At 41.1% G+C, this 57,671-nt stretch carries 45 protein-coding genes (2 of these 45 cut by a window edge); 20 read left to right on the top strand and 25 right to left on the bottom strand.

Annotated features, from left to right (window positions below; translation table 11 throughout):
* The 5 genes from K5Q58_RS02840 to K5Q58_RS02820 form a co-directional block, all read right to left on the bottom strand.
* On the bottom strand, nucleotides 1-249 hold the beginning of the coding sequence (locus K5Q58_RS02840; RefSeq protein ID WP_259651207.1) for a lipid A deacylase LpxR family protein. 756 nt of this gene lie to the left of the window's left edge; only the first 249 of its 1,005 coding nucleotides appear in the window; the start codon lies at nucleotides 247-249; the stop codon falls past the left edge of the window.
* Nucleotides 250-534: 285 nt separating this feature from the next.
* Entirely contained in the window at nucleotides 535-2,061 is a 1,527-nt protein-coding gene (locus K5Q58_RS02835; protein WP_220752308.1) for an EAL domain-containing protein, read from the bottom strand.
* A gap of 57 nt (nucleotides 2,062-2,118) precedes the next feature.
* Entirely contained in the window at nucleotides 2,119-3,063 is a 945-nt protein-coding gene (locus tag K5Q58_RS02830; protein WP_220752306.1) for a pseudouridine synthase, read from the bottom strand.
* A gap of 87 nt (nucleotides 3,064-3,150) precedes the next feature.
* Complete coding sequence (locus K5Q58_RS02825; protein WP_220752305.1) at nucleotides 3,151-3,729, bottom strand: LON peptidase substrate-binding domain-containing protein; 579 nt, start codon at nucleotides 3,727-3,729, stop codon at nucleotides 3,151-3,153.
* Between the two features lie 725 nt (nucleotides 3,730-4,454).
* On the bottom strand, nucleotides 4,455-5,510 hold the full coding sequence (locus tag K5Q58_RS02820; RefSeq protein ID WP_220752303.1) for a patatin-like phospholipase family protein: 1,056 nt from the start codon (nucleotides 5,508-5,510) through the stop codon (nucleotides 4,455-4,457).
* Between the two features lie 278 nt (nucleotides 5,511-5,788).
* Here K5Q58_RS02820 and K5Q58_RS02815 point away from each other — a divergent pair, with 278 nt between their 5' ends.
* The 6 genes from K5Q58_RS02815 (at nucleotide 5,789) to K5Q58_RS02790 (ending at nucleotide 13,389) form a co-directional block, all read left to right on the top strand.
* Nucleotides 5,789-6,250: a YhcH/YjgK/YiaL family protein gene (locus K5Q58_RS02815; protein ID WP_220752302.1), complete on the top strand. Its 462-nt coding sequence runs from the start codon at nucleotides 5,789-5,791 to the stop codon at nucleotides 6,248-6,250.
* 361 nt (nucleotides 6,251-6,611) lie between these two features.
* Nucleotides 6,612-8,900 carry an aminotransferase class V-fold PLP-dependent enzyme gene (locus K5Q58_RS02810; protein WP_220752300.1) on the top strand — a complete coding sequence of 763 codons (2,289 nt, stop codon included), beginning with the start codon at nucleotides 6,612-6,614 and terminating at the stop codon, nucleotides 8,898-8,900.
* Nucleotides 8,901-9,174: 274 nt separating this feature from the next.
* Nucleotides 9,175-9,510 carry a 5-carboxymethyl-2-hydroxymuconate Delta-isomerase gene (locus K5Q58_RS02805; RefSeq protein ID WP_220752298.1) on the top strand — a complete coding sequence of 112 codons (336 nt, stop codon included), beginning with the start codon at nucleotides 9,175-9,177 and terminating at the stop codon, nucleotides 9,508-9,510.
* Nucleotides 9,511-9,551: 41 nt separating this feature from the next.
* A complete protein-coding gene (locus K5Q58_RS02800; protein ID WP_220752296.1) occupies nucleotides 9,552-9,899 on the top strand; it encodes a hypothetical protein in 348 nt (115 codons plus the stop codon).
* A gap of 414 nt (nucleotides 9,900-10,313) precedes the next feature.
* Entirely contained in the window at nucleotides 10,314-11,390 is a 1,077-nt protein-coding gene (locus K5Q58_RS02795) for a hypothetical protein (protein WP_220752294.1), read from the top strand.
* 1,051 nt (nucleotides 11,391-12,441) lie between these two features.
* Nucleotides 12,442-13,389, top strand: a complete 948-nt coding sequence (locus tag K5Q58_RS02790; protein ID WP_220752293.1) for a hypothetical protein — start codon at nucleotides 12,442-12,444, stop codon at nucleotides 13,387-13,389.
* Nucleotides 13,390-13,480: 91 nt separating this feature from the next.
* On the opposite strand, the gene lysS is transcribed toward K5Q58_RS02790, so the two are convergent.
* The 3 genes from lysS to K5Q58_RS02775 form a co-directional block, all read right to left on the bottom strand.
* The gene (gene lysS / locus K5Q58_RS02785) at nucleotides 13,481-14,983 is read right to left on the bottom strand and encodes a lysine--tRNA ligase (RefSeq protein ID WP_220752291.1); all 1,503 of its coding nucleotides are present in this window, start codon (nucleotides 14,981-14,983) and stop codon (nucleotides 13,481-13,483) included.
* 12 nt (nucleotides 14,984-14,995) lie between these two features.
* Nucleotides 14,996-16,094, bottom strand: a protein-coding gene (prfB, locus tag K5Q58_RS02780; protein WP_220752289.1) for a peptide chain release factor 2 whose coding sequence is annotated in 2 segments (ribosomal slippage) — nucleotides 14,996-16,018 and nucleotides 16,020-16,094 — 1,098 coding nt in all. Because the reading frame shifts where the segments join, the coding sequence is not laid out codon by codon here.
* A gap of 278 nt (nucleotides 16,095-16,372) precedes the next feature.
* The gene (locus K5Q58_RS02775) at nucleotides 16,373-18,037 is read right to left on the bottom strand and encodes a methyl-accepting chemotaxis protein (protein ID WP_220752287.1); all 1,665 of its coding nucleotides are present in this window, start codon (nucleotides 18,035-18,037) and stop codon (nucleotides 16,373-16,375) included.
* A 400-nt stretch (nucleotides 18,038-18,437) separates the two neighbouring features.
* Between K5Q58_RS02775 and fdhF the strand changes: the two genes are divergently transcribed.
* Nucleotides 18,438-22,724 (top strand): formate dehydrogenase subunit alpha, encoded by a 4,287-nt coding sequence (gene fdhF, locus K5Q58_RS02770; RefSeq protein WP_220752285.1) that lies wholly within the window; start codon nucleotides 18,438-18,440, stop codon nucleotides 22,722-22,724.
* Nucleotides 22,725-22,831: 107 nt separating this feature from the next.
* Here the strand turns inward: fdhF and chrA are convergent, their stop codons facing one another.
* On the bottom strand, nucleotides 22,832-23,983 hold the full coding sequence (chrA, locus tag K5Q58_RS02765) for a chromate efflux transporter (RefSeq protein WP_220752283.1): 1,152 nt from the start codon (nucleotides 23,981-23,983) through the stop codon (nucleotides 22,832-22,834).
* 126 nt (nucleotides 23,984-24,109) lie between these two features.
* Complete coding sequence (locus K5Q58_RS02760; protein WP_220752281.1) at nucleotides 24,110-24,547, bottom strand: MarR family winged helix-turn-helix transcriptional regulator; 438 nt, start codon at nucleotides 24,545-24,547, stop codon at nucleotides 24,110-24,112.
* Nucleotides 24,548-24,743: 196 nt separating this feature from the next.
* On the opposite strand from K5Q58_RS02760, the gene K5Q58_RS02755 reads away from it, so the two are divergent.
* The gene (locus K5Q58_RS02755) at nucleotides 24,744-24,935 is read left to right on the top strand and encodes a cytoplasmic protein (protein WP_220752279.1); all 192 of its coding nucleotides are present in this window, start codon (nucleotides 24,744-24,746) and stop codon (nucleotides 24,933-24,935) included.
* Between the two features lie 98 nt (nucleotides 24,936-25,033).
* Nucleotides 25,034-25,666, top strand: coding sequence for a lysozyme inhibitor LprI family protein (locus tag K5Q58_RS02750; protein ID WP_220752277.1), 633 nt, complete (start codon nucleotides 25,034-25,036; stop codon nucleotides 25,664-25,666).
* Nucleotides 25,667-25,772: 106 nt separating this feature from the next.
* On the opposite strand, the gene K5Q58_RS02745 is transcribed toward K5Q58_RS02750, so the two are convergent.
* The 9 genes from K5Q58_RS02745 to K5Q58_RS02705 all read right to left on the bottom strand — a co-directional run bounded on the left by K5Q58_RS02745 (nucleotide 25,773) and on the right by K5Q58_RS02705 (nucleotide 41,309).
* Nucleotides 25,773-26,159: a glycine zipper family protein gene (locus K5Q58_RS02745; RefSeq protein WP_220752275.1), complete on the bottom strand. Its 387-nt coding sequence runs from the start codon at nucleotides 26,157-26,159 to the stop codon at nucleotides 25,773-25,775.
* A 220-nt stretch (nucleotides 26,160-26,379) separates the two neighbouring features.
* Nucleotides 26,380-27,078 (bottom strand): DUF3581 domain-containing protein, encoded by a 699-nt coding sequence (locus tag K5Q58_RS02740; protein WP_220752274.1) that lies wholly within the window; start codon nucleotides 27,076-27,078, stop codon nucleotides 26,380-26,382.
* 136 nt (nucleotides 27,079-27,214) lie between these two features.
* Entirely contained in the window at nucleotides 27,215-28,189 is a 975-nt protein-coding gene (locus tag K5Q58_RS02735) for a sterol desaturase family protein (protein ID WP_220752326.1), read from the bottom strand.
* 84 nt (nucleotides 28,190-28,273) lie between these two features.
* Entirely contained in the window at nucleotides 28,274-30,499 is a 2,226-nt protein-coding gene (locus tag K5Q58_RS02730; protein WP_259651206.1) for a TonB-dependent receptor domain-containing protein, read from the bottom strand.
* A complete protein-coding gene (locus K5Q58_RS02725) occupies nucleotides 30,499-31,737 on the bottom strand; it encodes an imelysin family protein (protein WP_220752272.1) in 1,239 nt (412 codons plus the stop codon). The genes K5Q58_RS02730 and K5Q58_RS02725 overlap by 1 nt, the downstream gene beginning before the upstream one ends.
* 88 nt (nucleotides 31,738-31,825) lie before the next feature.
* The gene (locus tag K5Q58_RS02720) at nucleotides 31,826-33,580 is read right to left on the bottom strand and encodes a DUF4856 domain-containing protein (protein ID WP_220752270.1); all 1,755 of its coding nucleotides are present in this window, start codon (nucleotides 33,578-33,580) and stop codon (nucleotides 31,826-31,828) included.
* 409 nt (nucleotides 33,581-33,989) lie between these two features.
* Entirely contained in the window at nucleotides 33,990-36,356 is a 2,367-nt protein-coding gene (mrcB, locus tag K5Q58_RS02715; protein WP_220752268.1) for a penicillin-binding protein 1B, read from the bottom strand.
* Nucleotides 36,357-36,385: 29 nt separating this feature from the next.
* The gene (gene hrpB, locus K5Q58_RS02710; RefSeq protein WP_220752266.1) at nucleotides 36,386-38,962 is read right to left on the bottom strand and encodes an ATP-dependent helicase HrpB; all 2,577 of its coding nucleotides are present in this window, start codon (nucleotides 38,960-38,962) and stop codon (nucleotides 36,386-36,388) included.
* Nucleotides 38,963-39,065: 103 nt separating this feature from the next.
* Nucleotides 39,066-41,309, bottom strand: a complete 2,244-nt coding sequence (locus tag K5Q58_RS02705) for a bifunctional diguanylate cyclase/phosphodiesterase (RefSeq protein ID WP_220752264.1) — start codon at nucleotides 41,307-41,309, stop codon at nucleotides 39,066-39,068.
* A gap of 278 nt (nucleotides 41,310-41,587) precedes the next feature.
* Between K5Q58_RS02705 and thpR the strand changes: the two genes are divergently transcribed.
* Entirely contained in the window at nucleotides 41,588-42,169 is a 582-nt protein-coding gene (thpR, locus tag K5Q58_RS02700; RefSeq protein ID WP_220752262.1) for an RNA 2',3'-cyclic phosphodiesterase, read from the top strand.
* Between the two features lie 81 nt (nucleotides 42,170-42,250).
* On the opposite strand, the gene pepB is transcribed toward thpR, so the two are convergent.
* Nucleotides 42,251-43,525, bottom strand: coding sequence for an aminopeptidase PepB (pepB, locus tag K5Q58_RS02695; RefSeq protein WP_220752260.1), 1,275 nt, complete (start codon nucleotides 43,523-43,525; stop codon nucleotides 42,251-42,253).
* A gap of 141 nt (nucleotides 43,526-43,666) precedes the next feature.
* On the opposite strand from pepB, the gene sfsA reads away from it, so the two are divergent.
* The 8 genes from sfsA (at nucleotide 43,667) to K5Q58_RS02655 (ending at nucleotide 50,589) form a co-directional block, all read left to right on the top strand.
* Nucleotides 43,667-44,371 (top strand): DNA/RNA nuclease SfsA, encoded by a 705-nt coding sequence (sfsA, locus tag K5Q58_RS02690; RefSeq protein ID WP_220752258.1) that lies wholly within the window; start codon nucleotides 43,667-43,669, stop codon nucleotides 44,369-44,371.
* Nucleotides 44,372-44,489: 118 nt separating this feature from the next.
* The gene (gene dksA, locus K5Q58_RS02685; protein ID WP_055024924.1) at nucleotides 44,490-44,933 is read left to right on the top strand and encodes an RNA polymerase-binding protein DksA; all 444 of its coding nucleotides are present in this window, start codon (nucleotides 44,490-44,492) and stop codon (nucleotides 44,931-44,933) included.
* Between the two features lie 124 nt (nucleotides 44,934-45,057).
* Nucleotides 45,058-45,930, top strand: coding sequence for a tRNA glutamyl-Q(34) synthetase GluQRS (gluQRS, locus tag K5Q58_RS02680; protein WP_220752256.1), 873 nt, complete (start codon nucleotides 45,058-45,060; stop codon nucleotides 45,928-45,930).
* A gap of 180 nt (nucleotides 45,931-46,110) precedes the next feature.
* Entirely contained in the window at nucleotides 46,111-47,472 is a 1,362-nt protein-coding gene (gene pcnB / locus K5Q58_RS02675; RefSeq protein ID WP_259651209.1) for a polynucleotide adenylyltransferase PcnB, read from the top strand.
* 2 nt (nucleotides 47,473-47,474) lie between these two features.
* A complete protein-coding gene (gene folK / locus K5Q58_RS02670) occupies nucleotides 47,475-47,954 on the top strand; it encodes a 2-amino-4-hydroxy-6-hydroxymethyldihydropteridine diphosphokinase (protein ID WP_220752254.1) in 480 nt (159 codons plus the stop codon).
* A gap of 66 nt (nucleotides 47,955-48,020) precedes the next feature.
* Nucleotides 48,021-48,815, top strand: coding sequence for a 3-methyl-2-oxobutanoate hydroxymethyltransferase (panB, locus tag K5Q58_RS02665; RefSeq protein ID WP_220752252.1), 795 nt, complete (start codon nucleotides 48,021-48,023; stop codon nucleotides 48,813-48,815).
* A 104-nt stretch (nucleotides 48,816-48,919) separates the two neighbouring features.
* The gene (gene panC / locus K5Q58_RS02660) at nucleotides 48,920-49,765 is read left to right on the top strand and encodes a pantoate--beta-alanine ligase (RefSeq protein ID WP_220752250.1); all 846 of its coding nucleotides are present in this window, start codon (nucleotides 48,920-48,922) and stop codon (nucleotides 49,763-49,765) included.
* A 287-nt stretch (nucleotides 49,766-50,052) separates the two neighbouring features.
* A complete protein-coding gene (locus K5Q58_RS02655) occupies nucleotides 50,053-50,589 on the top strand; it encodes a DUF4124 domain-containing protein (protein ID WP_220752249.1) in 537 nt (178 codons plus the stop codon).
* A gap of 158 nt (nucleotides 50,590-50,747) precedes the next feature.
* Here K5Q58_RS02655 and K5Q58_RS02650 read toward each other — a convergent pair whose 3' ends face one another.
* The gene (locus K5Q58_RS02650; RefSeq protein ID WP_220752247.1) at nucleotides 50,748-50,945 is read right to left on the bottom strand and encodes a YheV family putative zinc ribbon protein; all 198 of its coding nucleotides are present in this window, start codon (nucleotides 50,943-50,945) and stop codon (nucleotides 50,748-50,750) included.
* 151 nt (nucleotides 50,946-51,096) lie between these two features.
* Here K5Q58_RS02650 and K5Q58_RS02645 point away from each other — a divergent pair, with 151 nt between their 5' ends.
* Both K5Q58_RS02645 and K5Q58_RS02640 read left to right on the top strand, forming a co-directional pair.
* Entirely contained in the window at nucleotides 51,097-53,007 is a 1,911-nt protein-coding gene (locus K5Q58_RS02645; protein WP_220752245.1) for an ABC transporter ATP-binding protein, read from the top strand.
* Between the two features lie 216 nt (nucleotides 53,008-53,223).
* Nucleotides 53,224-53,682, top strand: coding sequence for a DUF2390 domain-containing protein (locus K5Q58_RS02640; RefSeq protein ID WP_220752243.1), 459 nt, complete (start codon nucleotides 53,224-53,226; stop codon nucleotides 53,680-53,682).
* A gap of 91 nt (nucleotides 53,683-53,773) precedes the next feature.
* Here K5Q58_RS02640 and arsJ read toward each other — a convergent pair whose 3' ends face one another.
* From arsJ to K5Q58_RS02620, 4 genes are all read right to left on the bottom strand, one after another.
* Entirely contained in the window at nucleotides 53,774-54,997 is a 1,224-nt protein-coding gene (gene arsJ, locus K5Q58_RS02635; protein ID WP_220752241.1) for an organoarsenical effux MFS transporter ArsJ, read from the bottom strand.
* Nucleotides 54,998-55,052: 55 nt separating this feature from the next.
* Nucleotides 55,053-56,069, bottom strand: coding sequence for an ArsJ-associated glyceraldehyde-3-phosphate dehydrogenase (locus tag K5Q58_RS02630; protein ID WP_220752239.1), 1,017 nt, complete (start codon nucleotides 56,067-56,069; stop codon nucleotides 55,053-55,055).
* A gap of 63 nt (nucleotides 56,070-56,132) precedes the next feature.
* Nucleotides 56,133-56,471 (bottom strand): metalloregulator ArsR/SmtB family transcription factor, encoded by a 339-nt coding sequence (locus K5Q58_RS02625; RefSeq protein WP_220752237.1) that lies wholly within the window; start codon nucleotides 56,469-56,471, stop codon nucleotides 56,133-56,135.
* 311 nt (nucleotides 56,472-56,782) lie between these two features.
* A protein-coding gene (locus tag K5Q58_RS02620) for a GMC family oxidoreductase (RefSeq protein WP_220752235.1) crosses the window boundary here: on the bottom strand, nucleotides 56,783-57,671 show its 3' portion. The gene runs 701 nt beyond the window's last position; only the last 889 of its 1,590 coding nucleotides appear in the window; its start codon lies off the right edge, out of view; the stop codon is at nucleotides 56,783-56,785.

Here is a 57,671-nt window from a genome sequence, read left to right as displayed (position 1 = left end):
TTGTTGTGGAAATAATAAAGCTGATTGCCATTGAAAAGCTGTAGAAGCAGAGGAGAAATCTTGCTCAGGTGTTGCATGCCACCCCAGTAAAATACCACTAGAGTAATCACCATCTGAACCAATAATCACATCATTATCAAAACTAAAATAAATCTGCTCAGCTGTGGCTTGCGAGGCTACACAGATTAATGACATGACAGCCAATACTGATAGTGGAACAGGTAATTCCTTTAAGTGATGTTGACTCAAATTAACCTCTTTCAGTTCAGTATGTGAATAGCACCAGATAATTCAGTTTAACCGAACATCAGCATCACACAACGTCCTTTGAAATAAAGACTTAATTCAAATAATAGCCATTACTTACTCGCTACCAGCAAATTACAATTAGGCACTTTTACTTATATCATTCGACAGCCGTAACCGAACACTAGCAAACCTCTTAAAATGTATCCCAGCATTAATCACTAACGCTGGGAATACATCAATTATCGTTTTTATCAAAAGCCATCTAACTTAAATAAAACCCAATCATCAGACATTCTGATAGGCATTAAAAAAGTCTTTTGCCTCTAGTGGCTTAGAGAAAAAATAACCTTGGACTAAATCCACGCCCTGCACTTTCAAATAGCTAACTTGAGACTCAGTTTCCACCCCTTCAGCAATGACGCTCAAGCCCGACTTTTTGGCAAAAGAGATAATTGCATCCAAGGTTTTTTCATTAAAGTTATCTTTTACACCAATGGTATCGATAAAAGCTTTATCAATTTTAAGGGTACTGATACCCAGGTTTTGCACATAACTAAAACCGCCATAGCCCATACCGGCATCATCAAGCTTTAAATCGACGTCAATAGCATAAAATTTATCTAGCATAGCGCGGGCTTTAGCTAAGTCTGTAATGGGGTGCCGCTCAGTGATTTCTAGCGAAATCCGATGTTTACCTAGCTTTCCAGACTCTTTAAGCGCCTTAATATACAAGTAAAGTTGATCGCTTTCTAAATGCTCAGGAACAATATTAATACTGATAAATAACGGCTTAACTTGTTCACCAGCTTGTTCAATATCGTCAGCCATAACATCAAGCATCGAATAGGTCATATCTACGATTAACCCATCAGATTCAGCAAAGGGAATAAATTGGTTTGGTGGGATCAACTCTCCACTTGATTGACGCCAGCGCATTAATACTTCAACACCGACGATTTCATTTGTTTGCGTATCAATAACAGGCTGATAAAAAGGGATAAACTCTTTATGTTTGATAGCACTTTTTATGTGAGCACGAGTTGAACCATAAGACTGTTTCCAAGACCAATAGCCTATTGATAACGTCAACGCCATCACAAAGCTAACCAACGCACTATATAGCCAATTTAACGATTTATACTGAGCAAAAAAGTCTTCATTGCCCGATAGGCTAAATTTGGCAATGTAATATTCATTTTTATGAACCACTTCTTCTAAAATGACATGGTCACCTTCAAACTGTTCAAAGCCAAACTCCATCATTGGAACCGCTGCCAACGAGTCATAAATGCCATCAATAGTGATGGTGTACTCTAGGCAATCTTCACAATTTACAGGGATGAAATAACGAGGGTTCATTGGCACAATGCTCGCCACATACTGCTTTTTGCCAGATTCATATGATAAAAATAACTCGTGCACATCTGAGTCAATTTGATTGATAACGGCAAGCTTTAAATCAGGACCAATTCGGTGCCTAACTAACTTCTCTACATGACGGGGCATCACTTGCGAACGACAAACAACTTTTAACTGTTCCATTACAGCAAGCCAGCGAATAAATGTGGAGTTAAATACCGACTTAGTCAGCAAATCTTCATTTTGACTGTCGCAAACATAGGTGTCATTAATTGCCGGTAAACTTTTCAGTTCTATTGCAGTATCTTCAATATACATGGTCAATTTTTCAGACAGTATTTGAGCGTCACGCTTAATAAGCATTTCAGCAACTAGCTCATCTAACGCTTTAAAACCAAAAATTAAAACGAAAAAACTCACTATAAATATTGCGCAACATTTCACTCTTTCCATGTGCAATTAGTCCTTTGTAAACGAGCCACTCTTGTTAATTCATCAACAAACTATTTATCAATTTTTACCTAACCCGAACTCAGCATCATAGCCTTCACAATTGACAGACATCATTTGTTGACTGAATGGATCTTCAAATGTCAGCGACTTGGCGATTAAGCGCAAAGGCTTGGTAAAATCATCGGCAGCTTTGGGTTGCAGACTTGGGTAATTGGTATCATTTTCTAATGGCATACCCAATGACATCATGTGCACTCTAAGTTGATGCATTTTTCCCGTTATAGGACTCAGCTCAAACAAGCCTCTTGAACCATTAACAGCGATTAATCTGATTTCAGAATGCGTATTAGCTTCCCCTTCGGTGATTTTCATCAAAAAGCTCGGTGTTGAACGCACCATACGATTTTTCACAGTCCATTTTAGCGGTAAACTTAACAGCCCTTGCTGGTGCTGCGTTAGAAGTTCGGGAGTAAGCTTTGCAATGGCTTGGTACTGTTTATTAATTTTTCCATCAGTAAACAGGGCATGGTAAGCATGTCGAGATTCTGGATTGACTGTCATTAACATCACTCCAGCTGTTGGTCTATCAAGCCGATGGGCAGGAGAAATCGTATCAATACCCGTTGCAATTCTTAAGCGATGGATTAGACACTCATTGACAAAATTACCACTGGGTGTGACAGGCAAAAAGTGAGGCTTAAAGACTAAAATACAGTGCTCATCTTGATGCAGTACCTTTTGCTGAAACGGTATTTTTGTTTCGCTCTCAACCTCGCGGTAATAATACACTCGAGTCGCTGGGCGGTACTTTGTTGTTTGCGTTACACGTTCACCATCTGCCCAGTGAACCTTTCCATCAACAACACGTTTTATCCACACTGATTCTGGAATTTGCTTAAAATGAGAAACTAAAAACTCCAGCACAGTTTCCGGCGTTGTTTGAGATTGCGGTAAAACAATATATGAAGGTTGTGCGGCCTTGGCAGCATGTTCAGCAGACATGTAAGATACTATATAGCTACATTTTGATACAGTATACCCAACAAAGCCTTGTCAGCTAAAGCAAAAACATGTTTTGGCTTGTCCGCGTTACACATCCACATGAGATTTTAATAATTGCAGTACAAAATCCATGGTCTTATGACAATCGGGTTGTTCAACTAACAGCAGCTTATCTTTATTGTACATAGGTAAGACTTCTAACCAACGCTGACTTACCCAAGTTGCATCTTCAAGATGAACCTGATTGTATAAATCCAGTAAGTCAGGATTAACCTCGTAAAACTGCTCTAGTGCTGCACTGATAATTTCAAACTCTTCACCAATGGGTTCATCTTGCCAATTTTGACAAGGCAGAGTCCGCGCAACCCAACTTTGGTCTCTTAATTGAGCACCAGACAGTATTTTTACCCGCTGACGTCCTTCCACCACAATACTTAGTGAGTCATCATCTAACTGATGAAAATCGATGATTTCACACTCAGTTGCGGTGTCATAACAAGGCGGGACACAGTTACTTTTACTGGCAGCCAGCGCCAGTCGGTAATGACCTTTAAGGACATTCGCGACCATAATTAACTGGCTTGGTGTCGCCATTCTAATCTCTTGTCGCCCCCCAGGAAGCAATACAGCCTCTTGGATCAGTAACGCCATTTCTATCGTTTGCATAGCAACCTCCAGACCACAGCGCTTCTCGATTATTCCATTTATAAGGAGGTAAAAACCTCTTAAGAATGCTGCAGAGATAGTAGCCTACTGCTACCAAGGACCAATAAAAATCAACACCTTGTGTTTTAAATTACAAAAATAAGTTTAGCAGTCAAATTAGAGTTTTCCAGCTTTGCCATAGCTAATACAACTTTATGATTAGCCAAGAAAACGTGTTCTCAATTATCAAATCTGCAATTACAACTGATTATTTATTAGACAGGTAAAGGTACGAAATAGTTTCAGTAAATGATCACTATTCGAGCTAAACCGCTGAGGGCGTTTATTAGGCGTAAATTGAGTAAGTTAGAATGGTGAGAGTGATTAACTGTTGATTTGTGATAGCTGAGATAGCTGAAAGGGTCTTGGGTCATTTGTGTCGAAGGGTTAGTTTATATTTCTAAATCTAGATATCGTTATAAATCTAGATATCGTTATAAATCTAGATATCGTTATAAATCTAGATATCGTTATAAATCTAGATATCGTTATAAATCTAGATATCATTATAAATCTAGATATCATTATAAATCAAAGTAGTGGCGCTTCGCCCACACTGTTTGCAAAGAATGAAAAGGGAAACAGCAGCATTTCCCTTTCCAATGTCATCAAAAACGAGATTATCGCCAAACTCTAACTCACCTTCTATAGAAAGACGTTAACCCTTGCTCAAAACGCAGTCATTTTTAAAGTCGTTCTACGTGGTCCATTATCGACTGCTTTTCAACAATATCAGCAAACAACTCACCTAGTTGCTCACTGCGCTTCAATGATTCACGCCAATAAGCGATGCGGCTATCGCTATCTAATTGTTTAAAGTCTTCACGATCAGGAATCTTTTGATACGGCAAAGACTGTAGAAACTCGGCTGTAGGCGCCAGAATTAATGCATTGTGATAATGCTTTTTAGCCCGTCGCCATTTTAACGATTTATCAAACCAACCAGGGCTCATGTGCGGATAAAAATGTGGGTATAAACTCAAACCTTCAGGGGTGTGGGTTGGCATATCAAAGTGATAATCAGTAATGCCGCCGTCATAGTAAGCACCATCACTAATACCATTAATACGCTTTACCGGTGCGAGCAATAACGGAATTGAACCCGTCGCTAGCAAGACTTGATTGATGTTATTACGGGTTAACTGCGCATGCTCTGTGGGCAAATCATTTAACTGCGAAAAAGGCGACTTAACCTGCTGATGGCTAAATACGACTCGCTCAAAATGCCAACCTAAGCTTCGACGACTCACTGCATTACTTAACGCTGTTGCCGCAAGTCCCAATGCCAGCTTACCTTTAGAGCGACTAGCATTTAAATGCTTAGCCTTACACACAACAAAATGGCTTTGAATAGTGCGGTTATTAACGATATCCATTGCACCGTGTTCGCCCAATATGCCACTGATGATTCGCTCAACTTGTTCTGTTACTTCTTGGCGATTAGGCACATGGTCGTAACGTTGGCCGATATAAAAATCTTCTAAACGAGTATAGGCTGCAAGCGGATCTTTCTGAGCTAAACAGGCTAAGCGCCAAGCACCTGATGATGCACCCATGGTATAAAGAGGGGTTTGCCTGTCAGCGAAAAACTCACCAAACAAATACTTATCAAGCCCAGCAACGCCAATCCATTTGGGGCCACCAGATGCTGCAAATAGCTGAGTGAACATTTGCGGCGTTAAACCATTTTGTTCTATTTGTTGATAAGCGGTTTTACCGGCGAGTAATCGTAATACTGTCACTGCACATCCTGTATTTAAATATCAGCTATAAACCAAGGCTTATGGATCTAATCCCATGAGCTAAAACTTATGGTTAACCCCCTATTGTAGGGAGCCAGTATAATTTATCTTAACTAAGTTTGTCATAGGGTTAAACCACCTAAGGGTTGAAACCATTATTAACGTAAAGACTAATCTAATCATCAACTCAACTAATAGTGTCATCAAAGCCATATCGACGTGGCACTGTCACAGTGAATAAGTAATAATATTGCATCATCAAAAATCAGAGAACCATTATGGTCGTCGATAGCCTTGCAAACCATTCGCTTTATCACTCACTCAGCCCAAGACTTGCTATAGCGCTGACTCACATATCTGAAACTGATTTTACCCAAGCCGAAGTAGGAACCTACCCATTAGACGGCAAAGATATTTTTGTTATTGTTAATGATTACCAAACTAAGCCGAAACACACAGAGCCTTTTGAAGTCCACCAGCAATATATAGATGTGCAGTATGTGGTTAGCGGTGAAGAAGAATTTGGTTATTTGCCTCTTGGCAATCAAACCCCATTAGCGCCCTACCATCAAGATCACGACTTTACCGAGTTTGATTATGAATCAAATAAGCAAGATGCGGCTTTCATTCCATTAAAAGCGGGTATGTTTGCGCTGTTTTTCCCAGATGATATGCATATGCCTGGCACACTGGATACTGCTAAACCAGTAAGAAAGGTCGTGATAAAAGTGAAGATTTAATCGCGTTTATCGCTGAGTTAATATCATCCATTTAACTCATTTAAACTACCCCACAATATTATGCCTATGAATAAAAGCTGCGGTTGCGTAGCTTTTATTCCTGTCTAATATGAACACATCAAACTTCCCCCAACGACTCATCACCTATATTTTACTTCTTCATCAAACTGCCACAAAAAAATAACTCATATAAGTCATAGCTTTATAGTCGAACATTATTTCGTACAAAAAACTTGACGAAAAAACACCCAAACGCTCAAAACGTGATCTTGATCAATATTTAAAGAGTGCTAATATAACCGAGAGAAATTAGTTATAACTAAAAGCTATATAACAACTAATCAATAGATGAGTCGCTCCCATGAAGAATAAGTCACCATTAAGCCAGATATATTTAGACGCTAACGCTACAACCCCAGTTTTGCCGCAGGCCGCAGAAGCGGCACTAAACAGTATGAAAGTATTATTTGGCAATCCAAGTAGTAGCCATATTACCGGCCTTAAAGCGAAAGACTTAATGGAACAAACCCGCCTCAATGCAAAAAAAGTCATTGGCGCAGATACTGGCAAAGTTATCTTTACTAGCGGAGCAACAGAGGGGATCCAAACTGCAATTATTTCGGCCTTGGTTGAAGCTAAAAAACAGATTGAAGCAGACAAACTCTCTGCTACGCCCCCATGCTATAGCTTGTTATATGGCGCGACAGAACATAAAGCGGTGCCGGAGTCATTAAAACACTGGAATAAAATCTTAGGGATCAATGCCGAAATTAAAGCAATTCCAGTTGATACCTTAGGTAACCTCGATAAGCAGTTCATCGCAAAAGAAGCGCCTAATGCTTTAATGATTTGTACCATGGCTGTAAACAACGAAACTGGCGTGTTTCAAGACTTAGCTGAACTAGACAAGGTGATACGCAGTGCCAACAATGACATTTTTTGGATGGTAGATTGTGTACAAGCACTTGGTAAAACCTCTTTAAATCTTGCTAACACCACAATCGATTATGCCCCTTTCAGTGGCCATAAACTCTATGCACCTAAAGGCATTGGCTTTGTTTATATCCGCCAATCAGCGCCTTTCACCCCTATTATTGCCGGTGGGGGTCAAGAAAGTGGCCTGCGCTCAGGCACTGAAAACTTACCGGGTATGGCTGCGATTAACGTTATTTTCGAGATGCTATTAAATCAACAAGATAGTGCATTTGCCGACATTGATATTCTACGAGGTTATCAAGCTCAATTAGTGGATACCCTAAGAGCAGTTTTCCCAGAGGTGGTGTTTAATCACAACTTTGAAAACAGCGTGCCCACAACCCTGAACTTTGCAATTGCAGGCTTTAGCAGTAAAGAAATCATGGATTTATTTGATGCTGCCAATATCCGTGTCAGTTCAGGCTCCGCTTGTTCATCAAAAGTCACCCGCAGCTTTGTACTCGATGCCATGGGTTTACCAGCATGGCAAAGTGAGTCAGCCATTCGAATGTCATTCGGCCCAGCAATGACTCAAGCACAAGTGGATGAAGCATGTGCGCGCATCACTTCAGCAGCAAAAGCATTAACCCATAGCTGCATGATTTTAGACAGTGGTGAAATTAATGAAAAACAACCTCTCGATGGATTAGTTCAGCTGCGCTCAGGCTCAAATTGCACTTGGGTTTATGCTGACCAGCAAAGCAAACAAGCCTTCATTATCGATCCATTGCCAGAAATTAACGATCGTTTAGATACTTTATTGCAATGCCAGCAATTAGAGTTAGTGGCGATTATTGACACTCATGGCCACGCCGATCATCAATCGGGACGCACTTTCCTTGCAGACAAACATCTCCCAACCCAACAAACAGATGCCTTAGGTTGGCCACAAGATTGCCAACAGTTCAGTCAACTGCAGTACATCAATATCGGTAAGCAATGGTTAGTTAAGGTTGCTACGCCCGGTCACACCGATGACAGCATGTCATTACTACTGTGTAACCCATTCGATAATGAACAAGACATTAGCCAGCAGTGCCAATTCGCATTTTGTGGCGATACAATTTTAATGGGTAGCTTAGGCCGTACTAACTTTGACTCAAGTAGCGCGGCTTCAATGTTCTTAAGCCTTAAAAAACTCCACTCGTTGATCGGCGATCAAACCTTGATCTGCGCAAGCCATGATTACAATAACGAATTCACCACCCATCTCAGTGCAGAATGTGCTAGAAACCTGTTATTGGCAAACACCCTTAACGGCAGCCTTAACCTTACACAATTTGAAGTGCAAAAGGCACAATTAGACAGCCACTTGTGCGACCAAAGCGGCAGCGAAATTATGTGCGGTGCATTAACTGAGAGCCAATTAACAGGACAACCGATTGTTGAATACAATCATCAAAGCCTGAATTATGCCTTACAGCAAGAAAACGTCACCTTAATTGATATTCGTGAGCCTCACGAATATGCGCTACAACACACTGAAGACTCCAGTGAAAACGTACCACTCACCCGCTTAGTCCAGTTTATTCAACAGCAGCAAACTCAAAAGCACCATAAATGGGTATTAGTTTGCCGCAGTGGCAGCCGATCCTTAGTTGCAGCACAAGCCATGTACCGATTGGGTTTCGATAACGTTGCACACCTTAAAGGTGGATATGCGTTAAGTAGCTGATAGAAATTTAATTGCAGAAACCAAGGTTTCAGCTCTATTTGGAGTTGAAGCCTTTTTTGTATCAGGAATTAAGCGTTTGATACGAGATTAACTCTGCGATTTACTCCCTACGTCTTGCTACATCACTTAATCTTACTGAACTTAATCTTACTGAACTAAACCATACTGAATCATATCCTCAGTTCATTCATAAACTTCACTTGGCATTAAGTCATGGTGTTTCGTCTTAACCTGACGCAAGATAGGCACAACTCAATCAATATTGGAGAGATAAATGCCCCATTGTATCGTCGAACATGCAGCTCAATTTGATGGCCAAGCACTAGTGAAATTAGTACACCAAGGTGCTTTAACATCAGGGTTATTTCAAGCACAAGGCAGTGATATTAAAGTAAGAGCCATTGCTTATTCTGAATTTAAAACTGGTTGTGTTGATATCGGCTTTGTCCATGTGACGATGAAAATCTTATCAGGCAGAAATGAAGAGCAAAAATCGATGCTAACCCAGCAGGTGTTAACCCAATTACAAACCTTGATTAAGGTGGATTGCTCTTTGTCAGTTGAAGTGGTGGATATTGACCGAGAAACCTATTCAAAAGTGGTTGTTTAACAACCGGGCTTATTTGTCAGTATTTTCAAGGAATGGTTTACATGCCTCATGTAGAAATTAAGTATTCAGATAATTTACAATTCAGCGTAACAAGCATGTTTGATGAGATTGAAGAAATCATTAACCACAAAGACACCAGTGCTGGCGTTTGTAAATCAAGAGCTTACCCTTGCTCTAAGTATAAACATACTCATATTCTTGTCACAGTCTCTTTACTCACTAAACCACATCGAGACGAGCAGTTTACTAGGGAATTAAGTGCAGAGCTTGAACAAGCAATTAAACACCATCTAAAACAAAGTGTGTATTTTTCATTAAAAATCGAATACAGCGGAGCATATTACACCACCAATGTTCATCATGTTGATGAAGAGACTTTAGATAGCTAAGTAAACTTAATTACCAAACTTGGTTTTGAAAAACGGCGTGATTCATTCAATTCATTCCAACCCAATTAAATCCAAAGAGAAAGTGCAGTCGCTTCACTTATTCAAGAGCCCTACTTACTTTAGGGCTCTAGCCGTTTATTATGGATTAATCTGTAGTCACAGTATCCAATACTATTAGCTATCACCACTCAAACCAATATTTTACTTAATAAAATCAATTGTTAATAAATTTACGTTTATGTATTTTACTCTCCATAATTTCATTGACCACATATTGTATTACTCACTTTTAAAACGAAAAACTCATAAAGATATTTCGAATATCAGCTCATAGCTGTTAACATAATTGTATCAATCAAGAAAAGGGAATTATCTAAGTCTTCGCTCAGTGAAGTCTTTTAAATGGATTTAATAATGAAAAAACTACTCACTTTATTGTTAGTATTATTGCCGTTTGCCACTCAAGCAGACTTTGATACTAAAGACACCATCTACGTTGACTTACTCACCAGCAAAAACCTACAAGAAGTAAAATTAGGTGCTAAAGCATTGCACCACAGCTTGCCTGAAAATATTCAGCTATGGGATTTAGCAGCCTTTACACTTTGGTCGATGAACCAAAATGGTGATAAAGAACACGATGAATTTGACGACACAATATCATGGTTAGCAAAAGCTATTGGTGAAAGCCAAAACGCAAGGTATCGAACACTGTTAACCGAGCAAAATAGCAATGAAGCGTCACGGAAGGTGAAGAAGTATTTCAAAAGTGCAATCAAAGCCCTTAACAAAGACGATGTCCCACAATTTCAACCTCAAGAGTTTGAGCTAGCGTCTATCAAAGTGCTCCCCAACACCGTTACCCCAACCCTTGCTAACTTTGAGATGATAGCCCAAGGAGCCACATTAGACACTGTCATCACAACCCTTGGTAAACCAGATGGTGTAGGCCAATATCTTCGTAGTTATCGACGTCCATTTATTGGTCGTCAAACCTTTCACAATCTTAGGCTTTCTTATATCAACTTAGGCTCTATGGAGCTTAAATATGAAAAAACAGAATGGGTGGTTGATTTAATCTCTATTCAAACCAGCCTTGATATTTCAGGGGTTGCAGATCAATACCGAGACTTATTATCCAGACTTGTGAGTAATGATGTCACTCAAATTAGAGCTGCTGCTAGAGAGGCGATTAAATTGCCATTGCAAGATGAACAAAGCCTTGATCATATTGCCCAGTACATTTGGAATGCTCAAAACACCCAAGACAAACAATTTGCCGACTCTTTAGCTTGGTTATGCAAAGTATTGAGTAATAGCGGTAATGGGCGCTATAAGGAAATGCTACAGACATTATCTCAAAAACCGCTACATTCTAAGATTACGCGATATGCCGCAAAATCAGCTAAGTCATTAACCAGCACAGAACCATTTTTTACTCCTGCAATTCAAGTTAAAGGCGCTGACAGCAGCAAGACAGACAATTTATAAACTTATAATTTTAAGATATAAACTCACTTTGGGTACTCATGTTTATCAAAGACATGAGTACCTGCACGCTAATCGAATTAAATGGCGCGCATTACACGGTTAAAGTTCATCAAATTAGTGAAAATGATACTTTCCTGCTTCGTTTGAGTTAGCGTCGTGAGACTTCGCCCACACCAGACTTAAAGGGAGTGAACTGCGACTCCCTCTTTCTTTTTACTAAGAGCTACGCCCCGCAGCAACGGAGAATCATCCAGCGTTAACCTTCCTTTGCGGCAAGCTGTAAAAATCACTAACGCTTACGATGGGGCGTCTTGTCAATGTTTCCAAACTCCGTTTGGATTAACACCGCGGGTTTTCCACCCACACCCGACCAAAAGGGAGTGAACGGCAACTCCCTCTTGGAACGCCCACCCGCTCCAACGAAATAATCTGAAAAACGATTATTTCCAATGGAGTATTCTATAGCTTTAACCTTCATTTGTAGCCAGCTTCGGTAATCTACAAAAATCACTAACGCATTCGATGGGGCGTCCCTTCCCCTCGAAAGCTAGCTGGCCATCCATGGCCAGACTCACGCAATTTTTTTGCTTACCTCAATTCAAATTGAACATTCAAAAGAGCTTAAAACACCCCTATTCTTAAGCTACTCAATATAGAAATGCTCCCTGAAATAACAAACTAACCTGCAGGCTAAATATTCCCCATTGAAATTGCTGAAATGCGTTGAAGAAAATAGCGTAAGCCTGACAGGACGTCAGGCTAGCTTTCGTTTGGCCATGGATGGCCTATCGGAAGCGTTAGCTATTTTCGAATAAGCATAAGGCTTACTCGCTTTGAAAGAGTAATTTCGTTGGGGCGGCATGGGTGATGCAAGAGGGGGATTGCTGTTGTTTCCCCTCTTGCTCGGGTGTGGGTGGAAAACCCACGACTTTGGTTAAAGTTTTAAAAACTTAAGTAGCTGTTATCGCGTAGTATATTGATTATATTTAAGGTAAATTAAAAGCAATGCTACTAACAGCATCAAGGCGTAACCAACAATAGGCCAATATCAATGATTGCCCCAGCAGAAAAGCTTGAACTACATTATTATTTTAAAGATATATCACACTCGATGAATGCATTAGTTCGGAACAATTGCGAAGCAGAGTTTTTGGCTATTGTTACCGAAATATCAAAAGAATTAAACATACCTTTACATTTAGAGTCTGAAGCTTATCGAGAAGGTGGCCTTAAAGAAAAGTGGAAAGTCATTGGGAATAATCAGGCGCAAATAGCTATTTTTATTTCTATTATCGCCATTATTAGTTCAAGAATTCCTTCGAATGATCCAGAGCTTGATAATCTACAAAAACAACACCTAAGACTGAGTATCAAAGAGAAAAAGTTAAGAATAGAAAAACTTAAATCTGAAGTGGAAAGAGGTGATATAAATAATATAACCGTAGAAAAAGCAACTGAAGTCTTAGATAACAACTTAAAAATAATTACAAGAAAATCGAACTTTTATAAACAACTTAATCAATATAATAAAATAGACAAAATCGGCTTCACCTCTCTAAACTCAGATAATAGCCCAACAACAATAGAACGTATCGTTGAGCGAAAAAGCTTTAAAAATTTCATTCTCCACTCTAATAGTCTGAAACCAGAAGTTGTTGAAGATGCTCTAATTCAAATAGTTTCACCAGTGCTAAAAGAAGGTAAATATAAATGGAAAGGTATTTACGAAGATAAAGCAATTTCCTTTTCAATGAATGATAAAGATTTCAAATCTGACGTATTAAATGAAGTAATTAGCTTTAAGCACGGAACAACTATTGAGTGTGTATTACAGATTCACCAAAAAATAGATGAAACAGGTGAGATTCAAATTACTGCTCACTCAGTTTCAACCGTAATTAGAAAAATTGATAATGGTGAAGAACTTCAAACGCTTCAAGGTAAAAAATACAAATTTAATAAAGATCAACTAGATGCTCAATCTGACTTATTCAGTTAACTCAAATTAAAAACCCCACAAAAAAACCAGCCACTTTTCCAAGTAGGCTGGTTTTTAATAATGATTATTAAGCCAACGGCTTAATCAACAATTACCCTTGTGGGCGCATTGCTGGGAATAAGATCACGTCACGGATAGTATGAGTATTAGTAAACAACATCACTAAACGATCGATACCAATACCTTGACCAGCAGTTGGTGGTAAACCGTGCTCTAGTGCTGTGATGTAATCAGCATCGTAGAACATTGCTTCGTCATCACCTGCATCTTTAGCATCAACTTGCGCTTTAAAGCGGTTATCTTGATCTTCTGCATCGTTAAGCTCAGAGAAACCATTCGCGACTTCACGGCCGCCGATGAAGAACTCGAAACGGTCGGTGATGAAATGGTTTTCATCGTTACGACGTGCAAGTGGTGAAATATCTGCAGGGTAACCCGTAATGAACGTAGGTTGCATTAACTGTGGCTCTGCCGTTTCACCAAAGATTTCTTCAAGTAGTTGGCCACAAGTCCAGAATTTCTCGATTGTCATGCCAATGCTTTTCGCAAGGTTACGCATAAACTCAACGTCTTTAACTTCTTCGTAAGTCATAGACTGAATCGTTTCGTTATCTGGGTTGTACTTCTTAATCGCATCTAACATGCTTAAACGTGCGTATGGGCCACCAAAATCAACAGTATGCTCGCCGTACGGAAGTTGTGGAGAACCACAAAGTTCAGTTGCGATAGAGCTTAGCATTTCTTCAGTTAAGTCCATTAGGTCGTTGAAATCAGCGTATGCCATATAGAATTCCATCATAGTGAATTCTGGGTTATGACGTGGCGATAAACCTTCGTTACGGAAGTTACGGTTGATTTCGAATACTCGCTCAAAACCACCAACCACTAGACGCTTAAGGTAAAGCTCTGGCGCAATACGTAAATACATTGCGATGTCTAAAGCGTTGTGATGCGTTTCGAATGGACGGGCTGAAGCGCCACCAGGGATGCTGTGCATCATTGGGGTTTCAACTTCCATGAATTCTTTTTTCACCATGAAGTTACGGATAGCCGAAACCACTTTTGAACGCATGACGAAAGCTTCACGTGACTCTTCGTTAACGATTAAGTCAACATAACGCTGACGGTAACGCGTTTCTTGGTCAGTTAGGCCGTGGAATTTTTCAGGTAGCGGACGCAATGCTTTCGTTAGCAATTGGTACTGCTCCATGTTCACGTATAAGTCGCCTTTACCAGAAAGGTGAAGCTTACCTGTAACACCAATGATGTCACCGATGTCTAAACCTTGGAAAGTCGCTTTAAGATCTTTTTGAACATCTTTACCAGCATAAGCTTGAATGCGACCAGATACATCTTGAATAACCAAGAATGGGCCACGCTTAGCCATGACTCGACCGGCGATTGAACGATTAACGTCCATGCCTTCTAGCTCTTCTTTAGTGTGATGTCCGTATTCAGCTTGAATATCTGCAGCCTTGTGTTTTCGATCGAAGTTGTTCGGGTGACCGTTTGCAGGGCAGTTTTCGCGGATGTGATCTAACTTCGCGCGGCGTTCTGCAATTAACTTGTTCTCATCTTGTGTTTGTTCAGTCATCTTCTTCTCTCGTTAAAGGCCAGATTTAAGGCTAGCTTCTATAAACTTGTCCAAATCGCCATCTAGGACGCTTTGGGTATTTCGGTTTTCGACACCGGTACGTAAATCTTTAATACGGGCATCATCAAGCACGTATGAACGGATTTGACTGCCCCAACCAATATCTGATTTGGCGTCTTCCGCGGCTTGCTTATCAGCATTCTGTTTAAGCATTTCTAACTCAAACAGTTTAGCTTTTAATTGTTTCATTGCAGCGTCACGGTTCTTATGTTGCGAACGATCATTTTGACACTGCACGACGGTATTCGTCGGTAAATGGGTAATACGAATTGCAGATTCAGTTTTGTTGACGTGCTGACCACCAGCACCTGATGCACGGTAGGTATCGACACGTAAATCTGATGGATTGATATCAATCTCAATCGAGTCATCAATCTCTGGGTAAACAAATACCGAACAGAATGAGGTGTGACGTTTACCTGACGAATCAAACGGTGACTTACGCACTAAACGGTGTACACCGGTTTCTGTACGCAGTGAACCAAAAGCATATTCGCCATTAAACTTGATGGTTGCGCCTTTAATACCGGCCACATCACCATCAGTCACTTCCATCAATTCAGGTTTATAATCATGGGCTTCGCCCCAACGTAAATACATACGTAAGATCATGTTTGCCCAGTCTTGGGCTTCTGTACCGCCCGAACCTGACTGAATATCTAAATAGCAGTTTGCTGCATCATGGGGACCTGAGAACATACGGCGAAACTCAAGTTCCTCTAAACGTTTCTCAAGACCGTCAAGCTCTTCACTGGCATCATTGAAGGTTTCTTCATCGTCTTCTTCAATGGCAAGTTCAAGTAATCCTTCAATATCTTCAAGACCACTGTCCATGTCATCAATCGTTTTTACAACGGCTTCTAACGATGAACGTTCTTTACCTAGTGCTTGGGCATTATCTGGATCATTCCATACTTCGGCACTTTCTAACTCACGGGTGACTTCTTCTAAACGCTCTTGCTTAGCAGCGTAGTCAAAGATACCCCCGAAGAAGTTCGGTGCGGTCAGCGAGTTCCTTGATTTTGAATTTAACTGGATTTACTTCAAACATGATGATTTCTACTTTATGGAAATTTAGATTGCTGCAAACCGAGTATTCTAACCTATCGCTAGCGCTAAACCTAGGTCGTTTTAATGACTTTTTGTCACTTTAGTTGGCCATGATTACAATCAAGTAAGTTGAATAAGTTTGATGAACACATTAACTGACCTTTTATGAATTAATTAGACATAAAAAAGAGCCAAGCAACAAACGTTGCAATGGCTCTTTTATCTCAGTAAATACAATCAAATTAACTCACTGTTGGGCTTTATAATTCAATAATGGATTTACACCTTAAATTGACTCACCAATGTCGATAAGTAATCTCCAGAGCTTGCTACAGAAGTACTGATCTCTGCTGCTTGCTGGCTAGATGACAGCAGCTCATTAACGATTTCTTGCACCGAGGTAATATTGCGATTAATTTCCTCTGTTACTGAGCTTTGCTCAGTTGCCGCTGTAGCAATTTGAGTGCTCATATCGTTAATGCTAGTAACAGATGATGTTACCGCGCCAAGGCTTTCCGATATCGCTTTTGACGAATCCACTGAGCGCACACCGCTTTTCTGACTTTGCTCCATTGCTTCAACCGCCTGACTGACTAACTTGTGCAGCTCAGATAGCATCTCATTAATCTCAACCGTACTGGCTTGGGTGCGACTAGCCAGGCTACGCACTTCATCAGCTACTACCGCAAAACCGCGCCCTTGCTCGCCCGCTCTTGCAGCTTCAATCGCTGCATTTAATGCCAGCAAATTAGTTTGCTCCGCAATGCCACCAATTACAGATAACACGGAGTTAATCTTCTTAGACTGCTCACTTAAAGATTCAATATTGTCAGCTGCGCTATCGATTTGGCTCATGAGTTGCGACACTTCATTCAATGAAATATCCACACATTCTTGCGCTTTTAAGACAAAGTCAGAGGCATCTTCAGTGGCTTCAGCAACACTATTTGTGTTTTGCGCTACATCATTAGCAGTCGCCGACATTTCAGTGATTGCTGTGACGATTTGATCGACTTCACTGTTATGACTATAGAGCTGGTTGGAGATAGTCACCGTTTGATCGTTAATCGTTTTCGCTGCGCCTTTTACTTCGTCGGTCGCACCCGACACTTCAGTGATAATAGCTTGTAGCTTTTCAACAAACAGATTAAATGCTAACCCTAACTGGGCAATTTCATCACTGCCATTTACGTCTAATCTTTGGGTTAAATCTCCGTCGCCATTGGCAATATCATTCAATGAATGAGCCATATTTTGAATCGGCTGCACCATACGATGCGCAACGACAATTAACGACACTGCGGTGATGGCGCCTAATATTGAAGTCAGCAACAAGAATGATAATAAACTTGCGTTCATTTCCTCTTGTTTAGTGGTCTCAAAATTGGCAATCACATCTTCAATATCATCAATGTATGCACCTGAGCCTAGCATCCAATTCGTGCCTGGGATCATAACGGCATAGCCCAACTTTTCAGTTAAGCCTTGGGTATTGGGTTTTTGGTAGTAATAAGAAAAATTACCTTCGCCAGAGCGTGCTGCGTTCAATAAACCCACAATGATCTTGGTGCCATTAGGGTCAGTCATATCAATTTTATTTTGCCCCTCAAGCTGAGGTTGCATCGGATGAAAGATATTGACACCCGCATCATCGTAGATAAAAAAGTAACCCGCACTACCAAAGCGCAGATCTCTCAACGCTTGGTTAACATTACCTTGAGATCCTAAATTTATTTGGTACTCAACAACACCTTGAGCAATTTCGACAGCTTCTTTGAGTTGATTTTTACGCTCTAACACTAACTCATGACGGAAATCATTAATGTCATTATTTAAAGACTTTTGCTCACTGATATAGAACAGCACTAACACTAGAGTGAGAATGACAAAAAGTGGAATAAGAGACAGTGCGAGCAGCTTATTTCGAAGGGATAAACGCAGCATATAACTTACCTTACTAAGTTGAAAACTTTTAAAGTATATATGTCACACCCGAATCAATTACATAAATACAACAATAAACAAAAGTTGATCACAAGCATCTCTTAAGTGTGATACAGATTAGCGAACCATTAACTACAAAACATTAATATCATGCCGCTAATATGATTGATTATCCCATCAAATGATCGCTAACCAATGTAATGCGCCTAAATCGATCGATATCAAAGTTTACATCCTCAACATCTCTACATAGTGCACAAAAACCACACTGAGCGTGAAGCACTTTGCAAAAAAAGTCACCCGCCATCTCACTTCATTCTGTTCCTCTCTAAATCAGTATATTTTGTAGAACTAATAAAAGGCTTTTAAAGCCAACGATAACTCTAACAAGGCCTTCAAGATGATTACACTCAAAATAGACGGCAAGTCTTTGTCGGTTAATAGTGAAAGGAATCTTCTACAAGCTGCACAGGAAGCAGGCATTATTATACCTAGCTTATGTGACTCGAACTCTAAAGATAATCAACACAAACAAGACTGTAATCTGTGTGTTGTTGATATTAAAAACAACGATGGCAGTTGTCGCAAAGCTAAGGCTTGTAAAACCCTTGTCACCAACAACATGCAAGTCACCACCCAGACCGCTGAATTAAGTGAACTTCGCCGTGAAGCATTAACGCATATTTTGTCTGATCATTTTGCTGACTGTGAAGCGCCCTGTCAGCAAGCCTGTCCTGCTGGTGTTGATATACAAAGTTACCTGCATCATATCGCCCAAGGTAACCACACCGAAGCGATCAAAGTGATTAAGCAAACCTTACCACTGCCTTTATCTATTGGCCGCGTGTGTCCTGCATTTTGTGAAACAGAATGTCGCCGAGGTTTAGTGGATGAGCCCGTTGCTATTCGTCAATTAAAGCGCCACGCTGCAGATTTAGATTTGGCTGACGAAAATAGTTATCAACTTGAGCGTAAGCCGGATACGGGTAAAAAGGTCGCCATTATTGGCAGCGGTCCAGCGGGGTTAAGCGCTGGTTACTTTTTAGCAAATCAAGGCCATGAAGTCCGCATTATTGAATCCATGCCGCAAGCTGGCGGTTGGCTGCGTTACGGCATTCCAGAATACCGTTTACCTAAAGCAATCCTTGATAAAGAAATCGCCTTATTAACCGCTAATGGGTTAACGATTTCAACCAATACCCGACTGGGTGAAGATGTCCATTTAAAGCAGTTAACTGACGATTATGATGCGGTTTGCTTGGCCATTGGCGCGCAAAAAGCCGTGCCAATGAACTACCCAGGTAGCGATCTTAACGGTTGTTATTTAGGCGTGGATTATTTACGAGATTACTGCACTGAAAAGACCTACTCAATCGGTAAAAAAGTGGCCGTCATTGGCGGTGGCAATACCGCGATTGATTGCGCCCGCACCGCGGTGCGCGCAGGGCATGATGTCACGTTAATTTATCGTCGTACTCGCGACGCTATGCCAGCAGAGCCATATGAAGTTCATGAGGCTGAAGTTGAGGGGGTTAAGTTCCATTTTTTAACCAACCCCGTCGAAAACATCAGTGACAGTAACGGCCAAGTCAGTGCCATAAAATTAGCCAAGATGGCGTTAGGTGAACCAGACTCATCAGGAAGACGCAGTCCAAAAGCAACAGGGGAAGAGTTCACTGAAGCCTTTGATACCGTGATTGCAGCGGTATCACAAACGCCAGACATGAGCTTTTTAGAGCACCCTGATAGTTTCTTAACTAGCGGAGAAATCGCCTTAAGCCGCTGGAATACCTTTATAGGTTGCGAACACACCATGTCTGCGGGCGTCGATAAACTGTTTGTGATTGGTGATTCCCGCACAGGCCCAGCTACTGCCGTCGCCGCGATTGGCGATGGACGTAAAGCAGCTGTTGCCATTGATAAGCTATTGAATCAAGGCTTAAGCTGTGAGCTAACGCCACAACAATTTAATGCCACTAAAGCCCCGAAAACAGCTTCACTAAGTACAGGGCTTGGTGCAGAACTTTACCCGAGTACCAAGCCTGAAGCTCGCTACAAAATGGCTGAACTCACAGCCATTGAACGCCAACTTAATTTTAATGAAGTGGAACAAGGTTTTGAACATAGTGAGGCAATGAAGGAAGCCGCACGTTGTTTAGAGTGTGCTTGTCAGGCTAATACTGATTGTAAATTACGTGATTACGCCACTGAGTATCATGTGGATGCCAAAGCGCTGGATACCACCAGTATGCAACAATTTGCGGTAGACAAAACCAGTCCATTTATTCAATTTGATGCTAACCGCTGCATAAGCTGCGGCAAGTGTGTCGATGCATGTGACCAGCAAAGTGGCCACAATGCTATTCGATTTGAAAAAGACAGCTTTCAAGCCCTGCCAGTATCCAGTACTAACGAAACTACCCAACGCCAAGCACCAAGAGTCGGATTCAGCGTGAGCATGGCCGACAGTGATTGCGTGCAATGTGGTAACTGCGTACAAGTTTGCCCAACAGGTGCATTAGTCGATGCAAGAGATAAACGCCAAGGCAGTACTGAGCAAGTTGAAACCACATCGACCATTTGTACTTATTGCGGTGTCGGTTGTCGTATTAACGTTAGCGTATCGCCATCGACTGGCAAAATTTGCCACGTTGAAGGCAGTAACGATTCAGACGTCAACGAAGGCATGTTGTGTGTTAAAGGCCGCTTTGGTTATGACTTTATTCAAAGTGAGCAGCGCTTAACCACCCCGTTGATGCGCAAACATGGTGAGTTAATTCCATGTACATGGGATGAAGCCATCGACACCATTGCAGATAAACTCAGCCAAGTAAAAGCCAATAAAGGTGGCGATGCCATTGCCACTTTAGCGTCGGCAAAAGCGACCAATGAAGATAACTATTTATTGCAAAAGTTTGTCCGCAGTGTGTTAGGCACCAATAACGTCGATCATTGTGCCCGCTTATGCCATGCCAGTACGGTATCGGCGCTGCAGCAAAGTTTAGGTAGCGGCGCGATGACAGGGGATATCCCAGGGATCAAAGATTCTGATTTGATCTTTATTTTGGGCTCCGACACTTGTAATGCTCACCCAATCATTGCATCAAAAATCAAACAAGCGATTCGCCATCATGGTGCTCGTTTGTTGGTGGCAGACCCTAAACGGGTATCAATTGCTGATGAAGCCGAGCTGTATGTGGCTCAAAAGCCGGGCACCGATGTGGCATTAATTAACGCCATTATGGCCGAGATAATCCGTAATAATTGGCATGATACCGACTATATTGCCACGTACACGGAAGGCTTTGATACGGTGATGACTACAGTTCTACAAGCTGAATATAGCTTAGAAAATGCGGCAAAAGTGTCTGGTATCAGTGCAGATAATATTGCCAAAATGGCAAGAATGATTGGCACTGCCGATAAAACGGCTATCTATTACGCCATGGGCATCACCCAACATACCTCTGGCCATGACAATGTGACTGCGATTGCTAACCTACAAATGCTTTGTGGCAATCTAGGGAAATCTGGCGCAGGTATTAATCCACTGCGTGGTCAAAGTAATGTGCAAGGTGCCTGTGACATGGGTGCATTGCCGCAGTATTACACTGGATACCAAAAAGTCGATAACCCAGTAGTTCAGGCTAAGTTTGAGCAGTATTGGAACACCACACTGTCTGCAAATGTGGGCTTAACCGCTACTGAGGTGATGCATGCTATCAGCCACGATAAAGTCGATGCGCTTTATGTCATGGGTGAAAACCCTGTACTTAGCGATCCCGACCAAGCTCACGTACTTGAAGCCTTGGAGAAAATTCCATTGTTAATTGTGCAAGATATCTTTTTGACTGAAACCGCTCAAATGGCTGATATTGTCTTACCAGCAGCTTCATTTGCTGAAAAGCTCGGCCACTTTACTAATACCGAACGCCGTGTGCAGCGTCTGCAACCAGTGCTAAAACCACCAGGGCAAGCTAAACAAGATTGGAAAATCATTGATGCTATTGCCAACAAAATGGGCGCAAATTGGGATTATGCTAACGAGCAAGCCATTACTGATGAGATAAACCAAGTTACGCCGCAGTATCAAGGCATCACTTGGGACAGGCTCAACAATGATGCACAAGGCAAACCTAGCAAAGGCATTCAATGGCCATGTGTGAATGAGCAAGATGCGGGCACTTCAGTGTTGCATCTAGCTGGCCCAATTAAAGGCAAAGGTTTATTTACCGCCGTTGAGCATCGGAGTCCAGCGGAGCCTACCGATGAAGAGTATCCATTGATATTATCGACGGGTCGCTTGTTGGAGCAATTCCATACCGGCACTTTAAGTCGTAAAACCCAAGGTTTAGACACATTAGGTTCACCGCGAGTCATGATTTCGGTGTTTGATGCAGAACAATTGGGCGTTAAAAATGGTGATAATTTGAAACTATCAACTCGTCGCGGCGAAATTGAAATTAGCGCTTTTATCACTAAACGTGCCCAAGCTGGCGTATTATTTTTACCGTTCCATTTTGCAGAAGCCGCCGCCAATAAATTAACCATTAATGCCATTGACCCTGTGGCAAAAATACCTGAATTTAAGGTGTGCGCAGTGAAAGCAGAATTAGTGTCCAAGCCCAAAATCGATAGTGTTATAAGCATGGAAAGCACTGAACATGCTCAGGTGGAACTTGCTTAACTCATGAGGTATTAAGCTAAAGGAAACAAAAAAGGCAGCGATTACGCTGCCTTTTTTGAATGCGTTGTTAACAGCGAATCCATAGTTTTTTGATTAGATTATCGCCATTAGAGAAAACTTATCAGTGCTCCTGTTAGTGCGAAACCTAGCACTAACAACACGATATTAGGTTTGGCAATTTTAAGTACCGCAAAGCCAATTAACACTATCGCCATATCAATGGGTTCGACGACTGCTGAGGTAAATACTGGACTATAAAGTGCTGCTAACAGTAATCCTACGACAGCGGCATTCACGCCAGCAATCGCACCAGAAATGGCTGGGCGCTCACTAATTGCATGCCAACTTTTTAATCCCACCAACATTAATAAAAAGCCAGGAATGAAAATAGCTAACGTCGCGACAATAGCACCTAATATAGGTTGCTCTAGCCATAGGTCAGCACCTAAAAAGGTTGCCAAGGTGAACATAGGTCCAGGAACCGCTTGTGCTAAAGCATAACCCGTCAAGAAGCGATCTGAACTCACCATTTCGCCGACATTGGCTTCAAGTAGCGGCAGTACCACGTGACCACCACCAAAAACTAAACTACCTACTTGATAAAACTGGGCAAAAATTTGTCCTAAAGTGCCGGTATGATTAATAAAGTAAAAGCTTGCTAATAAACCCAATATAAATACGCTCAGCCAAGCGTAGTTCAACTTAATCGGTGTGTTTTCTGGGGTAATATTTTCGCCTTTGGTCAGCACCACTAAACCAATGATGGCTGCAACTAACAACACCAGGATTTGGGTTAATAACGAGGGAAATAAGAGAATGCTTGCCGCTGTAGCGACCATTAACATGCGTGCGGTTTTGCGTTGACAAAATTGACCGAACATCCCAAGTGTTGCATCAGCAACTACCACTACAGCCAGTAATTTCAGGCCATGAATAACCCCGCCAATCACTTGGGTTTCAAGCCAATGAGCACTGGTAACTGCCAGCAAAAATAATAAACAAAAGGAAGGTAGAGTAAAACCAACAAAAGCGGCAATCGCGCCAGCAAGGCCGCCGCGATGATAGCCAATAGCAAAACCTACCTGGCTTGATCCTGGTCCGGGCATAAATTGGCTTAAGGCCACTAAACTGCCATAGCGCTTATCATCCAGCCAGTTCAGCTCTTTAACAAAGGTTTGCCTGAAGTAACCGATATGCGCTGCTGGGCCACCAAAACTGATAAAACCTAATGCTAAAAAACGGGTGAAAATTTGCCACATAATCAAACTACTTCCAATTCCATTTATATAAGGATTGTGCTCAAGTCAATATTGAGATTAATGGGTATGATAATTTAGAGTATATGACAGTTTAATTTAACTTTTATGACAGAAGTGTAAATTAGTTTAACCTTGTAAATGTTTTAACGCTTTTTCGCTTAACTGCTTTAATTGACGCAGTTCGTCGCTATTACCGCCCACTTTACAACGCATTAATTCGGGGATGTCTTTAGCTTGTTCATGCAAGGCTTGACCTTCTTCTGTAAGGTGCAACACTCTAACCCGTTCGTCTTCTTTATTGCGATCACGGATCACTAAGCCTTTAAGTTCCAAACGTTTTAAGAGTGGTGTTAACGTACCTGAGTCTAAATGCAGTTTCTCACCAAGAATCTTGACACTAATACCAGACTCTTTCCAAAGTACCATCATCACCAAATATTGTGGATAGGTCAGTGAAAGCTTATCCAGTAACGGACGATATGCCCGAATAAGTGCGTTGGTAGCACTATACATGGCAAAACACACTTGGTTTTCTAGTGCTAAGGGATCAATATCGTGGCTCATGATCGCTCCTTAATTTTTAAGTTGTTTAGCTTATATGATGTTAACTTACTCTTAGTATATTTTAGTTGCGCGCAAGGTAATACCCATTTTAGGAAAAATTAGTAAAATACACTTCAGAGTTTTAATGGAGGGTCGATAACAAAATAAGCTATCTACATGTCGTATTGAATAGCCATAATTTAATAAGTGAGCCCCCATGTCTTTATCTGTTAATGCACCATCATCAATGCCAACTAATATCGATTCAGGCAGCAGTTTAAAAGTCGCTGTTATGGCTAAAAATCAGCAAAAGGTCGAAGGGCAAATGGCAATGCAATTAATCGAAGCTACTCAGCCTCAGCCGCAACCTGTTGGAAATGCAGGGCATATCATCAGTACCAAAGCATAAATTTAGTATCAATAACTAACGCTTAAAAACTGTACTAATTAAATCTGAATACGCTATGATTTGTTCTATAAGAGATTTAGAACAGGATGTTATAAACGATGCGTATTCAGAACTCGCTATTCACTTCACTCACTTTTTGTAGTGCATTATTCTCTTTTTCAGTGTTTGCCTCTGGCACCATATCTCCTGCGTTTGATTGTCAAAAAGCTCAAGGACAAGTCGAATTATTAATTTGCAAAGACGATCAATTAGCGAAGCTAGATGTGCAGTTATCTAAAACTTACCGAAAAGCGATCAATCAAATAGGTAACGATGAGCTAGCAAATTTTAAAGCATTTCAAAGAGGCTGGATTAAAGGGCGTAACGATTGTTGGAAAGCCACAGATATTAAACAATGTGTGCAATCATCTTATGAAACTCGATTAACTGAGTTACAAATTGCTGCTGCTGAATTTGAAGTACCTGAACCCATTCAGTATGAATGCGGCTTGAAAGCTAATGATACTCTTACAAAAATCACCGCTTATTTTTATAATGACACAACCCTACCCGCAGCCATGCTAACTATAACGCCCACCTCAAATTATATTAAAGCCACTAATTTAGCATTGTTAACTCGCACTGCATCAGGCGCTAAATACCAAGGACAAAACTTCAGTTTTTGGACTCATCAAGGTGAAGCTATTTTTAGCCAATTTGAGCAAGCAGATTTAAGCTGCAAAATACACTAGTCATAATTACTGTAGCCATAAATAAAATGCCGACTACTTAAACAAAAAAACCATGTCATTCGACATGGTTTTCTATAGTGCGTAATAAAATAAAACTAAAACATGATTAGTTTAAAATGGTATATCCGCGATTCGCCATGCAGTTACGAACAACCATTTCTTTTTCTGCTTTGTAATTTGCTTCATTCGCTCGTCTGTCACGAGAACCACCTAATAATCCTGATGCAACCCCAACGCCAGCACCAATTTTAGCGCCATCAGAGCCACTTCCACCAGCAATTGCAGTACCAGCTGCGCCAACTGCAGCACCTTTTGCAGCGCTACTCACTACGCCACGAGAGCTGGTATTTTTTTGTACTTGTTGGGACATTTCAGTGCATTGATGCTCGTCATAAACAAAATCTTTATCATCAACGCCCGTTTTATCATAAATGATATTTGCGCTTGCAGAGAAAGCAAAAAAGGTAAGTGAAATCAGTAGTAATTTTTTCATTTGAATGCCTCAAGCGGAAATTAAATATATCGCATTGCCTGTTCGAGAAACGCCACAATGCTTGTACTAAATTTTATCCTACCTCAAGCTTAGCGTAAAAACGGAATATCGCTTTTCACTAATGGAATAAAGCAACGTTTTTCAAATGAAAACGCCCACAAAAAAGAGCAGCGATTAGGCTGCTCTTTTATAACGTGAAACTGTGATGGCTAACAACTCATTAGCTGAGTTTGCTGCTTTCATAGGTGTGACACATTTGTTGTGCTTGCTCTTCATCATATTCACGTAAACCGCTCAGAACTAATGTTTTCATTCCCGTACCGATAACCTTGCCTTCGCTTTTTAAAGCGAACTTTAAGGTGACATCACCACGTTTGCCATTAATGTCCATATGCTGTTCTATTAGCTCTAAGTTCATTTCAGTGAAATCAAACGTATCTAAATGAAATGACATACTTTCGTAAATGACTAAAGGCCGTGTTGGGTTAATCATCATGCCGTACTCTTTCATCATCGGCACTAAGACATGAATAAAGTTAAGCCCAGAAAAAGCCACATAACTTTTTATAAACGCTGCGGTTTGAACATCGCATTGGCATACTTCACCTTGACGCTCAATGTGAAGGTATTCTTTACCTTTGGTATCGCAAATACTGAATTGTTCGCCAGCTTGCTTGTCTAGGGTTAGCTCTACGCCATCACCTACCATTCCTGCGAATTTAAACTGCATATTTTGGCTTAAGCCAAGCTCGGTTAACACTAAGGCAAATAACAAATCACCTGGAACACAAAAACGTTTCGCACCGACATTATGAATAGGGTTAAAGTCTTCAGCGACGAGTTTTGCAAAATCACTCGCTTGTTGGGCTGAAATAAACACGCTCTGATCTTGCTTGGCATAATAAGGTGACAAAAACATATACATCCATTCTTTTATCGTGAAAGAAATCCCTCTCTCGATGAGCTGGGCTTTTTATGGCATAGAGTGTACTAGAAAAAACCTAAAACACTCAGCCGATGACTACAATATACACAAGCTTATGAAAAGCATAAAACTATTCTGCATCTGATGCTTTTTTAGGCTTAACAATCCGGCTTAATTGACCAAACGAGTGTTTGAAAGGGTTAATATAAATCCCCATTAACGTGTCATGGCCCGGTTGACCTGAAACACCAATGGTTAAGCTTTTAACACTAGATGCTTTAATTAAACTGCCATAAAGTTTGTCCCATAGCGATAATGCAGAGCCGAGATTAGTATCACGGTGCTCTTTTGCAATTGAATGGTGGATTTGATGCTGGGCTGGGCTGATAAACCAGTTTTCAATCTTATCCCCCCAAGACAGCCAAATGTGACTATGACGTAAATTTGAACCAAACACATTAAACAAAAACACAAACACATTCGCGCCCAGCACATCAAACATTTTCAAATTTGGGCCAAATAAGTAATAACCAATGCCTACAGCAATCCCTTGGGTTAATGCCATCCGACAGGCATACAAATAACTTTCAACGGGGTGAGTGCGGTAAATAGTAAAAGGAGTCATCACAGAGGCCGAGTGATGTACTTTATGAAACTCCCATAAAAATGGGATTTTATGGAGTGCTAGATGTAATAAAAAACGGGTTAAGTCATCAAGAATAAACAATAGAATCGTAAATACAGTGATGATAATTGTCAGGTTTTGCGTTAATGGTTCAATAGGCGTAAACAACAACTCTAAAAAATCACTTAACCCTAAAGCAATAGGGACCATAGTGAATAATAGCGGTGCAAATAATATAGCTTTTATCAGCTTATTACACACTAAAAGTAAGTAATCATGTTGAGCTGAGCGAGATAAGTAAATGGCTTTGGGAAACAAGAACCGACCAAAGCCAATCACTGATTTAGGTGTTTTCATTCGCCAGTAAACAGGGATAGCCAGCAAAATTGCACCAACAAGGTATAGTCCAAAAATGCGCTTATTTGCATCTAATGGATACCCTATTAACTCCACAAAATTACTCGATAAAAACTCTACCACTGACATACTAACCTCAAGTTCGAAACCACTTATCGCTCACGATCTATTTAAATCCATCGTGAGCAATACATTATCGAATAAAGCTTAAAAACGATACTGATAACCGATTTGAAATTGCTGTGGTTTGCTCGGTCTTGCGCCATAAGGTCTACGGCTAACAATCTCTTGAGTATCAAATACGTTATCCGCTTTGACATACACTAGGCCATATTCATTAAAGTTATAGCTTGCAGACATGTCGACCACTGTTAACGCTTCAGTTTTACTGCCAGAAAGCACCACACCTTCCCCTGACGCTTCCAACATTTCACCAATGTAGCGAACAATCATATTAACGTCCCACTGATTGCTTACTAAGCCTAAATTCAATGAAACTTGATTCTCGGGTAGATAAGGTAATTCATCTCCTGCTTCAATTTCGCCCCACATATCAAAGCCTGAACTAAAGCTCGTTTTGAATTCTGACTCGGTATAGGTATAAGAAACTGAAATAGGAAGCTCTAAGCTATCATTAATATTAAACGCGTAGCCTGAAGTTAGCTCCAAACCAATGACATCAACTTCGCCGCCATTAAATTCAGTATCATCATCGCTACCACAACTTGAGAACTGACAACCTTCTTTTAGGTTACTAATGTCATTGAAAAAGCCGATAACTTCTAAGTTAAAGTTGCCATCATTATAACGGCCACCTAACTCATAATTAACGCTGCTTTCGGTCTCAATTGACGGATCTTGTTTTGGGCTAGTAGGTAAAAAGCCCTCATGCACACCAAATAATAATCCCGCCTCATCTGACAAGGCATAGAATAAACTTAAACTCGGTAACCAAATACTGGTCTCTTTATTTAAGTAGTCTTCCTCTGCACCTGGTGCACGATTTTGATATTCCGCATCAATAAACTCACCACGAACACCCGCAGTAATATCTAATGCATTAATACTAATGGTATCTTGAAAATAGATTGAAATGGCATCTGTGCTTTCTCTATCAGTGGTCGACGCTTTAGTCGGCTCGCCGTCAGTCACTAGATTTGCACTGCGCATTAGATAATCATCAGTGGTGTGATCGCGCTCGATTTGATCTTGATGGAAGCGTGCCCCAACTTCAAAATGGTTGTTATAGCCCAGTAAATCCATATTCCAGTTCAAATCAGCCTGAATACCTTGGGTAAAATAAGTTCGATCGTTATTACCTAAAGTCATTTTTTCATATTCAGCAACGCTATCTTCTTGTCCTGTTAATATTTGATAAAAGCGTTGGTTGGTTTCGTCTTTATCAGGATCGGCTAAGATCTCTTGTAAACTACGATTAACTAAACCACCTTTAAACCCATTGACCTTATACCATGCACGTTCAAAGTCATTGCGATACACACGTGTGGTCAGCTCAAAATGTTCATTGGTGACAAAGTGGTTTAATTGGAACTGGGTATGAGTCCAATCCATGTTATCCAATTGGCTCGCCACATATCGTCTATTGGGGTTAGCAGCAAAGTCGTCATCGCTTAAACCTAGGTAGGTTTCATCTGAGGTTTCGTTAGCATAAGCCAGTTTTAGCTCGAACACTTGATCGACTGTATCGCCATCAAGGTTGTAGCGTAATTTAGCCATGACATCATTTTTTTCAAATCCAGTATCACCGCCGCCATCAAGTTCTTTAAAACCGTCGGCCTCCATGTGAATGCCTTCAATTAAAAAACCAAAGTTATCAAAAGTATCGCCATAGTAACCGTGAGCTTTCATCAAGCCATCGGTTCCTGTAGATACATCAATTAATCCTTCAGCATCTTGCGGTACAGCGCGTGTCACCATGTTGAGCGAACCCGCAACGGTATTAGGGCCATATTTAATCGCAGCTGGACCTTTAAATACTTCAATAGCGGTCATTTTTGCCGTCATAGGAAAGTAATAAGCTGAAGCCGCAGAATATGGTGCAGGGCCGATAAGCACCCCATCTTCCATAATGTTAATTTTTTTACTACGTTCAGGTGTTGCACCACGAAAACCAATATTTGGTCGTAGACCATAACCGTCTTCTTCACGAATATTGACCCCAGGCACGCTATATAACACCCGGTTAATATCATCAAACTTGAATTGCTCTAGCGCTAACTCATCAATTAACGTCGCTGAACCTGTGGCTTTATTTAAGCTTTGATCGCGACCGATAATTTGCATTTGTTCCATATAGCTATCGTTGCTAGTGGCCTTTTCTTCATCTTCTGCAGCAATTACGCTGTAACTAACCAAAGAAGATTGTATCGCCAACACTAACGCCAGCTTTTTAGTCATTAATAAACGGTTCATTAATCGTTATCTCCAGCTGATGTTTGTGGTAACTCTAAAGCTAAGGTATTGATAAAATCTGATTTAAGCGTATCGGTGACAGCCTTAACATCCGAATGAGTATCAATAACTTGCTGTTCATCGGCTGTTAATGTTTCAGCTAGGCTGAGCTGATAGGCTTGCGCATTGGCGATTGCTGCATCAATGCTTTGGGTAATCAAGGTTGCAGTAGCTGCATCGTTTTCATCGACTAAGTAATCATCAAAACCCAAACCATCTTCGCCTTCATACAGAGCTTTGAGAGCAATGAGGTTATTGGCAATATTTTCTATGGAGTAAGCTGATAAAGGGGATTCAACATCTTGCGGACAAACACTGGTACCACAAGTATTGGCAAAATATCCAAGTGGCGTTGCTATCTTGCCGTCCTTGGTGACACTGTCGATATAAAATAATGCATCGCTGAGCTTATTCACGGCTTCATGAACCGTGGCAAAGCTACTACCCGTTTCACCAGCGGATTTTAACGTGGCTGCATAGCCATCATCACCACTCCACTCAGTGACTAATACGTTTGCATTCACATTGATATCGCGAGCAACTTCTGCGGCAAATTCACAACGGGCAAGTCGACGAGACTCATCAGTGCGGTTATCCCAACCTTCAGGAGTGACACTTCCTGTGCAGCTATGCTCTAGACTTGGGTTATACAATAAATACTCTAGTGCTATCATGCCTTTTCGAGCAGGTGTACGCGCTGAAATATCGTAAGGCACACCATTAATATCGTTATTTTCATAAGAAACGACATCTAAATCGACACCACAACGACTCATCACTGGCCAAGAATATATTTTGTTTCTTAATGCGCCATCATCATTTAATAGCGGCCCTATTTGCATCACCTCAACGCGCTGCCATTGGTCCATAGCAGAGCGCCAACCTTGTTGAGCAGTTTCAGTGGCGGCTTGCAACCCTGCAGCGTCAACCGAACCTTGTTGATTACCTAACTCAGCAACACAAAGCGCTTCGATTTGATTTGCCTGGGTTAAGCTTTTCGCGGCAAATTGCTGGAAAGTCGGCGTTATAACGCCATCAACGATATTAGTAATTAATGCGCGCTGATCAAAATCTGAAGAAGTATCACCATTATTGCCGTAATCGACACCAGCATCACTGCTTGTGCTTTCATTACAACCCACTAAAAATGTCGCACTAATGGCTAAAAATAATGCTGAAAATGAATGCTGTGGTTTCATAAAATTCCCTTACTCTAAAAACGACAAAAGCTCGGCGTTTTTCAACGCCAAGCTTTTTTACCTCTATGAGGTCATATCACAATAGGATTTACCAGTTAGCAACGTTATCTGCATCAAGAGAATAACTTGCTTGTAAAATGTCACGGGCCGCTTCTAAATCAGCAATATAGCCATCAACATCACCGGTTAATTCTGGCTCCATACCAAATAAATCATGCATGGTTTCAAAATCTTCATCACTGATTACGCCGTACTCACTGTACTGTAAACCTAGTGCAAAGCCCTTCATTTCAGAATAGTGCTTTGATAAGTCATCGTAATTGAAATCAGCGCTGTCACCACCTGTTGCTAGTGGCTCTAAATCTGCTGAAACATCATTGATATAATGAATAACAGTAGCAACGATAGCATTTTCCCAAGCTTTAACACCTGCCATTGCATGGGTTTCAAGCTCTGTCATTTGAGCATCAGTTAATGCGCTACCAACATTGTCATTAATGATTTTACGACCAGCAATAAAGGCTTCCATTGCTTGCATAGTGTAATCAGTAGGCATAGCGTTATCTGCTGTTCCTAAATCACGTTTTGCAGCATTTACAGATTGGCCAAAGTTATACTCTGAACGTAAATCAATTTTACCGTCGCCATCTGTATCTTGAGAACCATTCCAGTCAGCACGACCTTCATCATCAGTTACTTTACCGGCAATTTCTACATCGCTGTATTCAAGGTAGTTACGTGCTGCACCAAAGTAACCAAAACCTTCATCAAATTGATGCTCAAGGTTGGTATAAGCTGCGCCATCTTTTGCAGGGTTAATATTGTCTGTTGTTAAACCTTTACCTTCAGTATCTGCACCAAAGTAATCATCAGCAGCTTGAGAGTAAGTGATAGACATAAGTAGGAACTTTTGAATTAACTGCGCTAAATCGACACCGTTTTCATCAAGGTATACTTTTGTGATGTCATTACCCAATACATCTTGGCGAACTTCACCATTGATTTTAGCCACTGCGTTATCAGCTAAACGATCAAATAATGTGTCGATTAATGCAGAAGGTGTTGTTGAGCCTTTCGCGCCCCAACCAGCAAATGCACCATTGTTCCAATCTTCGTGTTGTCCACCTGTATCATTACCTGCAACTTTACCCGTTAAGTTTTTATAACCAGTGATATCCGACAGTAAACCGTCTTTAGAATTATCGAAGAAAGTAATTGGTAAATCAGGGTATTGCGTTTCTTCATCAGGGTTAAAGAAGTAGTTTAGTTTGGCTAATACTTCATCTTTAGTCGCTAATTCGTTGTCATCAATTTCAGCTTCTAATGTAGAAGAAATATACTGGTTTAATTCTGCAATTAAAATGTGACGTGCTGTTTGGCCAGTGTATGAAACACTTGATTCGCCATCATTCAGTTTACTGTCGAAAGTATAACGATCCATGATGTCGTTAACTGTCACAGTAAGATCTTTACTGAAGGTTTCACCAGCAGCATCGGTAGCTGTAACAGTTAAGGTGAATTCTGTCGTTTCAGCAGAATCAGCATCTAACGTTACGTCATCCATCAATTTTAGCGTTGTACCATCAATAACAAACTGATCACTGGTTAATGTGAAAGTATGTGAATCACCAGAGTCACTATCAGTAGCAGTTAGCGTACCAACAGTCGCACCCGCCATGTTTTCATCAACGGTAGCATTAGAAAGAGAGATATCAGTCGGTGCTGCGTTTGTTGGTTCAGTAGTACCTGTATCAGAAGAATCTGAATCTGAACCGCCACATGCGGTAAGTAAGCCTAATGAAAGCGCGATAGTCGTCGCTAAAACTGTTTTATTAAGTTGCATATTATTCCCTTGATACAAAAGCTACCGGCTCAAAGCCAAGATGTTAACAATTCATTACGTAAACAATAATGAAATGATAATGATAATTCATCTTATTCGCAATATTTTTTAAGCATAATCTAAATTAAATATCTCTAAGCCACAAAAAGCTAAGTGAATGAATTAAAAACAAATTAACCATGTTTTTACTAAGGGAATTGGACAACAGCTGAAGCTCAGCAGGAAGTAAGCTAACTTAAACTATAAAAATCATAAACATAACACTTACAATGTAAACGTCATTGAGGAAAGTAAAATGTACTAATAGCCAATTTAATGATGCAATTGGCTGATAAGATCAAAAAAGGACAACCCATTTGCAGAGTTGTCCTATTCACTTATTGATTCAAAAAATTGTTAATTAAATTGTTTAATTAATAATTTTTTGCCACCAAGAACGCTCTTCACCACAATTATCAATCGGCTGATAGCTATCAACTCTTGCTGGTATTGCGACCACATTATCGCAGTCAGACTGTTTAGCTACACCCGTTGTTCGGTCAAAATAACCTTGGGTAATCCCATCAGCTGGTGTCATGCGCAAACCTAACGGAGGGCGTTGCTTCAAGAAGGCTTGATACACTGCCATCGCGCCACTTGAGCCATATAAACCCGTTTTAGAGTTATCATCTTGTCCCACCCAAATTGCCGCCACATTTCGTTCATCAAAGCCTGCAAACCAGGAGTCACGGCTATCGTTACTGGTACCTGTTTTACCAGCTAAATCCACATTCGGGAATGCTTGACCTAAGCGTTTCGCCGTACCATTTTTAACCACTTGATTCATGGCATATTGCACAAGGTAATCGGTTGCAGGCTCCATGCCTTGGGTGGCTCTTTCTCGGCTCACTTTTAACGGCTGGTTATTGGTATCTAACACAGCGGTAATGGATGTCAGTGGACGGTATCGGCCATTATTCGCAATGGTTTGATAAGCTTGAGCAACCATATACGGTGAGCCATTGATCGCCCCTAATAACATTGATGGGTAGCGTGGAATGGCCTCGCTCCAACCTGCACTCGTCATGGTTTTAGCCACATTATCTACCCCAATCTCAATCCCCACATTCACGGTTGGAACATTCATAGAATTTTTAAATGCGGTTAACAGTGGCACTTCGTCTCTGAATGTTCTATCCACATTTTGTGGCGACCACGTTTTACCCTGACCATTTTGTAGTGTTATTGGCTTATCAGCAACTGGTGAGGCCAAGTTATACTTGCTGCCTTGCTGGAGTGCTGTAGCGTACACGAATGGCTTCACCAAGGATCCAATCGGACGACGGATTTCTACCGCACGATTAAAGCCGTCAAAGCTTGGCACTCTATCACCTACCATTGCCGCAATACCGTCGGTGTACTTATCGGTAACCACCATGCCTACTTGAACATTCTTTGCTCGCTCATCGAGAGTTTTCATCGTGGCGACTACCGCTTTTTCAGCTGCGTCTTGCGCCATAGGATCCAGCGTGGTGTATACCTTCACCCCAGATTGTTGCAATAAGCTGTCTCCATAGCGGCGACGCAACTCATTTTTAACCACAGCGAAGAAAGCAGGCAATTTTTGGTGCACTGACTTATTAAAGTCGCGTAAGCCAATCGGCGATTCAACAGCTGCTTTATATTGCTCAACCGTTAACTTGTCGTCTTCCATCAATAAACGCAGCACCAAGTCTCGGCGGTTTTGAGCTCGCTCAGGAGATCGCCAAGGATTGTAATAAGAAGGCCCTTTAATGGCTGCAATCAAAAATGCCTGTTGAGATACGGTTAATTCAGCAATCGGACGACCAAAATAGAACTGTGATGCCAGCCCCATACCATGAACACCACGGGACTTATCTTGGCCCATATAAACTTCGTTTAAATAAGCTTCAAGGATTTCATCTTTGCTGTAACGAAAGTCGATGATGAGCGCCATTAAGGCTTCACGAATTTTACGTATAATTGAGCGTTCACTGGTTAAAAAGAAGTTTTTAGCCAGTTGTTGAGTCAAAGTCGAGCCACCTTGAACGGTGCGACCTGCGGTTATATTAACAATCGCCGCACGGGCAATTGCAAAAGGATTCACCCCATGATGCTCGTAGAAACTACGATCTTCTACCAAGATAAGTGCATCAACAATCGCTTGAGGCATTTCTTCGGTTGGGACAAATAATCGATCTTCGCCACCTGACGCTAAGATCCGATCTAACAATACCGGCTCTAAATGAAACACAGCCATTTGACGTTTATCAGACATTCTTTGTACTGATGACACACCTTGACTGTCGAAGGTAATCATCACTCTTTGAGCAGCTTGATCCCCTTCTGGGTGTAAAAATGGTCGACGCCATAATTCGATTTTAGTGCTGGATGCCGAAAACTCACCTACTTGTCTTGGATTAGCGACTTTTCGATAACCAAGCAGTTTAAGCTCAGACATCAACTGCGGATGGTTAATGGCAGCTCCTGGATATATTGCCATTGAGCGGCTGAATACTTGTGCAGGTAAGTGCCACTTCTGCCCTTCGAATTTTCGGGCAATAATCTGATCGAGATAAATACCGTATGAACAAACAATCACTAAACCAATTAAGGCCAGTTTCCAAAAAAATGACCAAAAGGTCTTCCACTTAGAATGAGATTTCTGTTTGGCATTAACGCGTTTGACACCTGATTTTTTTGCTGGCGATTTTTTCGTGGTCGCCTTTTTTGCGGGTGCTTTTTTTGCCGTTGGCTTTTTTTTATTTTCAGTCATATGTCACGTAATTCTATTCGTCTTGGCTATTACTGTAAGCCTGGCGTTTTCTTTTTAGTAAATTTAGTCGGGGTAGTGTTAACCGGGTCGTCAGGCCACAAATGTCGAGGGTATCGGCCTCGCATTTCTTTTTTCACTTCTATATAAGGCCCTTGCCAAAAGCTTGCTAAGTCGGCTGTAACAGCTATGGGACGCTGGGCTGGAGAAAGTAACTCCATTGTGACCACCAGCTTACCATGAAGTAACAATGGGCTTTGTGATAAACCCAGAGCCTCTTGTAGTCTTACCCGCAATAATGCGCGGCCTTGAATCGCAGACTCTGTTGTTTCATAGCTATGTTCATTCACTTTCTCAACAACTGGTGACTCAATTTGATAATTGATCGGGGCCGCTGTTCCTGTCGCCATTTTCCAATGTGTTGGCAACAGTTCATTTAAGCTTTGTTGCTGCGACCAAGTTAATAAATTTTTAACGTGGCTCAATATATCCAGTTTTTGTAATTTAGCAATCGAATTAACCTCAGTTAAATACGGCGCCAACCACTCAGATAAATTCGCGAGTAAATCTTCACTGTCTAAAGACGGCCAGTCATATTCTGGCGCAAACTGCTGCGCAAGTTTTAGGCGGTATTGTAGCTGATAAAAACGCTCATCAAGGTTAAGAATACTTAACCCTTTTTGTTGAATATGACTTATTAAAGCTTGTACGATAAGCGCTGAATCAACGTTAGTTTCGCGAACTTTGCTAACAATAAGATCTCCAATTTTTTGTTGTTTCTCAGCAAAAAATCGTCCCTTATTTTCGTCCCATTCACACACTTTGTGCTCTGTGATTAAAAATCCTAAATCTTGGTTTATATGATCAGGGTGAATCGCCGCAGCTAAATAAACCCGTCCAGCATTCCGACCTTGAGACTCTTGAAAGTCAGCCACTACCAGCCAGTCATGGGTCGACATATTATCTTCGACATCAATGGTAACACCAGTCCCATTACTCAACTGAAATCCTTGCTTACCACGTGCTTTGGCAATTCGGTCAGGAAATGCCAACGCTAGTAAACTACTGATATCGCGACTGGCTGCATCACGGGCAATTTGTTTTATATCATCTGAAACAGCTAATATTTTCTGCCATTTTCTGACTTGGCTAGCCATCAACCCTTGAGTAGCCATACTGATGTAATAGCTAATATCGACGCCTTTTCTTGGTAATCCTCTCGCTTCTAATACTGCTGCTAATAAACACGCTAACGACACCAAATCAGCTTGCTGCTGAGTATTAGCAAGCACTTTAGATTGCAGTAACATGTGTGCTAAACGTGGGTGACAGCCAAGCTCATAGGCGGCTTTACCTTGTGCTGTAATTTTATTGCTAAGGTCTACAAGTTTAAGCTGCGATAATAACCGCCAAGCCACTTGCTGATGAATAGCTGGTGGAGAGGTCAATAAAGGCAAGTTTTCGATATTGCCCTCACCCCAATAGGCGCAGTCGAGCGCCATAGAAGTTAATTCACTTAAACTAATTTCAGGTGACTCGGTTTTCGCTAAACGACTTTGCTCTTCTTGCCCCCACAGCCTTACACAACAACCTGGCGCTAAGCGCCCTGCACGACCTGCTCGCTGAATAGAAGATGCTTGGCTAATACGCTTCAGTGATAAACGACTCACGCCTGTACGAGGATTAAAACTGGCTTCTCGTTTATATCCACTGTCGACCACAATAGTAATGCCATCGATGGTCAAACTCGATTCAGCAACATTGGTAGCAATTACAATTTTTCTTTTACCAATAGGTGCTGCAGCAATCGCTTTATCTTGCTCTGCTGGGGGTAAATCTCCATAAAGCGGACATAAGATAAATTGCTGACTATCGAGTTTTTGACTTAAGATCCGCTGCAGTTTATTGATTTCACCTTTACCAGGTAAAAAGGCTAATACCGAGCCTTGTTGGTATTGCTCAGGAACTGCCGTTGAATCACTACTGACGCAATCAATAATGACACTGGCTAAATATTCTAACCATTGCTGCTGTCCTGGTACTGGGCGGTATACTTTTTCAACCTCAAAGCTTCGCCCTTCGCTAACAAGCATTGCCGCATTCGGCATTAATTGTTGTAGGGGTAATCCAGAAAGCGTTGCTGACATGGCAATCAACGTTAAATCATCACGCAATGACTCTTGTACTTCTAACGCCAATGCCAAACCTAAGTCTGTGGGTAAATGACGTTCGTGGATTTCATCAAAAATGATCACTTCGATACCTGTTAACTCGGGATCTTGTTGGATCATTCTTGTCAAAATGCCTTCAGTGACAATTTCTAAGCGTGTATTTGCACTTACTTTAGTTTCACCACGCACCCGATAACCGACACTGCCGCCAACCTTTTCGCCTATTGATGAGGCAATAAACTGCGCTACGCTACGAGCAGCAACACGTCGAGGTTCTAACATCAGGATTTTGCCGTTGATTTGCGGCCATTGCAGCATCGCCATAGGCAAAGCTGTGGATTTACCTGCACCAGTGGGTGCTTCGAGGATAATTTGACTATGGTCGCTTAATGCTTGCTGTAATGGTGCAAACAAAGCTTGGATAGGTAGTGAACTCAAAAGAATTACTTTAACAACGGATGATACCGCTCAGTTTACGCATATTCGAATATTGATGCTATCTCACAAGTAGAGATAGCATTGCTAAATGAAGCAGCCGAAACTAATTTATTAGCCAGGGTGTTCGAACGCCAGAAGCCAACTCAATCAAACGTGCTGGCTTGCCTATCGCGTAACCTTGACCATAATCCACCCCCAATTCGCGCAGTAACTGTCCAATGGCTTCACTTTCAACAAACTCACCAATGACTTCAAAGTCCATATCTTTACCTAGCTGGCAAATAGCAGATACAATCGCTTTATCACTGCGATCATCACAAACATTCACCACAAATTGACCATCAATTTTAACGTAATCTACATCTAAACATTTAAGATAAGCAAAGCTTGAAAAACCAGAACCAAAGTCATCGAGAGCCAGTTTACAACCAAGAGGTTTAAGTAAATCAATTAGTGCAGTCGCTTGTTCAAGCTGGCTCACTGCTGCTGTTTCAGTAATTTCAAAACACAGTTTTGAAACTAAATCTGGCTCAACCATCAAGCGCATTTCCAGCCAGCTCATAAATTTACTATCGGATAAAGACAGTGCTGATAAATTTACCGATACCATCGAAAGTTGTTCCCATATTTCAATGTGGCGAGCGCCCCACTTTAATAGGTTATCGATGACCCAGCGATCGATACGTGAAGCAAGGTTATAGCGCTCTGCTGCAGGTAAAAAGACACCAGGAGAAACATACCGACCATCTTCTTGCACCATGCGCAGTAAAATTTCCATATGAATACCAGATTCATCTGACGACAATGGCTCAATGAGTTGATAAAACAGCTCAAACTGATTTAACGCTAGTGCAGAAATGATATCCACTGACGCTAACATTTGATTATATAACTGGTGCATTTGCGGATCATTTTTACTATAAAAATGCCAACGATTGCGACCGTCTTCTTTTGCTATTCGACATGCAGCATCGGCTTGACTCATAACACTATAAATATCTTCTGTGCGAGAATTAAGTTCTGATAACCCCATGCTAATACTGACATTATGAGTGATCTCACCCCAAGTGAATTCATGTTGCGATAACTGCTGACAAATACGCTTAGCAACTTGCTCCGCCGATTCTTTATCGGCATGAAACATCAGAATGCCAAATTCGTCCCCACCTAACCTTGCGACAATATCACCCGTTCGCAATAACAAACTTAAACGTTTAGATACCTGACACAGGAGCTCATCACCTGCTTTATGACCGCTGACATCGTTAATCACTTGAAACTGATCTAAATCGAGAAAAGCAACACATGCAGGTAAACGATCTTGAGTATCAATCACCTCTTCTAACATAGCTTCAAACTGTACTCGATTTGGCAAGCCAGTTAGAGGGTCATAGTTTGATTGAAAAGATAATTCATCCGCTAAACGATATCGCTCTGATATATCTTCAACCATCATCAATAAGTGCTGTTCAATATCTAGTGCACGGCAAAAACTCATTTTATACCAATGCTTTGTCCCGCCGATAATCAATGGAATTTCACACCATGACTGGTGCAATGCACCTTCTCGTACGATATGCAGACAATCTTCAAGTAACAAATGATCATCTGAATTGATCATTGAGAATAAACTCTCGTTTAGGCGCAGCGGTAAGTTGTGAATGGCAACTTGGTTTTGTTTACTGACATTGTCATCTTTATCAATTAGTGCACAGGCTACAGGAAGCTGTTGAAATAACTCTAAGTATTGAATTTCTTTATTATTTAATAGCTCAGAAACCCGAGTCAATTCCGCGTGAGAACACACCTTTAACGTACTTTCATTACCTTTATGAAACGTATCTGTGTTTGCCCTTTCTGCGGTGTTAAAGTCATCTGTTTTATGCTGATAAGAGATTAAACATAAACGGCTATTACCAATCACGACGCAATGATTAATGTGTAACACAATAGGTTTAGTTAACCCACTACACAGTCCACTCAGCTCATTGGTTAATAACTCGGAAAAGCCTTTTTGTTCAGTCTCAGTAGAGACGATGCTAGGAAATAAACCTGAATTTTGATTTAGTAGTAATTGTTCACAAAGGATGGGAAATGAAACTAGCGCTAAACCAAGCATTTCTGCCTGTTGGCTATTAGATTCATACACTTTTAATGCATTCGCTTGAGCAACAAAGTCACTGGTAATGTGCTCAGAGATTTGCGATAAAATAACCACCACACCGTCGCAGTTAAGTTGTTGCTGTAAATGTTCGATCTCTGCTGTCACTTGCTCAGAAGATAGCAAGCTACTTAATTCAGCAGACTGTTTACTGACCCATATCGATTCCAATTCGCTATCAATCATTCACTAACTCATTATTTAATGACAATTTAACTCACTTACTCTGTAGAAAGGTTCTCAGAAGTTAAGCTCTCAGAAGCTAAAGTATTCAGCAAAAATACTCATGTTCAGTGGCAAACTTACTTCCCTTAAAGTTAACCACATTTTTAATCCATATAAGTAATATTAGATTAAAAATGGCAACCTACCCGATTATCTTTAACTAAAGTTTCCTGTAAATTAACCTAGATAATAACCCTTTGCGATACAATTCAATTAAGAACGATTTATAAGGTGATTTAATGTCCAAAAATGATAGTAAACGCACTTTTATTGGATTTCCCTTAACAGTCAAGAATCAGCAAGGGTTAATCGATGTACAACAGCAATTAGAAGCGACAATCAATCCGTCTGCAAAACCAGTACAAATGGTTAATTTACACATAACAGCCGCATTTTTAGGACAAACCAGTCAAATTGATATGCAAAAAATCGATTCTCTTATCTCTTCAATGTCATTCAAGCGTTCCAGTCAAGTCCTTGAAAGTATCGCTTATTGGTCGAATGCCAAGGTAGTGTGTATAGAAGGGAAAGCCAATGATGAGTTAGCCCATATCGCTGTGAAATTAGCCGAGGTTTCTCGAAAGCTTAATTTATATCAAAGCCAACATGCTTATCGACCTCATATTAGCTTATTTCGCCAAGTAAGCTCCCCCCCCTTTGAACATCAACCAATAAGTGATCTTTTAAACACAAGCAAACCCATCATGACAACCGAGTTTAGCCCTTTCATCATAGACATCGATGAACTTATTTTATTTGAATCACAAACCACAGCTGCTGGAGTTAACTATATTCCCATGAAAAGCTGGCCTTTGATTTAGTAAAAAATGTTCAGCCACAAAAAAGCCGCATTAAGCGGCTTTTTGAATAATACAGCGACATTCTATTGCACAGTAGTACTGTTACTTATTCAGTATCGCTGCAATTGTCAGTACACCATGACCCGTAGCACCAGCACTCCATAAAGAGTTAGCAGATGATGCATAAGCCCCTGCTAAATCCATATGCAACCAGTTAACGTCTGGACGAACAAAACGCCATAAGAAACCAGCAGCATTTGAAGCACCACCAGCTCCGCCACCTTTCATTGCACGGCTATTGGCTGTGTCAGCAAAAGGAGATGGACACATATCTTTGTGCCAAGCATCTAATGGTAACGGCCACACATTTTCAGCCACTGTTGCCGCTTGTTGCTGCGCAAGCTGCAAGGTTTCCATTTGAGGAGAGAAAATAGCATTGTAGTTAGTACCTACTGCCATTACTGCAGCGCCAGTTAATGTTGCCGCATCAATAATCAGCTCAGCACCAGTATCAGATGCAGCCTGTAAACCATCAGCAAGCACTAGGCGCCCTTCAGCATCAGTGTTAACCACTTCTACGGTCACACCATTCTTATAAGTTAAAATGTCACCTAACTTATATGCATGCCCACTAATAAGATTCTCAGCACAGCATAAGAAAAGTTTCACGCGTTTATTAAGGCCTGCTTTCATTGCAAGGCCTAATGCAGCTGTTACTGTTGCCGCACCGCCCATATCACACTTCATATCAAGCATGCCTTCAGATGGCTTAATGCTGTAGCCGCCAGAATCAAAGGTGATACCTTTACCCACTAAGGCGGTTGATACCTCGGCATCTGCATCTAATGGATTGAAATCAAGCACCAACATAGCAGGCGGACGTTCACTGCCACGGCCTACAGCATGTAACCCAATCCACTGGGCTTCTAGTAACTCTTGGCCTTCAATGATTTCATAACTGACCTTGTCACCACCGATTGCTTTTAACCATTTAGCTGCATGGTTAGCCAAAATCACTGGCGATAACTCTTCTGGCGTTTCATTAACTAGCATACGCGCAAAACTTGCCGACTCAGAACGATGAGTCAGGGTCGTTTGAGTGTCATTATCGCCACACCAAATTACTTCAAACGCACCTTTAGCTGTGGTGAAACCTTGTGAAAAAGCCCATTGTGAATCTATGTTCCAAAGTGAACCTTCTAGCTGAACCTTATCCACACCTTGGCTACGAATTTTTCTCGCGGCCATTTGTACCTGACGTAATTCATCAGTACCAGATAAGTGAATTAATGCTTGGCTGCCTTGATAAGTAACATCTGCTTTACCCCAAAGGCTCTGTGGCGCTTCTTGTGTTAGGGTAACGGTCATTATTTCCATTATGATTTCCTTGTTGTTCTTGCATTGTAACTTTTGTTTCTAATGGGCTAAGTGTACTGTAATTCGATAATGAAACGTGACAAAAACCAATATAGTTATCAATAAAAAGTGTAAACACTATTTTTCGGAGAAAACTTTTTCATGGACTTTACCCCAGCGCTGCAACAGGGAACCTTGATTAAACGCTATAAACGTTTTTTAGCTGATGTCAGACTTGATGACGGAACAGAAATAACCATTCATTGCCCGAATACGGGGTCAATGAAAAACTGCTTATTCCCAGGTGAAAAGGTGTGGTTTTCGACCTCTGATAACCCTAAACGAAAATACCCAAACACTTGGGAAATAGCACAAACCACAGAGCAACACCTTATTGGGATCAACACAGGTAGAGCTAACGCACTAGCAGAAGAAGCCATAAAAGCAGGAGTGATAACTGAGTTAGCTGGTTACTCAAGCATTAAGCGAGAGGTTAAATACGGTGACGAAAATAGCCGCATAGATATACTGTTAAGCGAGGACAATCGACCTTTATGCTATGTGGAAATCAAAAGCTGTACATTATTAGAGCAAACAGTAGGCTATTTCCCCGATTCAGTCACAACAAGGGGTCAAAAGCATTTGCGCGAGCTAATGCATATGGTTAGTCTAGGTCATAGAGCAGTATTGCTGTTTGTTGTTCAGCATACTGGTATCAATATCGTGCAAGCGGCAGAGCATATCGATCCGCAATATGCATTATTACTAAAACAAGCGGTAAATAGCGGCGTAGAAGTTTTAGCTTATCAAACTGAATTATCGGCTATCTCAAGTACCCTGACCCGTTCATGCAAAGTAATTGTTTAGTTCAAAAAAGATAAAATTACTAATCAAATAATTTGCCACGCTATAGAGTTTCTGCTATAGATAGCGGCCATAAATTTTACGACGCACATAAATCGCTAATTATTACAGGAGATGCGTTATGCCTGAAGGCACCAAAAAACTCGGCGTACTCGCTATCGCAGGTGTAGAACCTTACCAGGAAAAAGCTGGTGAGGAGTATATGGGTGAAGAGCAACGTGGTCATTTTAAAATGATTTTAGAAGCTTGGCGTAACCAGTTACGTGAAGAAGTTGACCGCACGTTGAACCATATGCAAGACGAAGCTGCTAACTTCCCAGATCCAGTTGATCGCGCAGCCCAGGAAGAAGAATTTAGTTTAGAATTACGTGCTCGTGACAGAGAACGTAAACTAATTAAAAAGATTGAAAAAACATTACAAAAAATTGAAGAAGATGATTTTGGCTTCTGTGATTCTTGTGGTGTTGAGATCGGTATCCGCCGTCTTGAAGCACGTCCAACAGCTGATCAATGTATCGACTGTAAGACACTTGCTGAAATTAAAGAAAAGCAAATGGCTGGCTAATTCAGCAACCACTGACAATCGGTTCAAACTATTTTCCGATATCAGTATATTGGGCGAGATTATTCTCGCCCTTTGTTTTTGTATTTTTCCTATCGCTAAACTGATTTAAGCAAAAGGTATATCGGTGAACTCACCTCATTATATTGGTCGCTTTGCTCCATCACCTTCTGGCCCATTGCATTTCGGCTCCCTCATTGCTGCACTCGGAAGTTACCTTCGCGCAAAACATCAAAATGGAAAATGGTTGGTTCGTATTGAAGATATTGATCCTCCACGTGAAGTAAGGGGCGCAAGTCGTGACATTCTAGCGACGCTAGAAGCCTATGGATTATGTTGGGATGATCAAGAGTTATATCAAAGTCAGCGAACAGAAGTGTATCAAAATCAAATTGATATATTATTAAGTCATGATTTAGCCTACTTTTGCCAATGTACCCGTAAACAAATTGGCCAAATGGGCGGTGTATACGATAGTCGCTGCGGACAATTATCGACGCCACATAACCAAGGTGCTATTCGAATACGAAATAGTGCCAAAATAGATCAATTTGATGACTTATTAATGGGTAATGTGACAGTTAGTGAAAGTTTTGCTGGCGAAGATTTTATCATCAAACGCAGTGATGGTTTATACGCATATCAACTGGCTGTGGTTATCGATGACGCTTTTCAAGGCATTACAGAAATTGTCCGAGGTTGCGATTTACTCGAAACTAGCTGCAGACAACTCAGCATGAATAAAATTCTTGGTTTTTGTTCACCGAACTGGCTGCACTTACCCCTTGCCTGTACAAAACCCGGCTTTAAATTATCTAAACAAAATTATGCCAATGCCATTGATGTAAAACGGCCACAAGCCAGTATAAATGCAGCGTTGCAGTTTTTAGGGCAAGCACAAGTAGACACTGATCATGTGGATATCATGCTAAAACAAGCTTGCGAGCAATTTAGTATTACTGATATTCCTCAAGTATCTGAGATTCTGATAGCGCAGTGATATACTCATTAGCTTACAATTGGTATATCATAGCCGCCAGATTTTTAACCATTTTATTTTAACCATTAATCGTATCGTTCGAGGTGTATTATTTTTCGCCGTATTAGCCAATTCTGCAAACAACTGTTTGAAGACAATAAATCCACTCCAGTTATTGAGCCAGAAGCTCAGGATGACGGACTGCGCCTGGACATTGTCACCAGAGATGCCCATACAATATCTAGGCGTCAAATCAGTGAGAATGCACTCAAAGTCCTATACCGACTTAGCAAGTCTGGCTACAAAGCCTATCTAGTTGGCGGTGGTGTTCGCGATATACTTCTAGGCATGGAACCTAAAGATTTCGACGTAGTGACTAACGCTACCCCAGAAGAAATCAAAAAATTATTCCGCAACAGCCGTCTTGTGGGACGTAGATTTAGATTGGCCCACATTGTATTTGGTCGTGACGTCATTGAAGTTGCAACTTTCCGTGGCCATCACGGTGAAACTGACGACAAGATTTCAAAGTCCAATGCTGAAGGGCGCTTGTTACGTGACAACGTCTATGGCGAAATCGATGAAGATGCCGAGCGCCGTGACTTTACGGTAAACGCACTTTATTACGATATCAGTGATTACTCGATCCGCAGTTACGGCGGTGGCATCAGTGATTTAGATGCCAGAACCATTCGTTTAATTGGCGATCCTGAAACTCGTTACCGTGAAGATCCGGTACGTATGCTTCGTGCAGTGCGTTTTGCCACTAAACTTGATATGCAAATCGAGCCAAAAACAGCTGCGCCAATTAAAGAGTTAGCACCACTGCTAAAAGATATTCCTGCAGCAAGAATGTACGAAGAAGTACTGAAACTATTTTTTGCCGGTAAAGCACAAGCTAATTACGAAATGATGCGAGATTTAGGCTTATTTCAGCCATTATTCCCGCAAATTTCAGCACAAATCAAAGAGCAACCTAATGGCTATACAGCCAAAATGCTCAATGCCGTTATGAGCAACACCGATTTACGCGTTAGCCAAGATAAACCTGTGACACCAGCGTTCTTCTACGCAGCCCTGCTTTGGTACCCATTAAAGCAACGTGCTGATGATATAGCGCTTGAAAGTGGCTTAACCCATTACGATGCCCACGTGGCAGCTATGGGTGATGTGATGGAGCAACAATGTCGCACCATTAGCATTCCGCGTCGTTTTAGCACACCAGCTAAAGACATTTGGCAGTTACAATTACGTCTTGAACGTAGCCAAGGCACCCGTGCTTTTAAACTACTTGAGCATCCTAAGTTCCGTGCAGCTTATGATTTATTGCTACTTCGTGGTGAAGCAGAAGCTGGCAATATTGGTAAAATTGCCGCTTGGTGGAAGTCCTTTGTTGAAGCAGACGAACAAGAACGCTCTGAAATAGCTAAAAGCAGTAAAAAGGGCCCGAGTCGTAATCGCAATGCCCACCAGCGCAAGCGTCGCCGTCCAAACAAACCAAAAACAGATGCTTCAGGTGCACCGGAAGCCCAACCAGCCCCCAAAGCTGATAAAAAAGGTTAACCATGAGCACCACGGTATATGTGGCGTTAGGTGCAAACCTAAATGAACCAGTACAGCAAATTCATGATGCTGTACTGGCTTTAAAAAGCATAGCATTAGATTCTGCAGTGACTGTGTCGCCACTTTATCGTTCAGTCCCAATGGGCGACGTAGCACAACCCGATTACGTCAATGGTGTGGCACAATTTAACACAGAGCTTAAACCTCTTGCTTTACTCGATGCACTGCAAGAAATTGAAAATACTCAAGGCCGTGTCAGAGAAGTACGCTGGGGACCTCGTACACTGGATTTAGATATCTTGTTGTATGGAAAGCAAATCATCGATGAGCCTCGATTATCAGTCCCCCATTATGGAATGAAGCAGCGCAGTTTTGTTCTCATTCCTCTTGCAGATATTAATCAAGAGTTAATACTGCCTTGCAATACCGAATTAACAAGCTTAATTACCCGTGAGATGCGAGCTGAATTAGTTCAAATTTAATCAGCTTTTATGCCGTTGGCATCGCATATCCATTACTTGAATATGAATTGCTTCTAAGAGTTTATTATGTCAAAAGTCACTAGCTCAACCCTCATAAAATTCAAACAAGAAGGTAAGAAATTTACCGCACTCACCGCTTACGATGCCAGTTTTGCAGGTGCATTTGATAGTGAAGGCGTCGATGTTTTACTGGTCGGTGATTCTTTAGGTATGGTGCTTCAAGGTCACAGCGACACTTTACCTGTGACGGTTAATGACATTGCCTACCATACAGCCAGTGTTAACCGCGGCTGTCAACGTGCTCTGCTTATCGCTGATATGCCGTTCATGAGTTATGCCACTCCAGAGCAAACCATGGCCAATGCTGCAATTCTGATGCAAGCTGGCGCGACTATGGTCAAACTTGAAGGCGGAGAGTGGTTACTTGATAGCGTTAAAATGCTCACTGAACGCGGCATTCCAGTTTGTGCCCACTTGGGTTTAACCCCGCAATCAGTACATGTCTTTGGTGGTTTTAAAGTCCAAGGCCGTGAAGAAGATAAAGCACAACGAATGATTGATGATGCCTTAGCACTGCAAAATGCAGGCGCGCAATTACTTGTGGTTGAATGCATTCCTAGCTCTTTAGCTAAGCGTATCTCTGAAGCGTTAACCATTCCGGTTATTGGTATTGGAGCAGGCCGTGATACAGACGGACAAATCTTAGTCATGCATGATGTATTAGGGATCTCTAGTGGTTATATCCCTAAGTTCTCTAAGAACTATTTACAGCAAACCGGTGAAATTCGCTCAGCTGTAAAAGCCTATATTGAAGAAGTGGCCAATGGCACTTTCCCAGCTGATGAGCATTCTTTTAACTAAGAACTCCTTTACAACCATTGATAGCAAAAAAGCGTTTGATCTTGTGCAGCTTATTGTAGATAACTAAACGCTTTAAAATATATCGTACAACTAGGTAAATATTGATGATTACCACAGCGAACATTGCTGAAATCAGAGCTCAAGTAAAACAATGGCACATGCAAGGTGATACCGTTGCCTTTGTACCAACCATGGGGAACTTGCATAAAGGCCATATCACATTAGTGACAGAAGCCTTAAAGCGAGCTGACCATGTAGTCGTGTCTATTTTTGTCAATCCAATGCAGTTTGGCCAAAATGAAGATCTTGATGCCTACCCGCGTACATTAGCTGCAGACAGCGAAGCCCTAGTAAGTGCTGGCGCTGAATTACTGTTTACGCCAACGCCTGACATCATCTATCCTAAAGGCCTTGAGCAGCAAACTTTCGTTGAAGTGCCAAATATTGGCGATGAGTTTTGCGGTGCAAGTCGACCAGGACATTTTCGCGGTGTCGCAACAGTGGTTTGTAAACTGTTTAATATCGTTCAAGCTGATGTGGCAGTTTTTGGTCGTAAAGACTATCAACAGCTTATGGTGATTAAAGCCATGGCTGAAGATTTATCATTACCAATAAAGATTATTGGCATTGACACAATCAGAGAAGCATCGGGTTTAGCCATGAGCTCAAGAAACGGTTATTTAACCTTAGAGCAAAAGCAACAAGCTGCCGCCATTAAAAGGTGTATGGACAAGCTGGCTTCTGAGGTTACCAATGGCGAAAATATTGAGCAAAGTGAATCGCTTGCAGTAGATTTCTTAGTTAAATCTGGCTTTAAAATGGATTATTTATCCGTTAGAAATGCCACTAATTTAGCCCCTGTAACCAGCGAAGATAACAACCTAGTGATCTTAGTCGCCGCTTATTTGGGTAACACCCGCCTAATCGATAACCTCACCTTCACCCGCTAATCCATTCGCTATTCATGGTGTAAGACTTAGTCGATCGTGTACTAAGTCTTACATATTTAACGCAAAGTTACACAGTGACAATAAAAAATCTACTGTCAAAAAACTGGTTTTATCGTTAAAATTAAGCCATAGTAAATAAGTATATTAAACATTATTACTACAACCGACTATAATAATTCACAACCTACTAGTGCCAATGGATGTTGGCCCACTAGCGGTAACCATCTGATAAGCCTCTAACACTGGTGTTGAGGTAATATTAGAGAGACAAAAGGATCTGTGGCCGCATGCCAATTAGACTATTACTGACATTATTAATTGTATTTTTTATGGGGCCCAGTTATGCCTCAGCAAATACAATTTATAAATGTATGAAGGACAACAAAATTGCCTTCAGTCAAACTGTCTGTCCAAAAGAGTTTCGCCAGCATAAAATTGAATATCAATTGGGGATCACCACTGAAGTTGATTCAGATAAAATTGTCTTAAAAGAAGATCCACTGAAAGCACTGCTTAATAAGCAAACTATTTCTAAAGAAAAATTGATTCAATTACTTGATAGTGAAGTTTACCGACTCAAGCAAGAAAACAGTTACTTTGAAATTTTGCGCGCCAGTGAAATTCAAAAACTTGATCGTAACCGCTACTGGCACAAGAAAGAGAAAGATGATCCTGATTATGTTGAAGACTTATCTGAGATCAATAATCGTTTTGATGAATTAATGAAGAACAATCGGCACGTGATTATCGTACTGGTTGAACACAAAAATAAAATTCTTGCAGAAAGCGCTAATGATAGTGATTTAGCGAAAGAGGAAGGCTAAAATTGACGACGGTTTAGTTGTTTAGCCTTTTTATTCCTTTCTCATTCCCTCATTCTATTCCCTGAATATCTCAATCAATTCAAAGCTAAATCTAATGTTAATTCTCACATTAGCTACTCATACTTCTTATCCTGCAGACTCTAGTAAGAGTAAGCCTATTAATCAGGCTTAAATACCCCAATAACATTACCAGTGGCTTTTTCAGCCACTTTAGCTTCAGTTTGCTGTTCACGATAATCACAATCGGTACACTCAACGGTTTCAATGCCATTTTCTTTAAATAATTGAATACTGTCTTGAGCATGACATTTAGGACATTTAGCCCCAGCTACAAAGCGTTTTTTAATTTTGGTCATAATCTTATTATTGTTCTTCTATGCAATTGCTATATCAATAGCAGTATTTTGCCACGAATTGGCCAATCCAGTCTCGCTCTAGTGTTAAAAAAGTATCATTTACGCTATTATCGCTGCACTTTTTGTATTATCACCAATCAAGTTGCCATTCATGATCAACATCAGTCAAGCCCAGCTCATTCGCGGAACTAAAACCCTACTCGATGAAGCCAACCTCACCGTATATCCAGGCCATAAAGTCGGCTTAGTCGGCGCGAACGGTACTGGGAAATCTTCTTTACTGGCACTCATTTTAGGCAAGTTACAGTTGGATAAAGGTGAGTTTGGTTTACCTGCAGGATGGCAAGTGGCGACTGTAGCTCAAGAAACACCAGCTCTAGAAGTATCAGCTCTTGAATATGTACTTGATGGTGATATTGAATTTCGACAACTTGAAGCCCAATTAGCTAAAGCACAAGATGAAGATAATGGCCATGACATCGCCCTTATCCATGGCAAAATAGATGCAATCGGTGGCTATGCTATTCGTTCGCGCGGTAGCTCGCTGTTGGCTGGTTTAGGTTTTAGTGAGGCCGAGCAAAGTAATCCCGTTAAAAGTTTCTCTGGTGGTTGGCGAATGCGCCTTAACTTGGCTCAAGCCCTGTTATGCCGCTCAGATCTATTACTACTTGATGAACCAACCAACCATTTAGATTTAGATACCATGTATTGGTTAGAAGGCTGGATTAAAGCCTACCAAGGCACTCTGATATTAATCAGTCATGACCGAGATTTCATTGATGGAATTGTTGATGAAATTGTTCATGTTGAAAACGCTAAGCTCAATTACTACAAAGGTAATTACAGCTCATTTGAGCGTATTCGGGCAGAAAGACTCTCACAACAACAAGCCGCGTTCGAACGTCAACAAAAGGAACGTGCTCACATGCAGTCTTTTGTGGATCGTTTCAGATACAAAGCCAGTAAAGCTAAACAAGCACAAAGCCGCTTAAAAGCTTTAGAGAAAATGGCAAACCTGCTGCCTTCCCAAGTGGACAGTCAATTCCATATGGCTTTTCGTGAGCCAGATGCGCTGCCAAATCCGTTGGTCACCATGGAGAACGTATCGATTGGTTATGGTGACAAAACGATTTTAAGTGAGGTAAAACTCAACCTAGTACCGGGTGCTCGTATCGGTTTACTCGGCCGTAATGGTGCGGGTAAATCAACCCTCATTAAACTGCTTACAGGTGATCTTGAACCGAAAACGGGTAAATACCAACCAAATCCTGGGCTTAATATTGGTTACTTTGCCCAACATCAAATCGAATTTTTAAGTTTAGATGACACCCCATTGCAGCACTTAGTCCGCTTGGCGCCTAACGCCAAAGAACTGGAATTAAGAAGTTTCTTAGGCGGCTTTGGCTTTAATGGCGATATGGCTATGTCGGCAGTTAAGCCCTTCTCTGGCGGCGAAAAAGCACGTTTAGTATTAGCACTGTTAGTATGGCAAAAACCTAATGTACTGCTACTCGATGAACCTACCAACCACCTTGATTTAGAAATGCGTCACGCATTGACGATGGCACTGCAGACTTTTGAAGGTGCCATGGTTATTGTGTCACATGATCGACATCTTTTACGGTTAAGCTGTAGTGACTATTACCTTGTAGACCAAGGTGCTGTGAAGCCTTTCCAAGGCGATCTAGATGATTATCATCAATGGTTATTAGATGCTGCAAAAACGTCGCAATCTTCAGAAGCAAAAGATAACAATGTTAAGCCAGCCCTTGATAAAAAGCAGCAAAAGCGCATTGAGGCAGAGTTGAGACAAAAAGTGTCACCTCTACGTAAGCAACAAATTAAGCTCGAAAGTCAGCAGCAGAAGATAACCAGCCGTTTAGCTGAGCTTGAAATTGATTTAGCAGATGGTTCACTTTACGAGGCTGAAAATAAGGCTAAAATGACTAAAGTGCTTAATGAAAGAACCGAGCTCACTCAAGCTATGGATGAAAGCGAAATGACATGGCTTGAAATTCAGGAGCAAATTGAACTTATCGAGCAAGAGTTCACTCTGAGTTAAGCTGCGGAAGCTAGAGCTGAAACAAAACTGAGAGTGACATTAGCAACTCTCAGTGCTTTCCGAGGTATTAAACTGGTCAAGGAGTGAACCGTTCAATGTATAAAGCTTAACGTTTTATTGCAGCATAAACTGCTAAGAAGCAACAATTATAATACGTTACAAAACAGCTTATATTGATTTCAATTATATGGATATTACCTTTTAGGAGAAGGCTCTGTGCAACAATTTAACTCATTAATTTGGCGGGAGTGCGACAGTCACTACGCTTTAAATCCACTAAATTACATCAGTGTTCAAGACGACTACCAAGTTAATGTAAACCTATTATTGCTAGCTCAGTATTTAGATAAAAAAACTCATTATTTACCACTGGCACAATGGGAAACTTTAGCAGCAACGATTGAAGACTGGGACACTAAGGTAGTGACTCCATATCGTAAATTACGCAGACTAGCTAAATCTCACTTACAAGTGAGTGAATATCAGCAAATGTTAGATATTGAGTTGATGATGGAGCGTAAAACTCAGCAAATGCTATTAAAGAAGTTGAACCAATTTGAGTCAGAAGGGGTAAGTACCATTACCGATAATAATAATGATACTTACAACACAGACAATTATTTGTGCCTATTTGGTATCGATGCCGATTACTTTACTGAATTACAAAGCGCTTAACGCTGCAAATCGAATAAAACGTTTCTGCAGCTTATCTGTATTCACATAGTCAAAATAGTTCATCATGACAGTGTGTATTAACCGTTGTGTATTAACCATTGTGCTGCGGTAATCGAGTTGAAATTATAGCTGCAAGCGCAATCATCACAGTCGAGAGCCACAAACAAGCCTCGAGCCCATATTGTTGAAATACCCAACCTGACAACAGCGTACCTATCAGCCTGCCCATGGCATTAGCCATATAATAAAAGCCAACATCTAAAGACACGCCATCTTTATCGGCATAGCTCACTATCAAATAGCTATGCATCGAAGAGTTCACAGCAAACAAACCACCAAACAGCAATAAACCGCCAATCAACACAAGATGAATATACCAATCAGCTGCTAATGCCAATGCAATCATTGCAGGGATAATTGCTAACACCGCCGCCCACACAAAAGCACTTTTACCATCAGGTACTTTGCCTTGCTTCTTACCGGTAAAGTAAGGGGCAAAAGATTGCACTGCGCCATAAGCGATAACCCAAAGCGCTAAAAAGCCACCTACATACCAATGATCCCAGCCAAATTGACTAGCAAGAAACACCGGTAGCGCAACCACAAACCACACATCTCTTGCGGCAAATAAAAACAACCGTGCAGCAGATAAATAGTTGATGGTACTACTTTTAGAAAATATCTCGGTAAACTTGGGTTTAGCTGTCGCTTTTCCTAGTTGGCTTTTTAAGGTTAAAACACTAAATACCCAAACTAGCAACAACGCCACAGCCATGATCAAAATAGCGATTTGAAAACCAAATAGACTTAATAAAGCGCCACCTAAGAAAAAGCCCACACCTTTGAGTGCATTTTTAGAGCCAGTAAGAATAGCAACCCACTGGTATAACGTACCTTCAGCACCAGCAGGCACCAATGTCTTAATCGCGCTTTTGGCGCTCATTTTATTCAAGTCTTTGGCTATACCAGATAAAGCCTGAGCTGCCATAACCCATACAACGGTTAACCATGTTGTAGGGACTAACAACATTGATAATGCAATTACTTGCATTCCAAGACCAATGTTCATGGTCCGATTTAACCCTACTCTTGCTCCTAGCCAGCCACCAACCAAGTTAGTGACGACACCAAAGATTTCGTAGAATAAAAACAGCATCGCAATTTCAATTGGGCTAAAACCTAGCCCATGAAAATGCAGTACCACCAGCATGCGCAAGGCACCATCTGTCAGTGTAAAAGCCCAGTAATTACCCGTCACAATTAAGTATTGTTTAATTTCAGTGGGCAAATTTGCCAGTTTAGCCACAAAAGACATCGCTACAACCTTATATCACTCAGCACATACTGATTTAATGAATTTAACTCAATGATTAAGCGTCTGCTTTATCTTGTAAGCCTACTAAACGCATGAGTTCAGCGGTGCGATTGGCATAACCCCACTCATTGTCATACCATACGTACAGCTTCACTTGAGTGCCATTTACAACCATGGTCGATGGAGCATCAATCACACCTGAGCGTGGATCAGTTTTATAATCAATAGACACTAAAGGTCTGGTTTCAAAACCAAGTACACCATCTAGATCGCCTGCAGCAGCCTCGCTGAGTAATTGGTTCACTTCAGCTTCCGTGGTTTCACGACTTACTTCAAATACACAATCAGTAATTGAAGCATTCGCTAGCGGAACACGGATAGCGTGACCATTTAAGCGACCTTTAAGCTCTGGAAAAATATGGGTAATGGCGGTCGCAGAACCTGTTGTCGTTGGAATTAAGCTCATACCGCAAGCCCGAGCGCGGCGTAAGTCTTTATGGGGCGCATCGAGAATAGTCTGGGTATTAGTGATATCGTGAATGGTTGTCATTGAACCATGAACAATACCTAATGATTCGTGAATCACTTTAACGACTGGCGCTAAACAGTTGGTTGTACAAGATGCTGCGGTAATAATTGGGTGAATAGCTTTATCATAATCTTGATGATTCACGCCCATAACCACATTTAACACGCCATCTTCTTTAACTGGTGCAGTAACAACAACACGTTTCACGCCTTGATCTAAATAAGCTTGTAGCTTTGCCTTGGTTTTCATTTTACCTGAGGCTTCAATCACCACATCACAACCTGACCAATCAGTATCGGCAATCGATTTGTTGGCAGTACAAACAATCTTATGACCATTCACTTCAATGATATTGTCAGTAGCAACGGCTTCATGTGCCCAGCGTCCATGAACTGAGTCAAAATTAACTAAGTGAGCGAGTGTAGTAGCGTCACCTGCAGGGTCATTGATATGTACAAATTCGACATCATCCCAATCAAATGCTGCACGAAAAGATAAACGTCCCATACGGCCAAAACCGTTAATTCCTACTTTAATTGTCATAACTCAACCTTTGTCTTGGTATTACCATTTTAAATAAATTGATTTCTTTTAAGCATCTAGCATCTAGCATCTATTACAGTTGGGTCTGTTGACCATGTCAGCTAGTCGCTTTACATAAGGTTCAATAGATAACTTATTGCCAAATGCAGTCTGAATGACAACGTCTTTAGCCCACTGTGGTAACGTGTCATTAAGGCGGTAAAACACCCATTGCCCGTGCCTTCTGTCGGTTAATAGGCCTTCTCTGCGCAACAAAGCTAAGTGTCGTGACACCTTTGGCTGGCTATCATCAAGTGCCGCCATTAACTCACAAACACACAACTCTTTATTGAGCGAGATTAGAATTAAACTCTTTAATCGAGTCTCATCAGCTAAACATTTAAAGAACACGCAGGCTTTCATGGGTAACCTCTTTAATCCCCCACCGTTCTTTTGATTCATTAGCCTGATTTAAATAGTGCAGCATTGATATATCACTGACTAAGAACGCTCAGAATAAAAAAAACGGTGACGACATTTTGCAATGAAAAGATACGCGACAAAGATATACGCAAAAGCGAATATATGCAATTACATATATATACAAAAGCTCATATTTAATAAAAATGTCATAAAACTGAGTGATTTTTGTCTGGTTTCTAATAGCAAAAAACCGACTGGTTACAGTCGGTTTATAAAGTTTAGCTTAGTTACATTTTCAGCTATTTTTATTACTAGGTTTTAGCAGTTAAACGTTCAGCAAGTAAGGTCGCATTTCTTGCGACTATGCCATAAATAGATAATTGTGGATTAGCACCTAGGCTGGTTGGAAACATAGAGCCATCCATCACTGATAAGTTTTCAAAATAATGAGATTGACCTTCACTGTTGATCATCGACAGCGCTCTATCTTCACCCATTGCACAACCGCCCATGACATGTGCTGAGGCAACAATGGTTTTAAGTAGACCAATATCCATAGTATTAATCGTTTCTTTAGCTTGCGCCCAGTTAAGCTGCATCTCAACACCATCGTTAATTGGCAACACTTTTTTAGCACCAGCAGCAAATTGCAATTCAGCCATAGTGGCAAAAGCACGTCTTGCAGTATCCCAAAAAGGTTGTTCCAGTGGATAATCGAGCGAAAACCCTCTATCAGTGAGCCTAACTTGACCACCAGGGCTTTGGTTTGAGTAGCCGTCTCTGACTAGTGCTATCATCACTTGCAGGTTATTAAAATGGCTCATTAACTCTGCATGACTTCGGCCGTAACCTATAGTTTTCGAAGCAATCAGCACTGGATGAATTGGCGGCACTTCAAGCTTATAACCCATCTCGCCCGCTGCACCATCTCGCCACACGAACTCATCTGAGTATATCGATTGCGGCGCGCCGCTATGACCATCAATTTGTTTATCAAAAATACTGCCTGACAGTAGGGTAGGATGTAAAAAAGTCTTACCGAGTAGTTTATGTGGATCAGGCGTGTTAGCGCGCATTAAAATAGTCGGCGTATGAATTGCACCAGCGCTTAAAATGTAGTGTTTAGCGCTGAAAGTCAGTGTAGCTGCGCTTGAGCTGCTCGATTGCGCTTTAGCCGACAGGCCTGCAACTTTATCCCCT

Source organism: Shewanella sp. KT0246, assembly GCF_019654955.1.
Taxonomy (GTDB): Bacteria; Pseudomonadota; Gammaproteobacteria; order Enterobacterales; family Shewanellaceae; genus Shewanella; species Shewanella goraebulensis.
The sequence above is the reverse complement of the archived record's forward strand: the minus strand, read 5'-3'. Positions and strand labels throughout refer to the sequence as shown.

Coding starts and splice junctions, on each gene's coding strand:
- K5Q58_RS02760 (WP_220752281.1), bottom strand. CDS start 24,547: ATGAGCCACGATATTGATCCCTTAGCACTAGAAAACCAAGTGTGTTTT.
- K5Q58_RS02750 (WP_220752277.1), top strand. CDS start 25,034: ATGCGTATTCAGAACTCGCTATTCACTTCACTCACTTTTTGTAGTGCA.
- K5Q58_RS02800 (WP_220752296.1), top strand. CDS start 9,552: ATGCCTCATGTAGAAATTAAGTATTCAGATAATTTACAATTCAGCGTA.
- sfsA (WP_220752258.1), top strand. CDS start 43,667: ATGGACTTTACCCCAGCGCTGCAACAGGGAACCTTGATTAAACGCTAT.
- panC (WP_220752250.1), top strand. CDS start 48,920: ATGATTACCACAGCGAACATTGCTGAAATCAGAGCTCAAGTAAAACAA.
- pepB (WP_220752260.1), bottom strand. CDS start 43,525: ATGGAAATAATGACCGTTACCCTAACACAAGAAGCGCCACAGAGCCTT.
- arsJ (WP_220752241.1), bottom strand. CDS start 54,997: ATGTCTTTTGTGGCTAAACTGGCAAATTTGCCCACTGAAATTAAACAA.
- chrA (WP_220752283.1), bottom strand. CDS start 23,983: ATGTGGCAAATTTTCACCCGTTTTTTAGCATTAGGTTTTATCAGTTTT.
- K5Q58_RS02725 (WP_220752272.1), bottom strand. CDS start 31,737: ATGAAACCACAGCATTCATTTTCAGCATTATTTTTAGCCATTAGTGCG.
- K5Q58_RS02815 (WP_220752302.1), top strand. CDS start 5,789: ATGGTCGTCGATAGCCTTGCAAACCATTCGCTTTATCACTCACTCAGC.
- K5Q58_RS02790 (WP_220752293.1), top strand. CDS start 12,442: ATGATTGCCCCAGCAGAAAAGCTTGAACTACATTATTATTTTAAAGAT.
- panB (WP_220752252.1), top strand. CDS start 48,021: ATGTCAAAAGTCACTAGCTCAACCCTCATAAAATTCAAACAAGAAGGT.
- fdhF (WP_220752285.1), top strand. CDS start 18,438: ATGATTACACTCAAAATAGACGGCAAGTCTTTGTCGGTTAATAGTGAA.
- K5Q58_RS02650 (WP_220752247.1), bottom strand. CDS start 50,945: ATGACCAAAATTAAAAAACGCTTTGTAGCTGGGGCTAAATGTCCTAAA.
- K5Q58_RS02775 (WP_220752287.1), bottom strand. CDS start 18,037: ATGCTGCGTTTATCCCTTCGAAATAAGCTGCTCGCACTGTCTCTTATT.
- K5Q58_RS02630 (WP_220752239.1), bottom strand. CDS start 56,069: ATGACAATTAAAGTAGGAATTAACGGTTTTGGCCGTATGGGACGTTTA.
- dksA (WP_055024924.1), top strand. CDS start 44,490: ATGCCTGAAGGCACCAAAAAACTCGGCGTACTCGCTATCGCAGGTGTA.
- K5Q58_RS02645 (WP_220752245.1), top strand. CDS start 51,097: ATGATCAACATCAGTCAAGCCCAGCTCATTCGCGGAACTAAAACCCTA.
- K5Q58_RS02655 (WP_220752249.1), top strand. CDS start 50,053: ATGCCAATTAGACTATTACTGACATTATTAATTGTATTTTTTATGGGG.
- thpR (WP_220752262.1), top strand. CDS start 41,588: ATGTCCAAAAATGATAGTAAACGCACTTTTATTGGATTTCCCTTAACA.
- folK (WP_220752254.1), top strand. CDS start 47,475: ATGAGCACCACGGTATATGTGGCGTTAGGTGCAAACCTAAATGAACCA.
- K5Q58_RS02625 (WP_220752237.1), bottom strand. CDS start 56,471: ATGAAAGCCTGCGTGTTCTTTAAATGTTTAGCTGATGAGACTCGATTA.
- K5Q58_RS02835 (WP_220752308.1), bottom strand. CDS start 2,061: ATGGAAAGAGTGAAATGTTGCGCAATATTTATAGTGAGTTTTTTCGTT.
- K5Q58_RS02805 (WP_220752298.1), top strand. CDS start 9,175: ATGCCCCATTGTATCGTCGAACATGCAGCTCAATTTGATGGCCAAGCA.
- K5Q58_RS02705 (WP_220752264.1), bottom strand. CDS start 41,309: ATGATTGATAGCGAATTGGAATCGATATGGGTCAGTAAACAGTCTGCT.
- K5Q58_RS02810 (WP_220752300.1), top strand. CDS start 6,612: ATGAAGAATAAGTCACCATTAAGCCAGATATATTTAGACGCTAACGCT.
- lysS (WP_220752291.1), bottom strand. CDS start 14,983: ATGACTGAACAAACACAAGATGAGAACAAGTTAATTGCAGAACGCCGC.
- K5Q58_RS02740 (WP_220752274.1), bottom strand. CDS start 27,078: ATGTTTTTGTCACCTTATTATGCCAAGCAAGATCAGAGCGTGTTTATT.
- K5Q58_RS02730 (WP_259651206.1), bottom strand. CDS start 30,499: ATGAACCGTTTATTAATGACTAAAAAGCTGGCGTTAGTGTTGGCGATA.
- K5Q58_RS02755 (WP_220752279.1), top strand. CDS start 24,744: ATGTCTTTATCTGTTAATGCACCATCATCAATGCCAACTAATATCGAT.
- K5Q58_RS02830 (WP_220752306.1), bottom strand. CDS start 3,063: ATGTCTGCTGAACATGCTGCCAAGGCCGCACAACCTTCATATATTGTT.
- K5Q58_RS02720 (WP_220752270.1), bottom strand. CDS start 33,580: ATGCAACTTAATAAAACAGTTTTAGCGACGACTATCGCGCTTTCATTA.
- K5Q58_RS02745 (WP_220752275.1), bottom strand. CDS start 26,159: ATGAAAAAATTACTACTGATTTCACTTACCTTTTTTGCTTTCTCTGCA.
- K5Q58_RS02795 (WP_220752294.1), top strand. CDS start 10,314: ATGAAAAAACTACTCACTTTATTGTTAGTATTATTGCCGTTTGCCACT.
- K5Q58_RS02825 (WP_220752305.1), bottom strand. CDS start 3,729: ATGCAAACGATAGAAATGGCGTTACTGATCCAAGAGGCTGTATTGCTT.
- mrcB (WP_220752268.1), bottom strand. CDS start 36,356: ATGACTGAAAATAAAAAAAAGCCAACGGCAAAAAAAGCACCCGCAAAA.